This is a genomic window from Geodermatophilus sp. SYSU D00779 (genome assembly GCF_054050595.1).
Map to the genome: position 1 here is coordinate 56446 of NZ_JBJGZQ010000016.1, position 57671 is coordinate 114116.

At 74.2% G+C, this 57671-nt stretch carries 52 protein-coding genes (2 of these 52 only partly in view); 20 read left to right on the forward strand and 32 right to left on the reverse strand.

All coding sequences use genetic code 11. From position 1 onward, the window contains the following. The 7 genes from ACI79G_RS14430 to ACI79G_RS14460 form a co-directional block, all read right to left on the reverse strand. On the reverse strand, positions 1–707 hold the 5' portion of the coding sequence (locus tag ACI79G_RS14430) for a ComF family protein (RefSeq protein ID WP_456881809.1). 61 nt of this gene lie to the left of the window's left edge; only the first 707 of its 768 coding nucleotides appear in the window; the start codon lies at positions 705–707; its stop codon lies beyond the left edge, outside the window. Between the two features lie 172 nt (positions 708–879). Next, positions 880–2604 carry an LpqB family beta-propeller domain-containing protein gene (locus ACI79G_RS14435; protein ID WP_456881810.1) on the reverse strand — a complete coding sequence of 575 codons (1725 nt, stop codon included), beginning with the start codon at positions 2602–2604 and terminating at the stop codon, positions 880–882. Beyond that, entirely contained in the window at positions 2601–4346 is a 1746-nt protein-coding gene (gene mtrB, locus ACI79G_RS14440) for an MtrAB system histidine kinase MtrB (protein ID WP_456881811.1), read from the reverse strand. Before mtrB ends, ACI79G_RS14435 begins: the two co-directional genes overlap by 4 nt. Positions 4347–4368: 22 nt before the next feature. After that, positions 4369–5076, reverse strand: a complete 708-nt coding sequence (gene mtrA / locus ACI79G_RS14445; RefSeq protein ID WP_456881812.1) for an MtrAB system response regulator MtrA — start codon at positions 5074–5076, stop codon at positions 4369–4371. A gap of 202 nt (positions 5077–5278) precedes the next feature. Next, positions 5279–6763, reverse strand: a complete 1485-nt coding sequence (gene ahcY / locus ACI79G_RS14450) for an adenosylhomocysteinase (RefSeq protein WP_456881813.1) — start codon at positions 6761–6763, stop codon at positions 5279–5281. 228 nt (positions 6764–6991) lie between these two features. Beyond that, entirely contained in the window at positions 6992–7909 is a 918-nt protein-coding gene (locus ACI79G_RS14455; protein ID WP_456881814.1) for a GmrSD restriction endonuclease domain-containing protein, read from the reverse strand. Between the two features lie 76 nt (positions 7910–7985). Continuing rightward, a complete protein-coding gene (locus tag ACI79G_RS14460) occupies positions 7986–8834 on the reverse strand; it encodes a class I SAM-dependent methyltransferase (RefSeq protein WP_456881815.1) in 849 nt (282 codons plus the stop codon). 306 nt (positions 8835–9140) lie between these two features. Between ACI79G_RS14460 and ACI79G_RS14465 the strand changes: the two genes are divergently transcribed. From ACI79G_RS14465 to ACI79G_RS14475, 3 genes are all read left to right on the forward strand, one after another. After that, positions 9141–9734, forward strand: a complete 594-nt coding sequence (locus ACI79G_RS14465) for an acyltransferase (protein ID WP_456881816.1) — start codon at positions 9141–9143, stop codon at positions 9732–9734. A 74-nt stretch (positions 9735–9808) separates the two neighbouring features. After that, entirely contained in the window at positions 9809–10912 is a 1104-nt protein-coding gene (locus ACI79G_RS14470; protein WP_456881817.1) for a DegT/DnrJ/EryC1/StrS family aminotransferase, read from the forward strand. Beyond that, positions 10909–11862, forward strand: a complete 954-nt coding sequence (locus ACI79G_RS14475; protein WP_456881818.1) for a Gfo/Idh/MocA family oxidoreductase — start codon at positions 10909–10911, stop codon at positions 11860–11862. Before ACI79G_RS14470 ends, ACI79G_RS14475 begins: the two co-directional genes overlap by 4 nt. Here ACI79G_RS14475 and ACI79G_RS14480 read toward each other — a convergent pair. Continuing rightward, the gene (locus tag ACI79G_RS14480; RefSeq protein ID WP_456881819.1) at positions 11853–12638 is read right to left on the reverse strand and encodes a glycosyltransferase; all 786 of its coding nucleotides are present in this window, start codon (positions 12636–12638) and stop codon (positions 11853–11855) included. The two genes, ACI79G_RS14475 and ACI79G_RS14480, sit on opposite strands and share 10 nt — an antisense overlap. A gap of 266 nt (positions 12639–12904) precedes the next feature. Here ACI79G_RS14480 and ACI79G_RS14485 point away from each other — a divergent pair, with 266 nt between their 5' ends. Both ACI79G_RS14485 and ACI79G_RS14490 read left to right on the forward strand, forming a co-directional pair. After that, a complete protein-coding gene (locus ACI79G_RS14485; protein WP_456881820.1) occupies positions 12905–15205 on the forward strand; it encodes a hypothetical protein in 2301 nt (766 codons plus the stop codon). 64 nt (positions 15206–15269) lie between these two features. Continuing rightward, on the forward strand, positions 15270–16277 hold the full coding sequence (locus tag ACI79G_RS14490; protein WP_456881821.1) for a lysylphosphatidylglycerol synthase domain-containing protein: 1008 nt from the start codon (positions 15270–15272) through the stop codon (positions 16275–16277). Positions 16278–16281: 4 nt separating this feature from the next. On the opposite strand, the gene manA is transcribed toward ACI79G_RS14490, so the two are convergent. The 5 genes from manA to ACI79G_RS14515 form a co-directional block, all read right to left on the reverse strand. Next, complete coding sequence (gene manA, locus ACI79G_RS14495; protein WP_456881822.1) at positions 16282–17496, reverse strand: mannose-6-phosphate isomerase, class I; 1215 nt, start codon at positions 17494–17496, stop codon at positions 16282–16284. 292 nt (positions 17497–17788) lie between these two features. Beyond that, positions 17789–18934: an SIS domain-containing protein gene (locus ACI79G_RS14500; protein WP_456881823.1), complete on the reverse strand. Its 1146-nt coding sequence runs from the start codon at positions 18932–18934 to the stop codon at positions 17789–17791. After that, positions 18931–19125 (reverse strand): Trm112 family protein, encoded by a 195-nt coding sequence (locus tag ACI79G_RS14505; RefSeq protein WP_091212999.1) that lies wholly within the window; start codon positions 19123–19125, stop codon positions 18931–18933. Before ACI79G_RS14505 ends, ACI79G_RS14500 begins: the two co-directional genes overlap by 4 nt. Further along, positions 19122–20486 carry a phosphomannomutase/phosphoglucomutase gene (locus ACI79G_RS14510; protein ID WP_456881824.1) on the reverse strand — a complete coding sequence of 455 codons (1365 nt, stop codon included), beginning with the start codon at positions 20484–20486 and terminating at the stop codon, positions 19122–19124. The genes ACI79G_RS14505 and ACI79G_RS14510 overlap by 4 nt, the downstream gene beginning before the upstream one ends. Before the next feature lie 120 nt (positions 20487–20606). Further along, the gene (locus ACI79G_RS14515; RefSeq protein WP_072917856.1) at positions 20607–20957 is read right to left on the reverse strand and encodes a DUF3499 domain-containing protein; all 351 of its coding nucleotides are present in this window, start codon (positions 20955–20957) and stop codon (positions 20607–20609) included. A gap of 187 nt (positions 20958–21144) precedes the next feature. On the opposite strand from ACI79G_RS14515, the gene ACI79G_RS14520 reads away from it, so the two are divergent. After that, entirely contained in the window at positions 21145–21591 is a 447-nt protein-coding gene (locus ACI79G_RS14520; protein WP_456881825.1) for a metallopeptidase family protein, read from the forward strand. Positions 21592–21629: 38 nt separating this feature from the next. Next, the gene (locus ACI79G_RS14525; RefSeq protein ID WP_456881826.1) at positions 21630–22625 is read left to right on the forward strand and encodes a hypothetical protein; all 996 of its coding nucleotides are present in this window, start codon (positions 21630–21632) and stop codon (positions 22623–22625) included. A gap of 55 nt (positions 22626–22680) precedes the next feature. Here ACI79G_RS14525 and ACI79G_RS14530 read toward each other — a convergent pair whose 3' ends face one another. Next, the gene (locus tag ACI79G_RS14530; protein ID WP_456881827.1) at positions 22681–23493 is read right to left on the reverse strand and encodes a hypothetical protein; all 813 of its coding nucleotides are present in this window, start codon (positions 23491–23493) and stop codon (positions 22681–22683) included. Positions 23494–23644: 151 nt separating this feature from the next. Further along, a complete protein-coding gene (locus tag ACI79G_RS14535) occupies positions 23645–23881 on the reverse strand; it encodes a WhiB family transcriptional regulator (RefSeq protein WP_456881869.1) in 237 nt (78 codons plus the stop codon). A gap of 337 nt (positions 23882–24218) precedes the next feature. On the opposite strand from ACI79G_RS14535, the gene cofD reads away from it, so the two are divergent. The 3 genes from cofD to rfbA are packed head-to-tail and all read left to right on the forward strand — an operon-like array spanning position 24219 to position 27122. Continuing rightward, complete coding sequence (gene cofD, locus ACI79G_RS14540; protein WP_456881828.1) at positions 24219–25169, forward strand: 2-phospho-L-lactate transferase; 951 nt, start codon at positions 24219–24221, stop codon at positions 25167–25169. Next, positions 25162–26220 carry a coenzyme F420-0:L-glutamate ligase gene (locus ACI79G_RS14545; protein WP_456881829.1) on the forward strand — a complete coding sequence of 353 codons (1059 nt, stop codon included), beginning with the start codon at positions 25162–25164 and terminating at the stop codon, positions 26218–26220. The genes cofD and ACI79G_RS14545 overlap by 8 nt, the downstream gene beginning before the upstream one ends. A 29-nt stretch (positions 26221–26249) precedes the next feature. Continuing rightward, entirely contained in the window at positions 26250–27122 is an 873-nt protein-coding gene (gene rfbA, locus ACI79G_RS14550; RefSeq protein ID WP_456881830.1) for a glucose-1-phosphate thymidylyltransferase RfbA, read from the forward strand. Between the two features lie 102 nt (positions 27123–27224). Here rfbA and ACI79G_RS14555 read toward each other — a convergent pair whose 3' ends face one another. The 4 genes from ACI79G_RS14555 to ACI79G_RS14570 form a co-directional block, all read right to left on the reverse strand. Next, on the reverse strand, positions 27225–28007 hold the full coding sequence (locus ACI79G_RS14555; RefSeq protein WP_456881831.1) for a DNA-3-methyladenine glycosylase family protein: 783 nt from the start codon (positions 28005–28007) through the stop codon (positions 27225–27227). A gap of 324 nt (positions 28008–28331) precedes the next feature. Further along, positions 28332–29102 (reverse strand): SDR family NAD(P)-dependent oxidoreductase, encoded by a 771-nt coding sequence (locus ACI79G_RS14560; protein ID WP_456881832.1) that lies wholly within the window; start codon positions 29100–29102, stop codon positions 28332–28334. A gap of 139 nt (positions 29103–29241) precedes the next feature. Further along, a complete protein-coding gene (locus tag ACI79G_RS14565; protein ID WP_456881833.1) occupies positions 29242–30363 on the reverse strand; it encodes a mannose-1-phosphate guanylyltransferase in 1122 nt (373 codons plus the stop codon). Position 30364: 1 nt separating this feature from the next. Continuing rightward, positions 30365–31294, reverse strand: a complete 930-nt coding sequence (locus ACI79G_RS14570) for a glycosyltransferase family 2 protein (RefSeq protein ID WP_456881834.1) — start codon at positions 31292–31294, stop codon at positions 30365–30367. 169 nt (positions 31295–31463) lie between these two features. Here ACI79G_RS14570 and glf point away from each other — a divergent pair, with 169 nt between their 5' ends. Next, positions 31464–32651: a UDP-galactopyranose mutase gene (gene glf, locus ACI79G_RS14575; protein WP_456881835.1), complete on the forward strand. Its 1188-nt coding sequence runs from the start codon at positions 31464–31466 to the stop codon at positions 32649–32651. 163 nt (positions 32652–32814) lie between these two features. Here the strand turns inward: glf and glfT1 are convergent, their stop codons facing one another. Genes glfT1 through ACI79G_RS14595 form a run of 4 tightly spaced genes read right to left on the reverse strand, consistent with a single transcriptional unit; the run spans position 32815 to position 37250 of the window. After that, the gene (glfT1, locus tag ACI79G_RS14580) at positions 32815–33741 is read right to left on the reverse strand and encodes a galactofuranosyltransferase GlfT1 (protein WP_456881836.1); all 927 of its coding nucleotides are present in this window, start codon (positions 33739–33741) and stop codon (positions 32815–32817) included. Then, the gene (gene wzt, locus ACI79G_RS14585) at positions 33742–34503 is read right to left on the reverse strand and encodes a galactan export ABC transporter ATP-binding subunit Wzt/RfbE (RefSeq protein WP_091213054.1); all 762 of its coding nucleotides are present in this window, start codon (positions 34501–34503) and stop codon (positions 33742–33744) included. Positions 34504–34516: 13 nt separating this feature from the next. Beyond that, a complete protein-coding gene (gene wzm, locus ACI79G_RS14590; protein WP_456881837.1) occupies positions 34517–35386 on the reverse strand; it encodes a galactan export ABC transporter permease subunit Wzm/RfbD in 870 nt (289 codons plus the stop codon). 7 nt (positions 35387–35393) lie between these two features. Continuing rightward, positions 35394–37250, reverse strand: a complete 1857-nt coding sequence (locus ACI79G_RS14595) for a glycosyltransferase (protein ID WP_456881838.1) — start codon at positions 37248–37250, stop codon at positions 35394–35396. A gap of 251 nt (positions 37251–37501) precedes the next feature. Between ACI79G_RS14595 and ACI79G_RS14600 the strand changes: the two genes are divergently transcribed. Together ACI79G_RS14600 and ACI79G_RS14605 are read left to right on the forward strand one after the other, a co-directional pair. Further along, positions 37502–38188: a hypothetical protein gene (locus ACI79G_RS14600; protein WP_456881839.1), complete on the forward strand. Its 687-nt coding sequence runs from the start codon at positions 37502–37504 to the stop codon at positions 38186–38188. Continuing rightward, the gene (locus ACI79G_RS14605; protein ID WP_456881840.1) at positions 38185–38754 is read left to right on the forward strand and encodes a hypothetical protein; all 570 of its coding nucleotides are present in this window, start codon (positions 38185–38187) and stop codon (positions 38752–38754) included. The genes ACI79G_RS14600 and ACI79G_RS14605 overlap by 4 nt, the downstream gene beginning before the upstream one ends. 63 nt (positions 38755–38817) lie before the next feature. Here the strand turns inward: ACI79G_RS14605 and ACI79G_RS14610 are convergent, their stop codons facing one another. The 5 genes from ACI79G_RS14610 to rfbB all read right to left on the reverse strand — a co-directional run bounded on the left by ACI79G_RS14610 (position 38818) and on the right by rfbB (position 46843). After that, complete coding sequence (locus tag ACI79G_RS14610) at positions 38818–41202, reverse strand: hypothetical protein (protein WP_456881841.1); 2385 nt, start codon at positions 41200–41202, stop codon at positions 38818–38820. After that, the gene (locus tag ACI79G_RS14615) at positions 41199–41810 is read right to left on the reverse strand and encodes a hypothetical protein (protein WP_456881842.1); all 612 of its coding nucleotides are present in this window, start codon (positions 41808–41810) and stop codon (positions 41199–41201) included. Before ACI79G_RS14615 ends, ACI79G_RS14610 begins: the two co-directional genes overlap by 4 nt. Before the next feature lie 170 nt (positions 41811–41980). Next, complete coding sequence (locus tag ACI79G_RS14620; RefSeq protein WP_456881843.1) at positions 41981–44770, reverse strand: N-acetylmuramoyl-L-alanine amidase; 2790 nt, start codon at positions 44768–44770, stop codon at positions 41981–41983. A 169-nt stretch (positions 44771–44939) separates the two neighbouring features. Further along, positions 44940–45839 (reverse strand): dTDP-4-dehydrorhamnose reductase, encoded by a 900-nt coding sequence (rfbD, locus tag ACI79G_RS14625; RefSeq protein WP_456881844.1) that lies wholly within the window; start codon positions 45837–45839, stop codon positions 44940–44942. After that, positions 45836–46843 carry a dTDP-glucose 4,6-dehydratase gene (rfbB, locus tag ACI79G_RS14630; protein WP_456881845.1) on the reverse strand — a complete coding sequence of 336 codons (1008 nt, stop codon included), beginning with the start codon at positions 46841–46843 and terminating at the stop codon, positions 45836–45838. Before rfbB ends, rfbD begins: the two co-directional genes overlap by 4 nt. A 241-nt stretch (positions 46844–47084) precedes the next feature. On the opposite strand from rfbB, the gene ACI79G_RS14635 reads away from it, so the two are divergent. The 7 genes from ACI79G_RS14635 (at position 47085) to ACI79G_RS14665 (ending at position 54182) form a co-directional block, all read left to right on the forward strand. After that, positions 47085–47960, forward strand: a complete 876-nt coding sequence (locus ACI79G_RS14635; RefSeq protein ID WP_456881846.1) for an N-acetylneuraminate synthase family protein — start codon at positions 47085–47087, stop codon at positions 47958–47960. Next, the gene (locus tag ACI79G_RS14640) at positions 47942–49126 is read left to right on the forward strand and encodes a cytidylyltransferase domain-containing protein (protein WP_456881847.1); all 1185 of its coding nucleotides are present in this window, start codon (positions 47942–47944) and stop codon (positions 49124–49126) included. Before ACI79G_RS14635 ends, ACI79G_RS14640 begins: the two co-directional genes overlap by 19 nt. A gap of 217 nt (positions 49127–49343) precedes the next feature. Next, on the forward strand, positions 49344–50900 hold the full coding sequence (locus ACI79G_RS14645; protein ID WP_456881848.1) for an LCP family protein: 1557 nt from the start codon (positions 49344–49346) through the stop codon (positions 50898–50900). Positions 50901–50981: 81 nt separating this feature from the next. After that, on the forward strand, positions 50982–51782 hold the full coding sequence (locus ACI79G_RS14650; RefSeq protein ID WP_456881849.1) for a TIGR03089 family protein: 801 nt from the start codon (positions 50982–50984) through the stop codon (positions 51780–51782). Between the two features lie 42 nt (positions 51783–51824). Continuing rightward, positions 51825–52634 (forward strand): CoA transferase subunit A, encoded by an 810-nt coding sequence (locus tag ACI79G_RS14655; protein WP_456881850.1) that lies wholly within the window; start codon positions 51825–51827, stop codon positions 52632–52634. Next, positions 52631–53299 (forward strand): CoA transferase subunit B, encoded by a 669-nt coding sequence (locus ACI79G_RS14660; protein WP_456881851.1) that lies wholly within the window; start codon positions 52631–52633, stop codon positions 53297–53299. Before ACI79G_RS14655 ends, ACI79G_RS14660 begins: the two co-directional genes overlap by 4 nt. A 61-nt stretch (positions 53300–53360) precedes the next feature. Continuing rightward, positions 53361–54182, forward strand: coding sequence for a DUF1028 domain-containing protein (locus ACI79G_RS14665; RefSeq protein ID WP_456881852.1), 822 nt, complete (start codon positions 53361–53363; stop codon positions 54180–54182). Positions 54183–54234: 52 nt separating this feature from the next. On the opposite strand, the gene ACI79G_RS14670 is transcribed toward ACI79G_RS14665, so the two are convergent. The 4 genes from ACI79G_RS14670 to ACI79G_RS14685 all read right to left on the reverse strand — a co-directional run. After that, positions 54235–55068 carry an HpcH/HpaI aldolase/citrate lyase family protein gene (locus ACI79G_RS14670; protein WP_456881853.1) on the reverse strand — a complete coding sequence of 278 codons (834 nt, stop codon included), beginning with the start codon at positions 55066–55068 and terminating at the stop codon, positions 54235–54237. A 72-nt stretch (positions 55069–55140) separates the two neighbouring features. Beyond that, a complete protein-coding gene (locus tag ACI79G_RS14675; RefSeq protein WP_456881854.1) occupies positions 55141–56298 on the reverse strand; it encodes an acyl-CoA dehydrogenase family protein in 1158 nt (385 codons plus the stop codon). A 26-nt stretch (positions 56299–56324) separates the two neighbouring features. Further along, positions 56325–56825: a 5-(carboxyamino)imidazole ribonucleotide mutase gene (gene purE, locus ACI79G_RS14680; protein WP_456881855.1), complete on the reverse strand. Its 501-nt coding sequence runs from the start codon at positions 56823–56825 to the stop codon at positions 56325–56327. Positions 56826–56851: 26 nt separating this feature from the next. Beyond that, a protein-coding gene (locus ACI79G_RS14685) for a 5-(carboxyamino)imidazole ribonucleotide synthase (RefSeq protein ID WP_456881856.1) crosses the window boundary here: on the reverse strand, positions 56852–57671 show its 3' portion. The gene runs 386 nt beyond the window's last position; 820 of the gene's 1206 nt are visible here — the last part of the coding sequence; its start codon lies off the right edge, out of view — the gene reads right to left on this strand; its stop codon occupies positions 56852–56854.

Genomic DNA, 57671 nt, shown 5'->3' on the forward strand with positions numbered 1-57671 from the left:
CCCTCCGCCGGAGTGCGCCGAGGGGTGGCCGCGACGACCGCGGCCAGCACCGGGGACCCCTCCCGACCGGCCGCGGGCGCGAGCACCCCGGCCGCCTCGGTGAGCGTCGCGCCGCTGGTCACGACGTCGTCGACGACCACGAGCACCGCGGTCGCGGGCAGCTCGGGAGAGCCGGGACGCAGCGCGAAGGTGCCGGCCAGGTTGGCCCGCCGCTGCACCGCCGAGAGGCCCGCGGAGTCGGCCGCCCGCGCGCTGCGGCGCAGCAGTCGCGCTTCCGCCGCGTCCACCCCGGCCGCCCGCAGCTCGGCGACCGCGCGGACGGTCAGCTCGCGGACGTGGTCGCGGCCACGGGCGCGCAGTGCGGCAGCGCTGCTGGGCACCGGGACGAGCCGCACCGGCCCGGGAGACCCGGACAGCCCGGCCAGCACGCCTGCGACGGCCAGCGCCAGGGCGGCGCCCAGCGGGCGGGCCAGCTCGGCCCGGCCGCGTTCCTTGAAGGCGTTGACCGCCGGGCGCACCGGCCCGTCGTAGGCGCCGGCGGCCACCGTCGGCGGGAAGCCGGCGGGGAAGCGGCGCGGCTGGGCCAGGTGCGGGACGGCGAGCAGCGCGGCGCACCGCCGGCAGAGGACGGCACCCGGCACACCGCACCCGGCGCACTCGCGCGGCAGCAGCAGGTCGGCCAGCGCCGCGAGCACCCCGCCGTCCACTCCCCCAGCCTCGCGCCCCGAACGGGCCGCGCCCAGGGCGGCGGAGCACCTGTGGACGCGCAAGTGCAGCCCACGACGGGACAGGGGCGGCTCCATCCGGAGGCTCGCCACCGGCCCCGTCCAGCGGCTCGCCCCGAGCCTGCGAGGGATGAGGAGGACGCCGGTCCTCACCTCAGCCGGGGTAGAACGGCTCGGTGCCCGGCTGCGGCTGCTCACCGCGGACCAGGGTCACCCACGTGCCCCCGGCGACCTGCCACTCCCAGATGGTGCCGCCGGCGCTGACCAGCGGAGGGCGCCCGGGTGCGGCGGCGACCTCGGTGGCCTGGCTGGGCAGCCCGGCGGTGGGCACCGGCGAGAGGTCCCAGCCGTCGACGCCGACCGTGTAGGGCAGGCTGCGGTCCTCACCGGCGTCGCCGGCCAGCACCAGCAGGCTGCCGGAGGTCCGCCACGCGACGTCGACCACCTGACCCAGCGCCGGGGCGACCTCGCGCCAGTCGCGCAGCGCCACGGGGCCGTCGGCCGAGCGCACCACGGTGCCGACGTACAGGCTCTGCCGCTGGCCGCCCTCGACCACGACGGCTGCGCGGACACCGTCGGGCGACAGCTGCAGCGCGGTGGCCCGGCCCAGGCCCGGCAGCGTGACGGCGTTGACCGCCTGCGGTGGGCCGCCCGCGGTCACCCGCACCACCGTCGAGCCGTCGCGGACCAGCCAGAACTCCTGCCGGGCGGGCGCCACCGTCGGCACGGTCAGCGAGCCGCTGGGCAGCACCGGGGTCAGGTCGCGGCCGTAGGAGCCGGTGAGCAGGATCGCCTGCCCGTCCCGCTGGGTCACCCCCACCATCTGGGTCAGCTCGCCGGTGCGGGGATCGGTGGCCACCGCGGCGCTGGACAGCCCGTAGACCCCGGTGCCGGCCGGGCCGGGAGCCGGCGCGGGGACGTCCGTCGCCGTCCACACCGCGCCGTCGACGAGGAAGTGCCCGACCGCGTCGACCGGGGCGGTCTTGGGGTCGAGGGTGGCCCAGGTGTCGACCGTCTGCATGACCGGCACGCCGTCGAGGCGCAGCGGGTCCCCGTCGACGAGGACCTCCACCGAGCGCACCGAGCTCAGCTGGCCCAGCGTCCAGACCAGCTGGGCCGAGATCCCCGCGAGCCGGGTGGGCGGGGCGTCGGCGACGCCGGACAGGTCGACGGTGACCGCCTGCGCCGAGACGGTCACCGTGCTGCCCAGCGCGGCGCCCTGGAGCTCGTTGACCACGCCTGCGGCCAGCACCGCCGAGGGCCCCTCGAGCAGCCGCTCGACCAGCACCGTCGGCTGGGCCTCCCCGGTGATCAGGTACCGCGGGTCGGGGACGACGCGCTGGCCGGTCGGGTCGAGGAAGTAGAGGTCGCGCCGCTCGTAGAGCCGCTCGAAGTCGGGCTCGAGCATGAGCAGCCCGTCCGGCGGGTCGCTGATCCGCCACTCGCCGTCCACCCGCTCGAGCCGGAACTCCCGCGAGTAGACCTCCTGGCCGCCCACGGTGAACCCGCCGCGCTGGTCGATGGTGCCGACCAGCTCGCCGGTCACGACGACGGTGCCGGCGTCGGTGGTGACGGTGGCGTAGTCGGGACCGAGCAGGGTGATGCCGGCGTCGTCGGACCACGACCCCTGCGGCTCGGGAGCCAGGTGCTCGCGGGCCACGGGGTGTCCGCGCACCGTGCTGGCGGCGGCGTCGAGGAAGCCGCGGACGACCTCCTCCGGCGTGGCATCGGGCTCCGGCGACAGCGGCTCGATGCCGACCGGGGTGTCCGCACGCGGCGGCGCCTGGGTGATCTGCACGGGCGCCGAGCTCGTCGGCACCGTCGAGCAGCCGCCGAGCAGGCCCAGCAGGACGACGGCCAGGACGACACGGCGGGTCACCGGGCGCCCCCGGGACGGCGCAGGACCGCGGGCCGCAGCGGCAGCGGCGAGCTGGTGAGGTCGGTGCCGGCGGCCAGCGGAAGCGTCAGCCGGAACTGCGCGCCGGCGCCGGGCTGCCCCCACACCTGCAGCCAGCCGCGGTGCAGCCGCGCGTCCTCGAGGCTGATCGACAGCCCCAGCCCGCTGCCGCCGACGGTGCGCACCCGCGAGGGGTCGGCGCGCCAGAAGCGGTCGAACACGTGCTGCGCCTCGGCGGCGGAGAGCCCCACCCCGTGGTCGCGCACGGTGACCGCCGCCGCCGTCCGGTTGGCCGCCCAGGTGATCTCCACCGGCTTGCCGGTGCCGTGCTCGATCGCGTTGCCGACCAGGTTGCGCAGGATGCGTTCCACCCGGCGGGCGTCGACCTCGGCGATGACGTCCTGGGCGGGGCCGGACACCGTCAGCTCGCAGCCGTGCCGCTCGGCCAGCGCCGACATCCCGGACGCCACCCGGCGCACGAGCGCGCCGAGGTCGGTCGGCTCCCAGTCGAGGACGGCGGCCCCCGCGTCGTAGCGGCTGATCTCCAGCAGGTCGGTGAGCAGCGCCTCGAAGCGGTCGAGCTCGGCGTGCATCAGCTCCGCCGAGCGCGCCACGTGCGGCGGGAAGTCCGCGCGGGACTCGTAGAGCACGTCGGCGGCCATCTGCACCGTCGTCAGGGGCGTGCGCAGCTCGTGCGAGACGTCGGAGGTGAAGCGCTGCTGCAGCTGGGACAGCGACTCCAGCTGGGTGATCTGCCGCTGCAGGCTGTCGGCCATCGCGTTGAAGCTGGTCGCCAGCCGGGCCAGGTCGTCCTCGCCGCGCACGACCATCCGTTCCTCGAGCTGTCCCTCCGCCAGCCGCTGGGCGATGCCCGCTGCCCGGCGGACCGGGTCGACCACCAACCGGGTCACGAGCAGGGCGATCCCGACGACGAAGAGGGTGAGGGCGATACCGCTGATGACGACCGTGCTGCGGAACAGCGAGAGGCTCTCGGCCTCCTGGTCGAGCGGGAAGGCGTAGTACAGCTCGATCCGCTCCGCGCTGCTCGCGCCGGTCGGCACGGGTGCACCGACGAGGTAGGTGGGCCGGGGCTGCCCGCTGCCGTCGGGGACCATCGCGTACTGCGCGTACTGGCCGCCGGAGGCGACGTCGGCGCGCAGCTCGGGCGGGATCGCCGGGTAGACGCCGCGCTGGCTGACCGCGGGGGCCCGCTCGGAGTCGCCGGTCCGGTAGACCATGACGACCTCGAAGTCACCGGCCGGGCTGCCGCGCTCCTTGAGCTGCTTGACCGTCCGGTCCAGCGTCGCCCGCACGCTGGCGCCGTCACCGGCGGCGATGCCCGCGACCTCGTTCTGCGCGTAGACCACCCCGGTCTGCACCTGGTCGATCGCCGCCTGCTCCTTGACCGACAGCAGCTGGTCCTTGATCTGGCTGAACAGCACCAGGCTCACGATGACCACGACGGTGCCGGCCACCAGCATGGTGATGGTGCCGATCCGGACCTGCAGCGACGAGCGCCAGGCGGCCGCCGCCCGCGCGGCCTGCTGCTGTGCCAGCCGGCGCGTCCAGGTGGCCTGCCGGCTCAGCCGGCGGCGCAGCGCGCCGAGTCCGGCCGACAGCGGCCGGCGGGGCCCGTCGGCCGGCGCCGGGCCGACGGCACCCGGGGACGACGGCGCCTCGGGCGACGCGTCGGTCGCCGGAGGCGCGGGCTGCGTCGTGCTCACGGCCGTCGTCGCGGAGCCGGGCTCACGGCGGACCGGCCTTGTAGCCGACCCCTCGCACCGTCAGCACGATCTCCGGCTTCTCCGGGTCCCGCTCGATCTTCGCCCGCAGCCGCTGCACGTGGACGTTGACCAGCCGGGTGTCAGCAGCGTGCCGGTAGCCCCACACCTGCTCGAGCAGCAGCTCGCGGGTGAACACCTGGCGCGGCTTGCGGGCCAGCGCGACCAGCAGGTCGAACTCCAGCGGGGTCAGGGCGACGGGGACGCCGTCCCGGGTGACCTGGTGCGCCGGGACGTCGATCTGCACGTCGCCGATGCTCAGGCTCTCGGCCTGCCCCGTCTCGCCGCGCCGCAGCTGCGCGCGCACCCGCGCGACCAGCTCCACCGGCTTGAACGGCTTGGTGACGTAGTCGTCGGCGCCGGCCTCGAGCCCCTGGACGACGTCGAGGGTGTCGCCCTTGGCGGTGAGCATGACGATCGGGACGGTCGACTGCGTGCGGATGTCCTGGCAGATCTGCAGGCCGTTGCGGCCGGGCAGCATCAGGTCCAGCAGCACGATGTCCGGGCGGGTCTGCTGGAACACGGCCACCGCGCGGTTGCCGTCGGAGACGAACGCCGGTTCGTAGCCCTCGCGCCGGAGCACGATGCCGAGCATCTCGGCGAGGGCGGCGTCGTCGTCGACGACCAGGACTCGGCCGCGGGAGGCCCCGTTCTGAGCAGCGCTGGGTGGCACGGCGACCATTCTGCGCTGCCCGGCGACGGAAGCGGGGACACCCGCCCGGAGTGCTCCGGACGGGTGTCCCCACGTGCCCCGATCGCGTGGCCCGCCCGGGTCCCCTCCAGGATCCCGCGGCGAGCCAGGTGACGTGCCGGAACGGCCCCCTTCCAGACGCCCGCCCCGAGCCTGCGAAGGGTGGGCGGGAGGGGGTCCTTCCTCAGTAGCGGTAGTGGTCGCTCTTGTACGGGCCCTCGACCGGGACCCCGATGTAGTCGGCCTGGACCTTGGTCAGCTCGGTCAGCTTCACGCCGAGGGCACCGAGGTGCAGCCGGGCCACGTGCTCGTCGAGCTTCTTCGGCAGGACCGTCACCGAGGGCTCCTGGCCCTCGTAGGCGGCCCGGTTGGTCCACAGCTCGATCTGCGCGAGCACCTGGTTGGAGAAGGAGTTGCTCATCACGAAGCTGGGGTGGCCGGTGGCGTTGCCCAGGTTCAGCAGCCGGCCCTCGGAGAGCACGATGATCGTGTGGCCGTCGGCGAAGCGCCACTCGTCGACCTGCGGCTTGATGTTCGTCCGCGTGATGCCCGGGGTGCGGGCCAGGCCGGCCATGTCGATCTCGTTGTCGAAGTGGCCGATGTTGCCGACGATCGCCTGGTGCTTGGTGCGGCCGAGCTGCTCGGCGGTGATGACGTCGCGGTTGCCGGTGGCCGTGACGATGATGTCGGCCTGGTCGATCACGTCGTCGAGCGTGGTGACCTGGTAGCCCTCCATCGCCGCCTGCAGGGCGTTGATCGGGTCGATCTCGGTGACGACCACCCGGGCGCCCTGGCCGCGCAGCGCCTCCGCGCAGCCCTTGCCGACGTCGCCGTAGCCGCAGACCACGGCGACCTTGCCGCCGATCATCACGTCGGTGGCGCGGTTGAGGCCGTCGACCAGGGAGTGCCGGCAGCCGTAGAGGTTGTCGAACTTGCTCTTGGTCACCGAGTCGTTGACGTTGATCGCCGGGAACAGCAGCCGGCCGTCGCGGGCGAGCTCGTAGAGCCGCATGACGCCGGTGGTGGTCTCCTCGGTGACGCCGCGGATGCCCTGGCCGATGCGGGTCCAGTAGCCGGCGTCGGCGGCGAGCGTGCCGCGCAGCGCCTGGAGGATGACGGCGTACTCCTCGGAGTCGGCCTCGGTGGTGTCCGGGACGCTGCCGTCGGCCTCGAAGCGGGTGCCCAGGTGCACCAGCAGCGTGGCGTCGCCGCCGTCGTCGAGCAGCATGTTCGGCCCGACGACGGCGCCGCTCCCGTCGCGGAACTCGAACAGGCGCTGGGTGCACCACCAGTACTCCTCCAGCGTCTCGCCCTTCCAGGCGAACACCGGGACGCCGGTGGGCTGCTCGGGGGTGCCGTCGCCCACGACGATCGCCGCGGCGGCGTGGTCCTGGGTGGAGAAGATGTTGCAGCTGACCCAGCGGACGTCGGCACCGAGCGCCTTCAGCGTCTCGATGAGGACGGCGGTCTGCACCGTCATGTGCAGGGAGCCGGCGATGCGGGCGCCGGCCAGTGGCTGCTCGTCGCCGTACTCGGCGCGCAGGGCCATGAGGCCGGGCATCTCGTGCTCGGCGAGCCGGATCTCCTTGCGGCCGAAGCCGGCCAGGGAGAGGTCGGCGACCTGGAAGTCGCCGTCGGTCAGTACACGGGTGCCGGTGGTGGCGGTCATGTCGCTCCGGAGGTACGGCCCGGTCGCGTCGGCCGGGCGGTGGCTGGGTCGCTTCGATCCCCGAGACGCGGGGAGAGCGAGCATGCCGAGGCTTCGGCGGGGCTCGTGCCGTCGCCCACGATACGCGGTGGTCCCCGACGATCAGCTCAGCTCACCGTCCCCGGTCCTGGCTCACGATCGGTGGTGGGCCCGGAGCCGGTTGGATCAGCTCACCTGGTCGAGGGCGCGCTACTCGCAGCCGACCCCGTCGCCGTCCCCGTCGAAGGTGTCGTTCCAGCCCGGCTCGCCCCGCCGGATCGGGGCCGCGCCCGCCGCGCGGACCGCGTCGCAGTCGGCGTAGACGGTCCCGGCCGGCGCGGGCGCCGTCCGGGCGCCGACGTCCGGTGAGGCGCCGGGCAGCGGCTCGTCCGGGCAGCCGGCGAGCACCGTGGCGGCGGCGTTGCGCTCGGCGCGGGTGACCCACAGCCCGTAGCCGGACTTCACCGCGACCTGCCGCGCGACGTAGGCGCACCGGTAGGAGGTGTTCGGTGGCAGCCAGGTGGCCGCATCGCCGTCCCCCTTCTGCATGTTGAGCGGCCCGTCGACGGCGAGCAGGTTGAGCGGGTCGTTGGCGAACGCGGTGCGCCGGTCGGCGTCCCACCCCTGCGCGCCCTTCTGCCAGGCGTCCGAGAGCGCGACGACGTGGTCGACCTGCACGTCGTCGCTGGTGTCCTCGCCCCGGCGGAACTCGATGGTGCGACCGGAGTAGGGGTCCTCGAGGGTGCCGGAGACGACGACGCAGTCGCTGCCGGGCCGGAACCGTTCGCCGGTCAGGTCGCGGGCCAGCACGTCGTTGCGGGTGTCGCAGCCGTTGCGGTCGGTGTCGACCCAGCCGTCGCCGAACTCCTCGCGCTCGTAGCCGGTGCGCGGCGCCCGGCCGCGCACCGGCACCTCGCCGAGGGTGGCCAGGGCGGAGTCCGGCGGCGCGGTGGCGATCGCCTCCTCGGCGGCCGCGTCGTCCAGGACGCCGGTCGGCGGGCCGCCGGCCTGCCCGGTCGCGCTCAGCACGTCGCAGCCCGGGAGGCCGCCCAGCAGGACCAGCAGGGCGCTGCCGGTCAGCACGCCGCGGCGGAGCCGGGACGGGACGACGGGAGAGGAGGTGGGCACGGGCTCCTCCGACGCGGGGCGGGCGGGCTCGACGGTAGGCGCCCGGCCGCGCCACGGCGACGGCGACACGCACGGTTCAGCTGCCGGCGGCGGTGCCGGCGTCGAGCACCCGGGCGACGACCTGTTCGTCGTTCGACGTGTAGGCCTCGTAGGCGACGCGGGCGCCGGTGCGCTCGAGGTGGTCCTGCCAGGCACGGAACTCGTGCCGCTCCCAGCCGGGGAAGTTGAAGAACTCGTCGAAGACCACCACCGACCCGGGGACCAGCCGGGGGCCGACGTGCTCGAGGACGGTCACCGCCGAGGAGTAGAGGTCTCCGTCGACGTGCAGCAGGTGCACCGGGCCCGGGTGGGTGGCGAGGAAGCCGGGCAGGGTGTCCTGGAACCAGCCCACGACGAGTTCGGCGCCGCCGACCTCGGGCAGCGCGTCCGTGGCGAAGGCACCGGTCCGCACGTGCGGGCGGTAGTCCTCGGGCAGCCCCTGGAAGGAGTCGAAGCCGTAGACGTCCCGGCGGCCCCGCCCCTCGGCGATGACCTCCAGCGAACGCCCCTGGAAGACGCCGAACTCCAGCGCCAGGCCGCCGGCGGGGGCGATCTCGACGGCGTACCGGAGGGTGCTCAGCGGGTCGTGGAACGCCCGTGCGGTCGGCATCTCCCGAGCTGCGAACCGGGCCGAGGCCACGGCTGCGTCCCGCTCCCCGGCCGCGAGCAGGTCACGCCGGCTGCGGAACTCCACCTCGTGGACGGCCCGGATCGCCCGGTCGGTCTCCGCCCGCGCGCACGCCTCCAGTCGCTCGGTCTCGGCCCGCACGGTCGACTCCACCAGGCGGGCGAGGCGGGCCTCGAACGGCGCCACCGCCGTCCGGACCACCCACCGCCGCACCGCCGCCGTGACCCGGCCGGGCAGCATCCGTGGACCTCCGGGCACCCGCACCACTCCCCATCGGCGGCTCCGGCGTCCCTGCCGCCGCCACGCCCACACGGGCCGTCTGCGCCCGACCCACCGGCGTCTCGACGGCCACGGCGAGGAGCCGGTGCCCACCCCGGGCGGCTCGTACACCACCCCCGGGGTGTGGGCACTGCCGGGACGCCGACCCCACGGGCACCCCGTGGAGTCGGCACCGGGGTCCTCACCGAGGTGCACGGCGGGACGGCGGCGGCACGGGATGGCCGTAGGCTGCCCGTCACGGGGTCCACGGTGATCCGGATCACCCCGGCCAGGACGGGGAGGGACATGGTCTCCGCACAGGAGCCCGCACGTCACCCGGCAGCCGCCCACGAGACGGCCGTCATCGAGGACGCGGCGCAGATCGGTGAGGGCACCCGGGTCTGGCACCACGCCCACGTCCGGGCCGGCGCGGTGATCGGGTCGGGCTGCGTCCTCGGCAAGAACGTCTTCGTCGACGCCGGTGCCGTGGTCGGCGACCGGTGCAAGATCCAGAACAACGTCTCGGTCTACAACGGGGTCACGCTGGGCTCGGACGTGTTCGTGGGACCGAGTGCCGTGTTCACCAACGACCTGCGGCCCCGCGCCTCGGCCGGCCAGTGGTCGACCACCCCGACCGTGGTGCACGACGGTGCCTCCATCGGCGCCAACGCGACCATCGTCTGCGGCGCCGTGCTGGGTCGCTGGTCGATGGTCGCCGCGGGTGCGGTGGTGACCCGGGACGTCGAACCGCACCAGCTCGTCATGGGCAATCCGGCCTGCCCCGCCGGGTGGGTGTGCGAGTGCGGCGAGGTGGTCAGCCGTGCCGTGGAGCGCCCCGGCGACCTCCGGTGCGCCGAGCACCGCGACCGGACGGCGGGTCCCCGCGGGGCGCAGACGTGACCGAGCTCGCGAGGTCGCCCGGGAGCACGGCGCCACCGGGCACGGGTCCGACGAGCGCCGGCGACGCGGTCCCGGTGGTCGAGCAGATCCCGATCTCCGTCGTCGCCATCGGCCCGGACGAGGAGTCGCTGGTCCTGGAGGTGCTGCGCTCGGGTCGGCTGGCCCAGGGTCCGAGAGTCGAGGAGCTCGAACGACGGTTCGCCGCCGCGCACGACGTCGAGCACGCCGTCGCCGTCAACAACGGCACCACCGCGCTGGTCGCGGCACTCCAGGCGCTGGGGGTCGGCCCGGGTGACGAGGTGGTCACCTCACCGTTCACCTTCGCGGCGACGCTGAACGCCGTCCTCGAGTCGGGGGCCACCGCGCGCTTCGCCGACGTCACGGACGACTTCTGCCTCGACGTCGCGTGCGCGCAGGCCCTGGTCGGCGAGCGGACCCGGGTGCTCCTGCCGGTGCACCTCTACGGGTTGCCGGCGGACATGCCCCGGTTCGAGGAGCTCGCCCGCGAGCGGGGGCTGGCGGTCGTGGAGGACGCCGCCCAGGCGCACGGTGCACGGGTCGACGGGCGCGCCGTCGGCTCCTTCGGCGTCGGGTGCTTCTCCTTCTACGCCACGAAGAACGTCATGTGCGGTGAGGGCGGGATGGTCACGACCCGGGACGGGGCCGTCGCCGACCGGCTGCGTCTGCTCCGCAACCACGGCATGCGGGCGCCGTACCGGTACGAGGTGCCGGGTCACAACTACCGGCTCACCGACCTGCAGGCGGCGATCGCCCTCCCCCAGCTCGGCCGGCTCGGGACCATCAACGACACCCGGCGCGCCAACGCGGCCCACCTCACCGAGGGCCTGCGCGCCGTGTCCGGCCTGCGCCTGCCCTCCGTGCCGGCCGGGCGCGAGCACGTGTTCCACCAGTACACGGTGCGGGTCACCGCGGATGCGGCGGTGGACCGCGACGGTCTGGTGGCCGCGCTCGCCGACCGCGGGATCGGGGCCGGCGTCTACTACCCGGGGCTGGTGCACGACCATCCCTGCTACCGGGACCACCCGCGGGTCGTCGTCGACGAGACGCCCGTCGCGGCGCAGATGGCGGCCGAGGTCGTGTCCCTGCCGGTCCACCCGCAGCTGAGCCGGGCCGACCTGGACCGGATCGTCGACGCGGTCACCGAGGTGCTCGGGTGACCCGGGTGGCCGTCGTCGGCGCGGGGTTCATGGGGGCCAACCACGCGCGGGTCCTGCGCCGGCTGCCCGAGGCGGAGGTCACGCTGGTCGTCGACCCGGACGACCGGCGCGGCCGGGCCCTGGCCGACTCCGTGGGGGCGCGGTACAGCACCGATCCGGCCGCGGTCCCCGAGCTCGCCGAGGCCGCCGTCGTCGCCGTCCCCAGCGAACAGCACGTCGACGTCGGCGTCCCGCTCCTGCGTGCCGGCGTGGACCTGCTGGTCGAGAAGCCCGTCGCCACGACGGTCGAGGACGCCGACGCCCTCATCGAGGCGGCGCGCGAGAACGACCGGATCCTGATGGTCGGCCACGTCGAGCGGTTCAACCCCGCGGTGCTCCAGCTGGACGGCATCGTCCAGGACCCGCTGCACGTGGAGCTGACCCGCATGGGCCCCTTCTCCCCGCGGGTCACCGCGGACGTCGTCCTCGACCTGATGATCCACGATCTCGAGCTCGCACTCGCCCTGGCCGACTCCGACGTCGAGCGGGTCGAGGGGATCGGCCGGCGGGAACGGACCGACTCCCTGGACCTCGTGACCGCCCTGCTCCAGTTCCGCAACGGGGTGACCGCGACCGTGACGGCCAGCCGCGTCGGGCAGAGCAAGATCCGCCGCATCGAGCTCACCCAGCGCACCAACTTCGTCGTCCTGGACCTGGTCCGCCAGGACCTCACCATCCACCGGGTCGACCACAACGAGTTCCTCGCCGAGGGCGGGGTGCGTTACCGGCAGAGCGGGCTGGTCGAGATCCCCTTCCTCGAGCACCGCGGCGAGCCGCTGGCGCTCGAGTGGGAGCACTTCCTCGAGTGCGTCACGCACCGCCGCTCCCCACGGGTGACCGGTGTCCAGGGCCGCCGGGCACTCGAGCTGGCCCTGGCCGTGCAACGGTCGGCCGGTCTGCCCTACCGCTGAGCCGGCGCCTGCGCGGGCTGCCGGTCCGCAGGGGACGCGTGCCGGCGCCGGATCGCCAGGAGCCCCACGGCCATCTGCCGGACGTCGCGCACGGTGACGCGGCTGCGGTGCTCCCGGTGCTGAGGCGAGAGCCGGACCGGCACCTCCAGCGGCTGGACGCCCGAGCGCTCGGCGAGGAAGCACAGCTCCGTTGTCACCAGGTAGCCCGGCTCGGTGAGCCGGGGACCGATCTCGCGCGCCCAGTCGCCGGCGAGCACGAACGTCCCCTGCGGGTCGAGCGTCCGCATCCCCAGGACCACTCGCCGCAGCACCCCGAACCCCGCGGTGAGGACCTGCCGCAGGAGGCCCCGGTCGACGTCCGAGTCGCGGTGCCCCTTGGAGCCGATGACCACCGGGTGCACGGCGGGGTCCACGCCTTCGGCGGCGTCCAGGTCGTCGAACCCGAACGGCAGGTCGTCGGCCGTCAGGACCACCCGCGCTCCGCGGCTCGCGGCGATGCCGGCGCGGTAGGCGTTCCCCATCCCCTTCGCCGACCGGAGGAGCCGCAGTGCCACCCGGGGGTGGGACCAGGCCTGCTCGATCCGCTGCAGGAGGGCGCCGGTGCCGTCGGTGGAGCCGTTTTCGACGACGAGCACCTCGGCGTCCACGTCGGCCAGTCGGTCCGCCAGCGCGCGGAGCGTGGGCTCGATGGCGAGCGTGCTGTTGTGCGCCGGGACGACGTAGGTGAGGGCGACCGGAGCCGCTCCACCGTCCGGCGCGCCCACCGCCCCGTCCATGTCCGCTGGCTCCCGTTCCACCGTCCGTCCCGACGTCGTCCCACGGGGCGGATGCGTTCTCGCAGGGTAACGTCCCGGAAACACGGACCGCCCGCCGTCCGGGCCGGACGGCGGCACCGGAGCCCGGGGACGACGACTGCGCCGGCCGCCGTCTCCGTGCCCGGCGGGACCGTGGGACGGCGGTGGGTGCCAGGAGGGCCACGCACCCGGGAACGACGCACCTCGACCACCACGCACCTCGGGAACCACGGAGGAGAGAGCCCTCGGTGAGCACCGTCGCGCAGCGGTCGACCGGATCCCCGACCGACGGCCGTCGCGGGCACCGGGTCCCCGAGTTCCTGGTGGTCCTCGGCGTCGGCGTGGCGGTCGCGGCGACGATGACCATCCCCTTCCTGCAACGGCACGACTTCTACTACGGCGGGGACAACCCCCAGTCCTTCGTCCCGCTGTGGCACCACCTCGGCCACCTGCTGCGGGCCGGGCAGTGGCCGACCATGGAGCCGGCCGGCTGGACCGGCGGCAACTACGCCGCCGAGGGCACGTACGCACTGTGGAACCCGGTCCAGCTGCTGGACTACGTGCTCGTCTCGTACTTCGACGACCTGGCCACGGCCGCCGCCGTCGTGCAGATCCAGTTCCTGGCCCTGCTCGGCATGGGCGCGTACCTGCTGTTCCGCGAGTACGGCGCCGGTCGGCTCGCGTCGGTGGCCGTCGCCTCCGCCGTCCCCGCCACCGGCTTCACCCTCTACTACGAGGCCAACGGCTGGCCGGCCGGTCTCATGGCGTTCACCTGGGTCACCTGGTTCTGGTGGGCGGCGCGCCGCCAGTCCCGCGGCCACCTCCTGCCGCTGGTGACGTTCCTCGTCGGCGCCCTGGCCATGACCACCGGCAACCCGTACGCGGCGCTGGGGATGGTCGTCGTGCTGGCCGGCATCGCCGTGGAGCTGCTGGCGCGGCGCGACTGGGGGCGACTCGTCGGCATCGTCGTCACCGGTGCGTGCGTCGGGGCGACCGCGGCCCTCGTCTTCCTGCCACTCGTGGGCACCCTGCCGGTGACCGACCGCGAGCAGACCGCGATGCTGGCCAACGACACGTTCCTGGTCCCGCACCTGGGTGACGTCCTGGCCTCCAGCGCGCCCACGTACCTGCCCGCGATCCTCACCTTCGGCGGGGCACTCGTCGAGCGGGTCCCGTCGACCTACGCCACCTGGTTCGCCCTCCCCCTGCTGCCGTGGGTGCGCTGGGGGGCGCTGCGGCGACCGCACCGGCCGCTGACCAGCGTGGCCGTCGTCGCCGTCGTCTTCGCCGTCCTGACCGTCGGCCCGTCGAACCTGTGGCTCTTCCGCTGGCCGATCCGGCTGATCGAGTACCTCTACCTGGCCCTCGGCGTCCTGCTCGCCCTGCTCCTGTCCTCCGGCCCGGCCACCGACCACGTGCGCCGACGGACGACGACGACGGTCGCCGTCGTGGTCGTCGGGGGCTACCTGTCCTTCGCCGTCCGCCCCGACCACCCGTGGCTGCACGTGCTGGCCACGGTCGGCGTGCTCGCCCTGGTCCTCCTGGCCGTGACCGCCTTCCGCCGCCGGGGACGCACCGCCTGGGCGACGGTCCTGGTCGCCGGCACCGTCCTCGTCGTGACCTACCAGAGCGCCGTGCTGCCGCTGCGCGACAGCGGCGCGTCGGACCGGGCGCAGTTCCCGAGCTCGATCGCGCAGGTGCGCGAGGCCTCGTCCGCCTACCGCGGCACGGTGCTGCAGCTGGCCTCCCCGGAGTCGCTGCTGACGGCACCGCGCCGGTACACCGGGCACCTCCTGTTCGGCAACGAGACCCTCATGTCCGGGCACGAGTCGATCGTGCGGTACAGCGGCATGGGGTTCGAGGAGTTCGCCGACGCGCTCTGCACGGGGTACCGGGGCCAGGTGTGCCCCGAGGCGTTCGACCGCGCCTGGCGACCGGCCGGCGACACCGGCGCTCCGCTGGTCGACCTGCTGGGCGTGGAGACCCTGGTGATCGACACCCAGCTGTTCCCCGGCCCTGCCGGTCAGCAACCCCCGCCTGGCTGGTCCCTGGCGACCCGTGACCGGCTGCGCACCGTGTGGGTCCGCGACGAGGCCATCGGGTACGGCGGGCGCCTGTCCTGGGTGTCACCCGGCGTGGACGTCCTGTCCGACGCCGGAACGGGAGTCAGCGAGCAGGTGCGGGTGCGGGCAGCCGAGGCCGGCACGCTGGTCTTCGCCCGGCTGGCCTGGCCGGGCTACACCGCGACGCTCGACGGGGCGCCGGTCGACGTGCGAGACGGTCCCGCCGGGCTGCTGACCGTCGACGTCCCGGCCGGCCAGCACGGCCTGGAGATCGACTTCCGTCCACCGGGTCTGGCGGAGGGGGCCGACGCCCTCGCCGCCGCGGCGCTCCTCGGCCTCGTCCAGTCGGCCGTGTGGCTCGTCGCCAGGTGGCGGTGGGGACGGCGCTCCACGGCGCCGCCGGACGACCCCCGGGCCCGCCTCGGGCCCGACGCCGGGGACGGACGGCGGGAGGACGTGGTCCCGGTGGGGACGTCCGGCCGATGACCGGCCACGACCCGGTGCCGCACCGGACGGCGCCGCACCGAGCGGGGATCGGGGGTGCCCGCACATGACCGGGGACGTCGCCCGACCCCCGACGACGTCGGACCCGGCCGGGACCGCGGCAGCCCCCGGTCGCCGTCCCGCAGACGTTCGGGGCGTCCTGCTCGCCTGGGGCCGGCGGGTGGTGGTCGCCACGGTCATCGGCCTCGCCGTGCTCCAGGTGGTCCGCGAGTGGGACGAGGTGTCGGCGACGCTGCGCCAGCTCCCGTGGCCCCACGTGCTGCTCGCCCTGGTGGCCGTGTCGGGCGGCGTCCTGCTCGGCCCGCTCGTCTGGCGTGCGGCCCTGGCCGCGATGGGTGCCCGGGTCGGGGTGGCCGACGCCGCCGAGATCTACCTCGTCGGCCAGCTCGGCAAGTACGTACCCGGGTCGGTCGTCGCCTTCGTGCTCCAGATGGAGCTGGCCCGATCGGCCGGGGTCTCCCGGGCCCGCGGTCTCACCGCCTCGCTGCTCACCGCCGGGGTCGCGGGCGTGACCTCGCTGCTCGTCGGTCTCCTCGCGGTCCCGGCGCTGGCCGGCAGCGAGCCGGTGCTGCTGTGGATGTTCGCGCTGCTGCCGGTCGGGCTCGCCCTGCTGCACCCCACCGCGCTGACGTTCGCGGTGGACCGGCTGCTGGCGCTGCTGCGTCAGGCACCCCTGCCGCGGCGTCTGGCCGGCGGGGCGATCGCCCGGGCGAGCGGCCTGAGCCTGCTGGTCCACCTGCTCTACGGCCTCCAGCTGTTCCTGTTGGTCGACGCCCTCCCGGCCGGGGCGACGAACCGGGCGCTGCTGCTCGTCCTGTGCGTGGGGACCATGGGGGTGGCGATGACCGCCGGCCTGGTCGCCTTCGTGCTGCCGTCGGGCATCGGGGCACGTGAGCTCGTCATCGTGGGGGCGCTGGCCGCGGTGCTGCCCTATGGGCAGGCCCTGGCCCTGGCCCTCGTGTCGCGCGTGCTGTTCACCGTCGTGGAGCTGGCCTCCGCCGCCGCGGCGGTGCTCGCCGCCCGGCTCTCGGCCCGGCGCGGCACACCCGCCTGACCCGTCAGCGCAGGTTCGTCGTGCTCCGGTAGAGGAGAGCGGGCCCGCGGGCGGTGACCGGCTCCCCCGCCGGGACGAACGCCGACCTCCCCTTCTCCAGCACCAGCTCGCCGTCCGCCGCGGCCAGCACGGCGCGCCCCTCGGTGCACAGCAGCACCTGCGGGCCGGCGGTGGTCAGCGTCCCGGTCCGGTCGTCGAGCTCCACCCGGGTGAGGTCGAAGTCCTCGACCGGCACCGGGTAGCGCAGCCCGCCCGGCCCGAGCACCGGGTGGAGGACCGGGATGCGGCCGTCGGCGAAGTCCAGCACCTCGATGAGGGCCGCCAGGTCGACGTGCTTGGTGGTCAGCCCGCCGCGCAGCACGTTGTCCGAGCTGGCCATGACCTCGACCCCGGCGCCGCTGAGGTAGGCGTGCAGGTTGCCGGCCGGCAGGAACACCGCCTCGCCGGGCGCCAGCTTGAGGTGGTTGCACATCAGCGAGATGACGACACCGGGGTCCCCCGGGTAGGACTCGGCGAGCGTCGCCGCCCAGCGGTAGGTGTTGATGAACTCCGGGTCGTGCGCGGCCACGTAGGAGGCCGCCTTGCGCGCGACCGCCTCGACCAGGGAGGTGCGGCGCCGGCCGGAGAGGGCCAGCAGCTGCGGGATGGCCGCCCGCAGGCCACCGCGTGCCAGCGCCGCGATCGTGGGCTTGAGCTCGGGCAGCTGCAGCTTGGCCAGGCAGTGCAGCGACTCCTCGACCGGCCGGAAGCCGCAGAGGGCCTCGAAGGTGGTGAGCGCGAGCAGCAGCTCGGGCTTGTGCCACGGGTCCCTGAACGTCCGCGTCGGGTCGTCCTTGGGGATGCCCGCGGCCTCCTCGGCGGCGTAGCCGGCCGCCGCCTGCTCCATCGTGGGGTGCGCCTGCAGCGACAGCGGCCGGTCGGCGGCGAGCACCTTCATGAGGAACGGCAACCGCGGACCGAAGCGCGTCACGACCGGGGCACCGAGCAGCCGCTCGGGCTCCTCGGCGATGGCCCGGTCCAGCGGACGGCCGTCGGCCAGCAGGCTCGGCTCGTCGGGGTGCGCCCCCATCCACAGCTCCGCGTGCGGCTGCGGGGCCGGGCTGGGCCGCCCGAGCAGCTCGGGGATCACCGTCCGGCTCCCCCACGGGTAGAAACGGACGGCGCTGGTGAGGGGCCACATCGCCGTGGAGGTTACTGGCCGGTCGAGTGCGGTGGGCATGGTCCGGGCCACACCTCCTCGCGCTCCCGGCGGTCCGGTGGGCGCGGACGCCACCCCCCGGCGGTGCAATCCCAGCCGAGCGCCCCGGCCACGGGGGGCCCTCGCCGGTGACCGGGCGCCCCCGCAGGTCAGTCCCGGACGATGGGAGTCGAGCCGGATCCCTCCGGGGAGGGCGTGCGGCGCCGGTCGGCGCCGCCGTGCCCGCCGCCGTGCCCGCCGCCGTGGCCCTCGCCGTGGGCATCGCCCCGCGAGGCTCCGGCGTGCCGGCCGGCGGCGGGCGGGGCGGCGGTGCTCATGACGGGGCGGACCTCTCGGTGTCCAGTGCCAGGGCCAGGTAGACGGCCGTGAAGTCGGCGACCGCGAGCTGACGGGCCAGACGGGGCAGCCGGCCGTACCGCTCCGGTTCCCCGTGCTCGGCCAGCCCGCTCACCGGGACGTTGGCCGCGGCGGCGCTCCTCAGCGCCTCCCCGAGCGCCTCCCGGGCCGACCGGGGTTCGCGCTCCCCCGCGCCGTCGTGCTCGCCCGCGTCGGCGTCGCGGACGGTGAGCAACCGCAGGCGCCGGCCGGTGTCCTCCGCGCGGTCGCGGAAGAAGTCGTCCTCGCCACCCTCGGGCGCCAGCGGACCGCGCAGCACCGCGCAGGCGGCCACCCGCTGGTCGGGCATCCGGAAGGTGGTCACCGGCAGCCCGGCGAGCGTCGCCAGCTGGTCGGCGATCCGGGTCGCGGCGGTGCCGGCCAGCGGCCCCTCGGCGGCGATCACCGGCAGCGCGTCCAGCAGCTCGAGGGCCAGCGTCTTGGCCGGGTTGACGAAGGACTCCCGGGCCGGACCGCACTCCGTGGCCACCTCGTCGAGGGCCGCCGCGATCGCCTCCAGGTCGGCCGCGCCCTCCGACACCAGGTCCAGGCCGACGGCCAGCTGCAGCATCGGGGTGAGCAGCGACCACAACGTGGTGTGCCGCACCCGGGACCGCGGCAGCGGCACGTAGGGGGCACGGGCCGTGGAGCAGGCCGCGCGCAGCGGGGCGTCCTCGGCGCCGATGCCCAGCAGCGTCACGCCGCGACGGGCCGCCTCGTAGGCCGGGGTGACGGCGTAGCGGCCGGCGCCGGTCCGGGTCACGACGACCGCGATGTCGCTGGGACCGGTCCACACCGGCAGGTCGGGCCCGGGGACGACGTCCACGGTGACCGGGCTGGCCGGCCCGAGGAGCGCCCGCAGCACCTGCGCGGCCACGGCCCCCTCGCGGCGGGCCACGACGACCAGCCCGCGCGGGCGGCCGCCCGCGGTGACCCGGTCCAGGCCGGCCTCCTCGGTCAGCCGGGCGGTCTCGCGGACCTGCGCGCCGGCCCCGGCCACCGCGGGCAGCAGGCCGCGCGGGTCCCGGGCGCGCAGCACGTCGAGGTCGTCGAGGACCTCCTCGGCCAGCTCCGGCGACGTCACGAGCGCTGCCTGGCCTCGTCGAGCAGCAGCACCGGGATGCCGTCGCGGACCGGGAAGGCCCGGTCGCAGGTCGGGCAGACCAGCTCGCCGGCCGCCTCGTCCACCGTCAGCGGGCTGTGGTGGGTGTCGGGGCAGGCGAGGATCTCCAGCAGCGTGGGGTCCAGCCCCAGCGGACCCGGTGTTGTCGTCATGCGCGCACCATCTCCAGCACTCGGTCCCGCAGGGAGCTCATCCGCGCCTCGTCCGGCGCCTCGACGTTGAGCCGCAGCAGCGGCTCGGTGTTGCTGGCCCGCAGGTTGAACCACGAGCCGTCGGGCAGGTCCACGGTCAGCCCGTCGAGCTCGTCGACGGTGACGCCGTCCTGCTCCTCGAACGACTGCCGCACCGCCGCCACCCGGGCGGCGGCGTCGGCCACGGTGGAGTTGACCTCCCCGGAGGCGACGTAGCGGGAGTAGCCGGCGGTCAGCTCCGACAGCGGCCGGCTCTGCTCCCCCAGCGCGGCGAGCACGTGCATGGCGGCGAGCATGCCCGTGTCGGCCCGCCAGAAGTCGCGGAAGTAGTAGTGCGCGGAGTGCTCCCCGCCGAAGACGGCGTCGGTGCGGGCCATCTCGGCCTTGATGAACGAGTGCCCGACGCGGGTGCGCACCGGCTGGCCGCCGTGCTCGCGGACGATCTCCGGGACCGCCCGCGAGGTGATCAGGTTGTGGATGACCGTCGTCCCCCGGCCCCTGGCCAGCTCGCGGACGGCGACCAGCGCGGTGATCGCCGACGGGCTGACCGGCTCGCCGCGCTCGTCGACGACGAAGACCCGGTCGGCGTCGCCGTCGAAGGCCAGCCCGAGGTCGGCGCCGGTCCGGCGGACCTCGGCCTGCAGGTCGACCAGGTTGGCCGGGTCCAGCGGGTTGGCCTCGTGGTGCGGGAAGGAGCCGTCGAGCTCGAAGTACAGCGGCAGGACCTCCAGCGGCAGGCCGTCGAGGACCACCGGGACGGTGTGCCCGGCCATGCCGTTGCCGGCGTCGACGACGACCCGCAGCGGCCGGATGGTCGAGAGGTCGACCAGCGAGCGCAGGTGTGCGGCGTACTCGGCGAGCAGGTCGCGCTGGCTGATGGACGCCGTCCGCTCGGGGACCCGGTCGTAGGAGTCGCGCTCGGCCCACTCGCGGAGGGTCGCCAGACCGGACTCCTGCCCGACCGGGGTGGCGCCGGCGCGGCAGAGCTTGATGCCGTTGTACTGCGCGGGGTTGTGGCTGGCGGTGAACATCGCGCCGGGGACGCCGAGGGAGCCGGAGGCGAAGTAGAGCAGGTCGGTGGAGCCGAGGCCGGCCTCGACGACGTCGACGCCGCGGGAGAGCACGCCCTCGGCGAAGGCCCGCGACAGGGGCACGGAGGAGTCGCGCATGTCGTGCGCGGTCACGATCGCGGTCGCGCCGCTCTCCTGCCAGACGAGCTCGGCGAAGGCCGCGCCGATCCGGCGGGCGACGTCCTCGTCCCACTCGTCGGGGACGACGCCGCGGACGTCGTAGGCCTTGGTGATCGTGGACAGGTCCCGCACGCGGGCGACCTTATCGGTGGCCCCGCTGCAGGGCCCCGCCGCGAGCGGTGGGGGCAGCGGGCGGCCCCGTCCGGGGGCTCGCCGCGAGCGTGCGAGCGGGGAGGGGGACGGGGCCCTTCCTCAGGTGATGTCGGGCAGGACCCGCAGGTGGCCGCGGCGGGTGCCGCTGCCGTCGTCGGCGGGGTTGCGCGGGGGCTCGGGCCGGGCGGCCTCGCGGACGGCGTCGGCCAGGGCCAGCAGGTCGTCCCCGGTCGGGCCGGAGTCCTCGACGTCGATCTCGTGGCGGACGACCTCCCAGCCGCGCGGCACGGTCAGCCGCTCGGCGTGGAACTCGCAGAGGTCGTAGCTGTGCGGCTCCGAGAACGTCGCCAACGGGCCGACGACAGCGGTCGACTCCGCGTACACGTAGGTCAAGGTCGCTGCCGCCGGTTGCGCGCAGCCGCTGCGCGAGCAGCGACGTGACTGCCTCACCACCGGTTCCTCACGGACGGCACAGTAGCCGCGTACCCGGCTGGTTGGCATCAGGCACACCGACTCAGCCCCCCGGGAGGAGCAGCAGCCCCATCCTCCACGATGTCCCCGCGGGCACCGGCCGAGGCGGTCGCTGCCCCGCTCGGGACGTCGGGTCCGGGGCCGGAGCCGTACGCTCGCACCCGTCATGAGCCGATCCCGCCGCGACCGCCACGGCCGCGGGCTGCGCGGGCGCCTGGTGCCCGACGGCGTCCCCCTGGCCCGCAGCCGCGCCGAGCAGTTCGACGACCTCGTCCTGGACGCGGTCGAGGACCTCGAACGCCGGTGGGAGAAGGAGCTCGCCGGGGTCGAGTTCGCCGTCGAGGACGTGCCCTGGGTGGAGCACACCGACCCCGACGAGGTGGTGCTCGACGCCGACGTGCTCGACGACGGCAGCGTGCCGCTGGCCCGCGTCCTGCCCGCGCACCGGGACGGCGCCCGGGAGGTGCCGCCGCGGATCGTCGTCTACCGCCGGCCGCTGGAGCTGCGCGCGCACGACCGCGACGACCTCGCCGACCTGGTGCGCGACGTCGTCGTCGACCAGGTCGCCGTGCTGCTCGGGCGCGACCCGGAGGAGATCGACCCCACCGGCTGAGGCCGAGCGGGGGGCAGCGGCTGCGATGCTCTGTCGCGATGGACTCCTCCGCGCCGGCCGCCGTCCCCTGGGTCGTGCTGGCCCTGGCGCTGCTCGCGCTCGCCGGCCTGGCCGCGGTCGCGCCGAGCCGTCCGCGACGCCCCGCTCCCCCTGCCGACCCGGCGCCGGCACGCCCCGCCCGCCCGGCGCCGCGCTGGCCGGACGACGACCTCCCCGGCTTCCTCGACGCCCCGCCCGGCACGCCCACCCCGCCGCCCGCGGCGGTCGCCGCACCCCCGGAGGAGGACGACCCGCGCCCCGCGCGCCCGGACGGCAGCGGCCGCGCCGTGGCCGGGATGGCCGCCGCGGCGCTGGTGCTGGTCGCGGCGCTGGCCGGGGTCGCCGGGGCCACCGGTGACCCCGGCGAGCCGGCCGCGACCCCCGCGCCCGCACCGGTGACCCCTCCGGGCACCCCGACCCCCACCCCGGCGCCGCCGTCGCTGCCGGCCGTGCCCGCGGACCCGCTGCCGGGCGAGGGCGGCGCGGGGGTGCTGGCCGCCCGCTCGGTGCCGCTGGGCGAGGACGGCGTCGTGGCCCGGCTGACCTTCGGCGGCCTCGTCGTCGAGCGGCAGGCGGTGGGGACGACGGTGGCCTACCCGATGGTGAGCGTCACCGCGGCCGGGGACGGTGGGACGGCGCTCGCCCACGTGCGGCTGCCGACCTGGAACTGCCTGGCCGCGGAGGCGCCCGAGGACCCGGAGGCCGCGGGCTGCGTGCGGTCGCGCACCGAGTACGCCGACCTGCCCTCGCCCGCCCTGACCGTGACCCGGGACGGCGAGGGCCTGCGGCTGACCGGCCGCTTCCCCACCTACACCCGGCCGATCGGCACCGCACCGGCCTACACGGGCCGGGTGTACGACCTGGCGGTCACCGTCTCCCCCGCCGGGCCGGTGCGCGACGGCACCGCTCCGGCCGAGGGCACCGTCTTCCTCGGCACCGACCGCGCCGAGAGCGTGGACGAGCCGGGGCTCAACGTCGTCCGCCACGCCGATTGAGACCCGGCGGCCAACTCCGCGGGAATGGCCGGGACAGGCGCGGGAGCCGGCCGACTCACCGCCGGCCGAGCAGGGCGGCTGGGCCGCCGCCGGACAGCGTCAGCGAGACCAGGGGCGCGCCCATCTCGGTGCGCCAGGCCGTATCGGGAGTGCCCCACCACGGCCGCCGGTCGGCGCCGTCGACGAGGGTGAGCAGGCCCCGGTCGCCGTCGGCCCCGATGGCCAGCTCGACCTGACCGACCGCGGCGTGCAGCCGGGCGGTGACGCGCAGGGCGGTGCGGGTGCGACGGTCGGGCTCGCGGGCGAGCAGCGCGGGCAGCCGGCGGTCCAGCTCGGCGGGGTCCCGGGTGCGGTGCACCGCGCCCGCGGCATCGAGGTGGTCGACCAGACGGGCGCTGCGGGCGTTGGCGAACAACGCCTCGGGCCGCCGTCGGCCGATCGCGCGCAGCGTGGGGTCGCCCAGCGGCAGGCCGGTCAGCCGCAGCGTCCAGGGGCGGAGCACCCGGTCCAGCAGGCCCAGCACGCCGGCGGCCAGCTGCTCGGCGGCGTCGTCGTCGCGGGCCGGGAGGCGGGCCGGGGCCGCCCCGGCGGGTACCGGCAGCCCGTCCCCGAGCAGCGTGGCCGTGAGCCGCGGACCGCCGCGCAGGACCAGGGTCGCCAGCGCCCGCGGGACGCCCGGACCGCCGGGCGGGTCGACCACGACGGCGACCGGCCGGGGACCGGCGAGGCGGGCGCCGTCCAGGGCGACCGCGGCGGTCAGCCAGGGGGCCCGGGCGGTCACCGGCGCACGCAGCGCCGCGAGCAGCGGTCCGGCCGCGCGGAGCTCCCGGACCACGCCGGCCCGGCCGGTCACCACACGCGTCGTCATGCCCCGAACGACACCACAGCCGCCGACGGGATCCGTCGGCGGCTGTGGGGACAGCTCGGAGCTGGTGTCACACGGCGCTGTGTGCGGTGGAGGGCCCCCCTGCAGGGCCCCGCCCCGAGCCTGCGAGGAGTGGGGGCAGGAGGGTCCGCCGTCAGCCGGCGCGGCGGCGCAGGCGGCGGCGCTCACGCTCGGAGAGCCCGCCCCAGATGCCGAAGCGCTCGTCGTTGGCCAGCGCGTACTCCAGGCACTCGGCCTTGACCTCGCAGCCGGTGCAGATCTTCTTGGCCTCGCGGGTGGAGCCGCCCTTCTCCGGGAAGAACGCCTCGGGGTCGGTCTCGGCGCACAGCGCGCGCTCCTGCCAGGACTGCAGGTCGGCGTCCAGGCCCATGCTCCACAGGCCGGCGAAGCCCTGGGGCTGACCCGTGGCACCGCGGTCGCGCTCGGAGGCGTTCACGTAGTCGCTCAACCACGAGACCTCTGCCATGACGATGCGTCCCCTCTCGCTGTCGTCCCGATGTGCGTTCCACGGGACGTTCCCGGGCCGCTCGGCACTCGTTGACACCGCGGGAATTACACGCGTGTCGTTGTGGGGCCGTCAACTCCGCCCGGTGTAAGCGGCCGGTCTCATCAGCCACTCCGGTCACAGGGTGTTCGTCACTTCTCGCTGCACACCTCGACACGCCCGGCGAACAGTGGACAAGTGCCCATCGGGCACGATGACTTTCGTGCACATCGTCGTCCTCGCCGGAGGGGTCGGCGGGGCCCGGTTCCTGGCCGGTCTCCGCTCCGCCGTGCCTGACGCCCGGCTCACCGCGGTCGTCAACACGGGGGACGACGTGACGATGCACGGCCTGCGGATCTGCCCCGACCTCGACACCGTCATGTACACCCTCGGCGGCGGCATCGACCCCGAGCGCGGGTGGGGCCGGGCCGGTGAGAGCTGGACGGTGAAGGAGGAGCTGGCCGCCTACGGGGCCGAGCCGACGTGGTTCGGCCTGGGCGACCGCGACCTGGCCACCCACCTGGTCCGCACCCGGATGCTGGACGCCGGCTACCCGCTGTCCCAGGTGACCGCGGCGCTCGCCGACCGCTGGCGGCCCGGTGTCGAGCTGCTGCCGATGAGCGACCAGCGGGTAGAGACCCACGTCGTGGTCGCCGACCCGGGAACCGGGCGGCAGCAGGCGCTGCACTTCCAGGAGTGGTGGGTGCGCCACCGCGCCGAGCCCGAGCCCCGCGCCTTCGTGCAGGTCGGGGTGGACGCCGCGGAGCCGGCGCCGGGCGTGGCCGAGGCGTTCGCCGCCGCCGACGCCGTGCTGCTGGCGCCCTCGAACCCCGTGGTGTCGATCGGCACCGTCCTCGGCGTCCCGGGGCTGCGGCAGGCGCTGCTGGCCACGCCGGGCCGGGTCGTGGGGGTCTCGCCGATCGTCGGGGGCAGCGTCGTGCGCGGGATGGCCGACCGCTGCCTGCCGGTCCTCGGCGTGGAGGTCACCGCGGAGGGGGTGGGGCGGCACTACGGCGCCCGGTCCGCCGGCGGGCTGCTCGACGCCTGGCTGGTGCACACCGGCGACCGCGCCGACGTCCCCGGCGTCGACGTCCGCGCCGTGCCGCTGCTCATGTCCTCCCCCGAGGCGGCCGCCGCGCTGGCGCGGGCTGCGCTGGACACCGCCGGTGGATGAGGTCCCGCCCGAGGGGCTCTCCGTCCACCCGGTGCGGGGACTGCCGGAGTTCTCCCCCGGCGACGACCTCGCCGCGGCGGTGGCGGGTGCGGCACCGTGGCTGGCCGACGGCGACGTCGTCGTCGTGACCTCCAAGGTGGTGTCCAAGGTCGAGGGCCGGCTGGTGCCCGTCGCGCCCGGCGAGGACCGCGAGGCCGCCCGGCAGCGGGCCATCGACGAGCAGACGGTGCGTCTGGTCGCCCGGCGCGGCCCGTTGAAGATCGTCGAGACGCCGCAGGGCTGGGTGGTCGCCGCCGCCGGGATCGACGCCTCCAACGTGCCCGGCGACGCGCTCGTGCTGCTGCCGGAGGACGCCGACGCCTCGGCCCGGGCCCTGCGCGACCGGCTGTGCGAGCTGCTCGGGGTCGAGGTCGCCGTCATCGTCAGTGACACCTTCGGCCGGACCTGGCGGGACGGGCTGACCGACGTCGCCGTCGGCTCGGCGGGGATCCCCGCGCTGGTCGACCACCGCGGTGCGGTCGACGCCCACGGCAACCGGCTGGAGACCACCCAGATCGCCGTCGTCGACGAGCTGGCGGCCGCGGCGGACCTGGTGAAGGGCAAGCTGGCCGGCATCCCGGTGGCCGTCGTCCGCGGGCTGCCGTTCGACCCGCCGGAGGACGACGCGGGCACCCGGCCGCTGGTCCGCCTCGGTCCCGGCGACCTGTTCCCCTACGGCAGCCGCGACCTGGTGGCGACCCGGGCGCCCGGCGCGGACCTGGTCCCCCGCCCCGGCGAGCTCGACGCCGTCGCCGCGGCGTTCCGGGTGGCGACGACGGCGCTGCCGGAGTTCCCGGTCGTGCTGCGCTACGGCGGCGAGGGCGACGGGGTGGTCGACGTGCACCTGCCGGAGCGGGCCACCACGACGGCGGCGCTCAACCTCGGGGCCCTGGTCGGCGCGGCCGTGGTGCAGCTGCACGCCGAGGGCTGGACGACCCGCTGGGAGCCGGTGGGCACCCCGGGCGGCACCTCACTCGTCGGGAGGTTGTGGCTCGGGTCGCCCGCCTCCTGAGCCGCGGGGCGCCGGTAGCGTCGCCGGACATGCGGGGGATCATCCTGGCCGGGGGTACCGGCACGCGCCTGTTCCCGATCACGCAGGCGGTCAGCAAGCAGCTGATGCCGGTCTACGACAAGCCGATGGTCTACTACCCGCTCTCGACGCTGATGATGGCCGGCGTCCGCGAGGTCCTGGTGATCACCACCCCCGGCGACCAGGAGGCGTTCCGCGCGCTGCTGGGCGACGGCAGCCGGCTGGGCATGCGCATCGAGTACGCCGTCCAGCCGCGGCCCGAGGGGCTGGCCCAGGCCTTCCTCATCGGCGCGGAGTTCATCGGCGACCAGTCGGTGGCCCTGGTGCTGGGCGACAACATCTTCTACGGCGCGGGACTGGGCACGGCGCTGGGCCGGCTGCCCGACCCCGACGGCGGGCACGTCTTCGCCTACCACGTGGCCAACCCGCAGGAGTACGGCGTCGTCGAGTTCGACTCCGACCGCCGCGTGCTGTCCATCGAGGAGAAGCCGGCCGCGCCGAAGAGCTCCTACGCCGTGCCCGGGCTGTACTTCTACGAGTCGTCGGTGGTCGACGTGGCGCGCAGCATCCGGCCCAGCGCCCGCGGCGAGCTGGAGATCACCGCGGTCAACGAGCACTACCTGCACCAGGGCCGGCTCACCGTCACCGTCCTCGACCGCGGCACGGCCTGGCTGGACACCGGGACCTTCGCCTCGCTGCGCCAGGCCACCGAGTTCGTGTCGGTGGTCGAGGAGCGGCAGGGGCTCAAGATCGGCTGCATCGAGGAGGTCGCCTGGCGGCAGGGCTGGCTGGACGACGACGGACTGCGCCGCGCCGCCGAGCCGCTGGGCAAGAGCGGCTACGGCGACTACCTGCTCCGCCTGCTCGACGACCCGGTGATCTGAGGGGCTCGCCCGCTGATCAGCTGAGCTGATCGTCGTGGGTCCTGGCTTGGCACTGGTGGTGAGCCAGGAGCCGCGAGGGTGAACTGAGCTGCTCGTTGCCGGTCAGAACCGGCGGTAGTTCGTCGGCGCGACGCGCGGGCCGCGCCTGGGCGGGCGGCTCCCCCCGATGCCCAGCAGCCGGACGACGCGCTGCCGCTGCCCACGCCAGGGCTCGAGCAGCTCCATCATCCCGTCGTCGTCGGTCCTGCGGCCGGCCAGCGACCAGCCCACCAGGTTCTTCAGGTGGTAGTCGCCGTAGCTGACCGTGTCCGGGCAGCCGAACACCCGCTGCACCACCTCGGCCGCCGTCCAGACGCCGATGCCCGGCACCGCCCGCAGCCGGCGCTGCAGGTCGGGGCAGTCCACGGCCTCCTCGGGCTCCAGCCGCGCCGCGACGCTGGCCACCGCCCGCAGCGCGCGGCGGCGGGCGCCGTCCAGGCCGCAGCGGTGCCACTCCCAGTCGGTCACCGCCAGCACCCGCTGCGGGGTCGGCGGCACGCGCATCCCCTCGGGAGCGGGACCCGGCGCGGGCTCGCCGGCCAGCCGCAGCAGCGCCCGCCACACGCGGTGCGCCTCGATGACGGTCACCTTCTGCTCGAGGACGGCGGGCACCAGCGCGTCCCAGGTGCGCCCGGTGCGGCCCAGCCGCAGCCACGGTGAGGCCTGGTGCACGCGGGTGAGCAGCGGGTGCCCACTGGGCTCGAACTCCTCGGGGCGGTCCTCGGCGCCCAGCCACGCGGGCACCCCTGCCCCGGCCCGCTCGGCGCCGGGCCCCCACGCCGTCACACGCACCTCGCCGCTGCGGACGGTCAGGTGCACCGTCGCCGGCCCGTCGGGCGTGCTCACCGCCCGCCAGCAACCGTCGTCGACGTGGCGCAGCGCCGGATCGCCGGCGCTCCGCTGGTGCGGGAAGAGGGTGCGGCGGACGTCGAGCGGCCAGTCCGGCCGCCAGACGTCCTCGAACGCCGGGGCCTCGAGGGTGGTGCTGGTCAGGACGTGCTCCCTGGGGAAGAGGGCCGCGCAGGCACCACCCGCGTGGCGGACCGGCCGTCTCGGCGGGCCCGGGCACCGGCGGTGCTCGGGGAAGGGTAAGCCCGTTGCCCTCCGGTCCCGAGGTCGGCGCTCCCTCACGTCGACGCCGGTCCCGTCGGCGGCCCCGCCCCCGTCAGGTCAGCGCGGCGCCATCCGCAGCGCGCCGTCCATCCGGATGACCTCGCCGTTGAGGTAGCCGTGCTCCACGATGTCGAGCGCCAGCTGCGCGAAGTCCTCGGGGCGGCCGAGGCGCTTGGGGAACGGGATGCCGGCCGCCAGCGCCTGCCGCGCCTCCTCGGGCAGGCTGCCCAGCAGCGGGGTGTCCACCAGCCCGGGGGCGATGGTGCAGACCCGGACGCCGACGCTGGACAGGTCACGTGCCGCCGGCAGGGTCATGCCGACGATGCCGCCCTTGGACGCCGAGTAGGCCACCTGCCCGATCTGCCCGTCGTAGGCGGCGATCGAGGCGGTGTTCACGACGACCCCGCGCTCGCCGTCCTCGTCCGGCTCGGTGGCGGCCATCGCGGCGGCGGCCAGCCGCAACACGTTGAACGTGCCGACCAGGTTCACCATGACGGTGCGGACGAACGGGTCGAGGTCGTGCGGGACGTTGCCCTTGCCCACCGTGCGCTGGGCCCAGCCGATGCCGGCGCAGTTGACCGCGATGCGCAGCGGCCGGTCCTTGCCGGTGGCGTCGGCGATCGCGGCCTGCACCGAGTCGGCGTCGGTGACGTCGGTGCGGACGAAGGTGGTGTGCCCGCCCAGCTCGGCGGCGAGCTCCTTCCCCTTCTCCTCCTGCAGGTCGAGGACGGTCACGGCCGCGCCCCGCGCGGCCAGGGCCCGGACGGTGGCCTCCCCGAGGCCCGAGGCCCCACCGGAGACGACAGCGGCGACGTCGAAGCTCTTCACGTCCAGGAAGTTATCCCGGAGGCAGGCCTCCCTGCAGGCAGGAGGACCCCCGTGCCCCCACCGCTCGCGCGCTCGCGGCGGGCCCCTGCAAGGGGCCGGAGTCCTCCGCCGAGCGGCGGGGGGGCAGGGAGGTCCTCCTTCAGCTGAACCGTGACCCGTGCCTCTCCTCGACGGCGGCGAGCAGCTGCTTGACCCGCTCGGCGTCGGACACCGGGCAGACCATCGTGACGTCGGCGGTGTGCACCACGACGCTGTCGCGGACGCCGACGAGGGCCACCAGGTGGTCGGGGTCGTCGCTGAAGACGATGTTGCCGGCGGTGTCGAGGCCGACCACGAGCCCCGCGACGGCGTCCTCCCCCACCCGCTCGAGCGTCTGCGCCAGGGCCGGCCACGAGCCGACGTCGAGCCAGTCGACGTCGAGGTCGGCGACCAGCACCCGCCCCGGCTCGGTCGCCGCGGGCTCCAGGACGGCGTAGTCGACGCTGGTCGTCGGCAGCGCCGGGAAGACCTCGGCCAGGACGGCGTCCCGCTGCGGCCCGGCCGGGACGGCGACCACGCGGGCCAGGCCCTCGGCGGTGGCGGGCAGGTGCTCGGCCAGCGCCTGCAGGACCGTGGCCGCCCGCCAGACGAACGTGCCCGAGTTCCACAGGTACTCCCCCGAGGCCAGGTAGGCCTCGGCGGTGGCGCGGTCGGGCTTCTCGCGGAACGACGCCACCTCGGCGACCCCGGGCACCCCGGTCGGTGCGCCGCGCTGCACGTACCCGAAGCCGGTGGCCGGGGCGGTGGGCCGGATGCCCAGGGTCACCAGCGAGCGGGGCCGCGCGGCGACGGCGTCGTAGGCGGTGGCCAGGGCCGCGGCGAACCGCTCGACCGGCCGGATGACGTGGTCGGCGCTGACCACGGCCAGCTCGGCGTCGGGGTCGACGTCGGCGATGAGGGCCGCGGCCAGGCCGACGGCGTTGGCGGTGTCCCGGGCGACCGGCTCGAGCACCAGCCGGTCCGGGCGCAGCCGCGGCAGGGCGGCGCGCACCTGCTCGCCGAAGCGGGCCGGGGTGCACACCCAGATCCGGTCGGCCGGCAGCACCGTCTCCAGCCGGGCGAACGCCTCGGCCAGCAGGCTGTGCGGCGGGCCGTCCCCGCTCGCCACGACACCGCCGATGCTGTCGCTGAGGATGTCGAGCAGCTGCTTGGGCCGCCCGCTGCGCGACAGCGGCCACAACCGCGTCCCCGCCCCGCCGGCCATCACGACCGCGTACCGCACCTCAGCCCCTCCGGCGGCGGGCCCCACGGCCGACGCCCTCGGCACGGCGCTGGAAGCGGGCGCCGGCGGCCACCCGGCCGCTCACGTAGGAGACGAGCATCCGGCCGCCCAGGCCGGCGCGCAGGGCCAGCCGCAGCGGGGCGTGCCGGCGCAGCGGGTACTGCCCCGAGAGGTAGCGCAGCGCGCTGGTGTGGTGCACCCGCTGCATGCGGTGCGGCTGGCGCCGGGTGGCGTGCCCGCCCTCGTGCTCCACCACCGCCGACGGGGCGTAGACGTGCAGCCAGCCGCGGCGGGACAGCCGCTCGGCGAGGTCGACGTCCTCGAAGTACATGAAGTAGCCGGGGTCGAAGCCGCCGACCGACCAGAAGGCCGCGACGTCGACCAGCAGGCACGAGCCCGACAGCCACCCGGCCGGGCGCTCCCGCGGCGCCTCGCGCTCGCGGCGGTAGCGCGCCGTCCACGGGTTGCCCGGCCAGGCCCAGCCGAGCAGCGCGTGCCCGGCACCCGTGGACAGCCGTGGCAGGTCGCGGGCCGAGGGGTAGAGCTCGCCCTCCGGGGTGCGGATGGCCGGGCCGACGGTCGCCGCGCGGGGCCAGCGGGCGGCCACGGCCAGCAGCTCGTCGACCGAGCCGGGGTCGAAGCGGACGTCGGGGTTGGCGACGACGGCGTAGCCCTCGGTCAGGCCGGCCATCCCGGCGTTGACCGCGGCGCCGTAGCCGACGTTGCCGCCGGTGCGCAGCAGTCGCACGTGCGGGTGGCGGGCCGCGGCGCGCTCGGGGGCGCCGTCGGTCGAGCCGTTGTCGGCGAGGACGACCTCGACCGGCCGCGTGGTGGCCTCGCCCAGCGACTCGACGAAACCCTCCAGGGCCTCACCCGGGGAGTACGTCACCGCGACCACGCGGAGGGGGACGTCCGGCGGTGGTGCGCTCACGCGGGGAACCCTACGAGGCCAGGGGGAACGTCACCGGGCCCACCCGGAGGCCCGGGACGGCGGGCCTCGTGGGGCTCCAGGGAACCGGTGTGACGTGGGGGACGGGCCCGTCACACCAGTCCCCGTTTCGCCCGGGTCGGGCCGTTCTGCGCCGGTACAGTCGCGAAACGTGACTCAAGCCAGTCCTGATCTCGTCGTCGTCGGCTCCGGGTTCTTCGGCCTCACGGTCGCCGAGCGGGTCGCCACCCAGCTGGACAAGCGCGTGCTGGTCATCGACCGCCGCAGCCACATCGGGGGCAACGCCTACTCAGAGCCCGAGCCCGAGACCGGCATCGAGGTGCACGTCTACGGCGCCCACCTGTTCCACACGTCCAACGAGCGGGTCTGGCAGTACGTCAACCAGTTCACCGAGTTCACGAACTACCAGCACCGCGTCTTCAGCATCTACCAGGGAAAGACGTACTCGCTGCCGATCAACCTGGCCACCATCTGCCAGTACTTCGGCAGGAGCTTCTCCCCCGACGAGGCCCGTGCCCTCGTCGCCGAGCAGTCCGGCGAGATCGACACCGCCGAGGCCGCCAACCTCGAGGAGAAGGCGATCTCGCTGATCGGCCGCCCGCTGTACGAGGCCTTCATCCGCGGCTACACGAAGAAGCAGTGGCAGACCGACCCCACCGAGCTGCCCGCCGCGGTCATCGCCCGCCTCCCGGTGCGGTACACGTTCGACAACCGGTACTTCAACGACACCTACGAGGGTCTGCCGAAGGACGGCTACACGGCCTGGCTGACGCGGATGGCCGACCACCCGAACATCGAGGTGCGGCTGGACACCGACTACTTCGACGTCCGCGGCGAGCTGCCGACCGACGTCCCGACGGTCTTCACCGGCCCGATCGACAAGTACTTCGACTACGAGGCCGGCGAGCTCGGCTGGCGCACCCTGGACTTCGAGACCGAGGTCCTGCCGGTCGGTGACTTCCAGGGCACCTCGGTCATGAACTACGCCGACGAGGACGTGCCCTTCACCCGGATCCACGAGTTCCGGCACTTCCACCCCGAGCGCGACTACCCGACCGACAAGACCGTGGTCGTGCGCGAGTACTCCCGCTTCGCCCAGACCGGCGACGAGCCGTACTACCCGATCAACACCCCCGAGGACCGCGCCAAGCTCGAGCGCTACCGCGAGCTGGCCGCCAAGGAGGCCGCCGAGAAGCGCGTCCTCTTCGGTGGGCGCCTCGGCACCTACAAGTACCTCGACATGCACATGGCGATCGGTTCGGCGCTGACCATGTTCGAGAACCGCATCCGCCCCTTCTTCGCCGAGGGCGGCGCCCTCGACGGTCGCCTGGAGGACTGACGCTCACCAGCCACGACACGCGCGAGCGACCCCGTTCGGACCTCCACCCGAGCGGGGTCGCGGCCGTTAACGACGGAAATCTCAGCGGTCCGCGATCAGCGACAGCCAGCCACTCATGCGACTGACTCTTGTCCGACCATCGCGTCAAGGCCGTGTAGAGCCGTCAGGCTGCGGGGGTGAACCGCTCACGGCGGCCGGCCCGCAGCAGGCGCAGCCACTCGCGGTACCCGGCCACGTCGCGCCGGGTCACCAGGAAGAACCAGGAGAAGCGGACCAGCTCGAGCGGGAGGAGCCAGCGCATCCCGGGCTGGCGCATCAGGTACCCGCGGTTGCGGTAGGTGTAGTAGCGCTTCCACTCCGCCTCGGGGTACTGCGCGGACAGCCGCCCGCCGAGGATCGGCTTGAACTCGTCCCGGCCGTTGGGGTGCAGGTAGGTGGCGTCGAGCGCCGTCCCGAAGGGCAGGCCGGCGCGCACCAGCCGGCGGTGGATCTCGGTCTCGTCGCCGCGGGCGAACAGCCGCAGGTCCGGCACGCCGGTCTGGGCCAGGGTCGCGGCGGCGAAGAGCGCGCCGTTGAACAGGGAGGCGTAACCGGGCAGGAAGTCCTGACCGCCGAGCCGGTCGCGCTCGCCCTTCCAACGCAGCCCGGTGCGCACGGGGAACGCGAAGCTGCCGGGTGCGTCGATGTCGGCGACGGCGGGCGAGACCTCGGCCAGCCCGCGCTCGCGGGCCACCGACAGCAGGGTGGCGAGCACGTGCTCGTCGGCGGGCCGCCCGTCGTCGTCGGCGCACCACACCCAGTCCGCGCCCTCCGCCAGGGCCGTGAGCATCCCCAGGGCGAAGCCCCCGGCCCCGCCCAGGTTGGCCCGGGAGAGCAGGTAGGTGTGCGGCAGCCCGCTGGCGCGCACGACCTCCTCGGCCGGCTGGTCGGGCCCGTTGTCGACGACGACGACGGAGTCGACCGGGCGGGTCTGCACCGCCAGCGCCTTGAGCGCCTGGGCGAGGGACTCCGGCCGGTGCCGGGTGACGATGACCGCGACGACGCGCTCGTCGTCCGGGCGGGTGGGGGCCTGCGGTGCCGCCTCGGACACTCAGCCCCCCGAGGCCGCGTGCTCGCGGCCCTTGTACGCGTCGAGGACCTCCTCGAGCGGCCCCTGCTGCTTGATGGTGCCGTGCTCCATCCAGAGCGCCGAGGTGCACAGCTGCTTGAGCAGGTCGTTGGAGTGCGAGGCGAAGACCAGCAGGCCGGCGCGGTCCACGAGGTCCTTCAGCCGCCCCTTCGCGCGCTCGAGGAACGCCGCGTCGACCGCGCCGATGCCCTCGTCGAGCAGCAGGATCTCCGGGTCGATGCTGGTCACGACGCCCAGCGCCAGCCGCACCCGCATGCCGGTCGAGTAGGTGCGCAACGGCATCTGCAGGAAGTTGCCGAGCTCGGTGAACTCGGCGATGTCGTCGACCCGCGCCTCCATCTGCTTGCGGCTCATCCCGAGGAACAGGCCGCGCACGATGATGTTCTCCAGGCCGGAGATCTCCGGGTCCATGCCCACGCCGAGGTCGAAGACCGGCGCGACCCGCCCGTTGACCAGCGCCTGGCCGCGGGTCGGCTCGTAGATGCCCGACAGCAGCCGCAGCAGGGTGGACTTGCCGGCGCCGTTGTGGCCGACCAGCGCCAGCCGGTCGCCCTCGGAGACGTGCAGGTCGATGTTGCGCAGCGCCTCGATGACGACGACCTTGCGCTCGTTGGCCGCGACGTTGCCGCCCACCACACCGAGGACGGTGTGCTTCAGCGACCGCGACTTGGCGTCGAAGATCGGGAAGTCCACGCTCGCGTCGCGGACGTCGATGCTCACCACGGTGGCGTCCTCCTCAGACCCAGTACGCCACGCGGCCGCGGTAGCGGCGCATGACCAGCAACGTCAGGGCCCAGCCGACCACCGCGATGCCGATGACGATGAACCAGGTGTGCCACTCCTGGTCCTGGCCCAGCATCGGCCGGCGGATGAGCTCCACGAAGTGGAACAGCGGGTTGATCTCGACCCACCGTGCTCGCTCGGCGACGGCCGGGTTGTCCAGCAGGACGTCGTACATCCAGACGATCGGCGTCAGGAAGAACAGCAGCTGGACGACGCTCTGGGTCACCGGCGGCAGGTCGCGGAACCGGGTGCTGATGATGCCGATGAGCAGCGCCACCCACATGCCGTTGACGACCAGCAGGCCGAACGCCAGGAATACCGAGAGGTCGGTCCACCGCAACGGCTGCGGGAAGACGACCAGCATGACGGCGTAGACGATCAGGTTGTGGGCGAAGAACAGCGTCTGGCGCCACACCAGCCGGTACACGTGGATGCTGATCGGCGCCGGGAGGTGGGTGATCAGCCCCGAGTTGGCGACGAACACCTCCGAGCCCTCGCTGATGCACCCGGAGATGAAGCCCCACACGATCATCCCGACGAGGACGTGCGGCAGCAGCTCCGCCAGCTCGAGGCCGAACAGCGCGGAGTAGAGGATCCCGAGCGCGATGGCGGTGACCGCCATGCTGATCGTGATCCAGATCGGGCCGAGGACCGAGCGCCGGTAGCGCTGGCGGATGTCCTGCCAGCCCAGCTGCAGCCACAGCTCCCGCTGCTCCCAGCCGCGGCGGAGATCGCGGAACGCGGAGCGGAAGTCGCGACCGGGGGGCCGCACGTGCGGGGGGAGGTCGGGCGCGGTGGGCGCGGCGGTGCTGCTCGTCGACATGTGGGGCCTACTCGGCCTCGCCGTCGAACAGCCGCCGCCAGTTTTCGCGGCTGGTCAGCTCCGGCAGCGCCTGCCGATAGGCCGCGGCCGCAGCCGGGCCCTCCTTGGCCAGGCGCAGGCAGGCCGCCGCGCTTTCTCGGACTAGCCGCAGGGCCGTCTGCTTGTCGAACTCGCGGATTCGCACACCTTCCTGCGAGGCGTCGGTGACCACGACCTTGCGGAAGCGTGAGACGTGCCACCACTGCGAGTCCTCGAGCGTGACGTTGGCCGACCCGACGTTGCGGTCGGTCAGCTGCCAGAGGATCCGCTTGGCCAGTACGGCCTTGAGCATCGACGGGTGCGGGGCCGCCCGCTCGGTGGGCTCGCCGCGCAGCGGCAGGCCCGGCACGTCGGAGGCGGAGTGCTTGACAGTCTCCGGGTAGACCCGGCGCAGCTCGCGCACCTCTGCCAGGGCCCGCTGGCCACCGTCACGCAGCAGCTCAGGGCCGGCCAGGAAGTCGTCGATGCCCTTGATCGCCGTGGCCGCCAGGCCGTACTGCATCGAGGTGATGTAGGCGAGCACGCGGCTGAACAACACCCGCGCCAGGCCCTTGCTGGCGAACCCCGAGTGCAGGGCCGCGGTGATCAGGCTGTTGCGGACGCTGAAGTACCGCGACCAGTCGTCCTGGTCCTTCCACGTGAAATCGGCGTGCCAGACGCCGGCGCCGGGGAGGGTGACGGTGGTGAACCCGTTCTCGCGCGCCCGGTAGCCGTACTCGATGTCGTCCCACTGGAAGAAGACCGGCAGTGGATAGCCGGTCGCCGAAACGATCTCCGAGGGCAGAATCGCGCTCCACCAAGCGTTGTAGACGCCGTCGACGCGCAGCTCCTGATTCTCCTGCGTCATGTCGGCGTTCCACATCGCCCGAGGCACGACCTTGCCCGCCTCGAGCGTACCCAGGTCGGCGTACTCGGCGCTGGTGTGCAGGCGCTTGGGATGCAGGGCGTAGAGCATCTGCGCGCCGACGATGATCGGCTGCCGCGCGGAATTGGCGAAGGACGTCAGCCGGATGATCGACTCCGGCTCGAGGACGATGTCGTCGTCCATGAACAGGACGTTCGCGTGGTGCTCGGCCTCGACCTCGGTGATCTCATACATGCCACGGGTGAAACCGCCGGCACCGCCGAGGTTGGCTTGGGTGATGTAGCGCATACGACCTGCGAGGTCGGCCTGGACCTGCTCGAACTCCGGCTGCGCCGAGACCCGCTTGTCGCCTTGGTCGATGACGTAGACCTTGTCCAGCTCGCCGAGCGCGGGGAGGTCGGCGGCCAGCGCCTGCAGGGTTTTGATGCAGTCCGTGGGTCGGTTGTGCGTGCAGATGACGACGGCGGTCTTCCGCGGTCGCGGCGGGTCGGCGATCGTCCACCGGGCGTCGGAGATTCGCAGCTCGCCCTCGCCGGAGCGGAAGTCCGCCCAGATCGCCCCGCCGTCGACGAACTTGTCGATGGCCACGGTCAGCGAGACCCGGCCGTCGCCGTCGAACTCCTGCCCGCCCACGGTGCGCGGCTCGCCGTGGAAGTCGCTGGCAAAGAGCTCCACGACCCCCTGACCGGAGTACTCCGCCTGGAAGGTTATCTGCGTGACTCCGGTCCAGCGCTGCCAGTACGAAGCGGGGACCCGGCCGAAGTACGTGTTGGTCGTCAGCGCCGAGTGCGGGTTGAGCGAGAAGGAGGTGCGCTCAAGGCGGACGCGGCCCTGGACACGCTTGGCGTACAGCTCAGCCGGCAGGCCGAGCGCCGGCGGCAGCGTCAGCACCCGTTGCGCCAGAGTGGCGGCGTCGGTCTGCTGGGGTGCGGCGGCGGGCTCGGCGGAGATGGTGGTCATTGGAATGTGCGGTCCTCAGAACGACGGCATGACGTGGCCGGCCCGCTCGGCGGTTGCGCCTGGTCGGACAACCCACCGGCCGCGTCGGGAACGGACTCCCCGGGCCGGGTGACGACCGCAGCATAACCGCGTGGCCCAATCACGGCCCGGCATCGAGGGGAACGTCGGACCCCATCCGTCACACCCCTCCCTGGAGGGCCACCCGCCCCGGCAGAACCTGTGCGCCACGGGCACTTGCTACCGTCGCCGGAATGGCAGTGGCAGATCCGATGGTCGGTGCGCCGACCCCGGTGACCAATGGTCTGGAACTCGTCGCCGGGCTGGTCGACGCCTACACCGGCCGCACCCCGGTCGAGACGGTCGCCGTCGTGGGCAACGCCCCGGTGGACCCCGACCCGGCCCGCTCGGCGGCCATCGATGCCGCCGACCTCGTGATCCGGGTCAACGGATTCGCCCTCGACGGGCCGCGGCACTGCCGAGGATTGGGCACCCGCGCCGACGTCGTCGTCATCCAGTGGCTGGTGCAGGCAACGCCGTGGGTCTTCCAGGACTACCGCTCCCGGCTGTACCTCTACAACGAGCCCGGCGCGATGTACTTCGACGGCGAGCGGCTGCCCCGCTGGTGGCCGGCCGACCTCGGCCTGGTCCCCGTCCCCAACCGCGAGGTGAACCAGCCGCTCTCCCGCGCGCTGGGGTTCGACCCGGCGCAGCCGCGGTGGGCGACGACCGGCACGGTCGCCGCGCACCTCGCCCGCCTGCTGTACCCGCGGGCCCGACTGCTGTTGGCCGGCTACTCCTTCCTCGACAGGCCTGTGCAGACGACGTGGGAGCACGCTTACGGCGACCCGATCCTCCTCACCGAGGACCACGAACTCATCGCGGAGGCGACCATGATCCGCAGCTGGATCGACACGGGCACCGCGGAGTTCCTCCGGTGAGTGGCCGGGTGCACCGGCTCGCGGGCGCGGCACGGCAGAACCCGGTGTGGGCGCGGGTGCAGCGCAAGCTCGACGCCGTCGTCGCCGTCAGGATTGCCCCCGCGCTGCAGGACGTGCACGACCGCGTCGAGCACGGTGACGCCGACGTGCGGGCAGAGTTCCGTGCCGAGCTCCACGCGCTGCGCCGACACGTCGACGAGCGCTTCGACGTCCTTGCCGCTGACCTGCGGCGGGTGCACGACGACCTGCGCCGAGTCGCCGACGAGCTGCGCAGCCTGCGCGACCATTACGGTGAGGTGACCTTCGACCTCAACCGGCTGGGCCCCCAAGTGGCCGCCCTCGAGGTCCGCATCGCCGACCGGGAGCGCCCCGACGGCCCAGTCGAGGTGGGATCGGAGAATGACCTCACCGAGGCCCGCCGCCTGCTCGATGACGTAGTGCGCGAGCACGAGCGCATCCGGGTGCGGTTCAGCGGCATCGCGCTCTACGAGGAGCGACTGCGCAAGCTGGAGGCCGCCCGTTGGCCCGGCTCCTTGAACCGCTCGGACGGCGCCGGCACCGCCTGAGCGCCGACACGACGGCGGCCGCCGGTCCCCAATGAGGGTCGGCGGGCGCCGTCGTCGTATCGCTCAGCGCCCGTGGGCACTCACGGTCCCGTCGGTAGCGACCAGCAGGTAACCCCCCTGGAAGTCGGTGCGGCGGCCCTCGGCCACGGTCCGGGTGTCCCCCGTCGGGAAGCCGAGGGAGGACGCCGGGCCGCCCATGTCGGCGTAGGCCGCCGCTGCAGGGACCTCGACCACGCGGGGGCCAGTCGACGGGGACCACCAGATCGTCCCGCCCTGGAAGTCTGTCCGGTAGCCACCGGGGACGGCGGTGTCGTCCCCGGTGGGGAAACCGAGGACCCCCGTTCCGGCACCAAGCTGGCGCCACCGCGCGAGGATCTCACCGCGGACGACGTGCGCTCCCGTGGCCGGCGACCAGTAGATGTCCCCGCCCTGCAGCCGCACCTGTGCACCGCCACCGGAGCTGGTCGACCCGTCGTGCGCCAGCGGGAACCCCAGCACCGCCGGCCCGCCGTAGGCCCGGTACTTCGCGTCCAGCGCTCCGCGCACGCCCCGCGCGCCGGTCGCCTGCGACCAGTAGATCCCGCCGTTCTGGAACGCCGTCAGGTAGCCGCCGGCCACCGCCGTGTCGTCGCCGGTCGGGTACCCCATCGGACCGGACTGGGCGCCCAGCTCTCGCCAGGTCGCCAGGATCGCCCCGCGGACGACGTGCGCTCCCGTGGCCGGCGACCAGTAGATGTCCCCGCCCTGCAGCCGCACCTGTGCACCGCCACCGGAGCTGGTCGACCCGTCGTGCGCCAGCGGGAACCCCAGCACCGCCGGCCCGCCGTAGGCCCGGTACTTCGCGTCCAGCGCTCCGCGCACGCCCCGCGCGCCGGTCGCCTGCGACCAGTAGATCCCGCCGTTCTGGAACGCCGTCAGGTAGCCGCCGGCCACCGCCGTGTCGTCGCCGGTCGGGTACCCCATCGGACCGGACTGGGCGCCCAGCTCTCGCCAGGTCGCCAGGATCGCCCCGCGGACGACCTGTGCACCGGTCCGCTCTGTCCAGTAAATCGAGCCGCCGGTGACATCTACGAAGGCGCCGTCCCCGGAGTTCGTGGCGCCGTCGTGGGCGACCGGGAAGCCGAGCACCGCCGGCCCGCCCGAGCGTTCGTACTTGTCGAGCAGCGCGCCCCGGATGGCCTTGGCGCCCGTCCCGGGCGACCAGTAGAGCGTGCCTCCCTGGAAGCGGGTGCGGTAGCCCCCGGGGACCGCCTCGTCGCCGCCGACCGGGTAGCCGAGCACACCGGCTTGGGCGCCGATCTGCCGCCACGTCGCCAGGATGTCGCCGCGCACCTCACGGGCCCCGGTCGTCTGCGACCAGTAGATCGCCCCGCTCTGGAAGTCGGTGAAGTATCCCGGGTTCACCGGCGCCGCGGTGTCGTCGCCAGTCGGGTAGCCGAGCCGGCTCGGGCCGCCGAGGGAGAGGTAGCGCTGCAGGATCGCCCCGCGGACGACGTGGGGGCCGGTATCCCGGTGCCAGAAGATGGTGCCGCCCTGGTAGCTGCGTGAGCAGCCGCCCCACGGGAGGTTGCAGACCATGTCGGATGTCGGGCCGCCCAGGTCCACCCCGGACGCCCGGAGGTGCACGTACTTGTCGTCGATGGACGCCGGGCCGGACTGCGTGCTGCCGAACCAGTCGGTGAAGTACAGGTAGAAGTTCCGGTTGCCGTAGGCCGAGCAACTGTCGCCCGTGCCGTAGCCGGCCTGCAGTGCCGCCTCGTTGGGGGTGTACGGCGTGTAGTTGTAGAGCCCCGCGGTGGCCTGGTTGTGGATGTAGACGGGCACGGTTCCGCACGCCGCGTTCGGGTGGTATCGGACGTTGATGGTCATGCCTGCCCGGTGACCGAAGGAGCCCGGGTTCGCCCGGTAGTACTGGAAGCGGTGAGCCGCGCTGTAGAGCTGGTTGTAGAAGCCGTAGTACTGCGCATCGCAGGGTGCGGTGTCCGGACAGCCGTAGCCCACCGCCTTGCGGAGCTTCTCCTCTGTAGGAGCCGATGTCCTGACCAGGCTCTGCTCCTTCTGCAGGAGTACCAGCAGCACCTGGGGGTTGACCCCGCAGGCGCGGCTGACCTTGGAGATGATCTGAGCCGCCGTCTCGCCGGGCAGCCCCGCGTAGGTCCCGCAGTAGCGGTCGGCGGCACGGGTCCAGGTGTCCTGCCGCAGGTTCTTCAAGCACAGACTGCTGGTACAGCCGGCACCCTCACGCTCCAGGAACGCCTGGATCTGCGAGGCGTCCATCGCGCCCATGTTGTAGAAGACGTCGTCGTCGATGATGTCGCCGGGGTTGAACAGCCGCAGGTCGGCCGACTCGTGCAGGCTCGGCTGCTGCGGCGAGGAGCCGACCGCGAAGACGAACGACAGCCCCAGGACGAGCAGGCAGGGTGCGATCAGGCGCAGACGGGGCCTCACGGGACCACGACCTCGCTCACCGTGGACTGCCCGACCGACGTGTCCGACGTGTAGCTGAGCACCGCCTCCCACGTCCCCGAGGCCAGCGCGTCGCCGCTCACCCTGACCTCGCCGCAGTCGGTCGTGGTCACGTTGGCCGCACCCAGCGACTCGCCGCGGAGCTCCACGCCATCGCGCCGGAGGACGAGGGTGCAGGTGGCGTCCTCCTCGACGACGCCGTCGGCGTACCCACCGGCAACGACGGCCCCGGCAGCGGCGTCGTAGGCGGTGTAGCTCAGCGAGACGGCGACCGCGGTGAGCCCGCTGTCGTCCTCCGCCTCCTCGGGCTCCGGCGCGGAGGTGGTCGCGGTCGGGCGGGACGACGGCTCCTCGTCGGCCTCCTCCTCCGTGCCGGTGGCGGGGACCTCCGACGACGCGTGCGACGGCGCGTCCGACGAGGGCACGCCCGCGGACGGCGCGGCCGACGACGTCGTGGGCGTGGGGGTCCCGGCCGCGGCCGGGGCGGGGTCCCCCGACCGGGTCCAGAGCACGAACGCCCCCGCGGCCAGCACCAGGGTCACGAGGACCAGGAGGGGACGACGGCGGCTACGACGGGTCCTGCGGGACATGGGCACTCCCAGGTCGACCCACGGCGGGGGTCGGTCATCGGCGTCCGGGCGGGGGACGGCGCTGTCCGCTCGCGCGGTGGTCGCGGCCGCACGCATGCAGCCGTGCTCGGCAGGCTACGGGCAGTGATGACCCGCGGCGTGGAGCGACGCGGGAACCGCGCCGCCTGGGGTCACTGGGTCACAGCGATCGCCCCGCTGGTGGCGTTCCATGTCATCGACCCGTGCTCGAAGTCGGTGCGCATCCCCCCGGGGATCGCATAGCTGGACCGGGTCGGGAAGCCCAGCGCCGAGGAGCTGCCGCCGCGCTGCCAGTAGGTCGTCGCCATCGCGCCGGACACCACCTGGGTGCCGGTGGCCGGCGACCAGTACACGTCGCCGCCGGTGAAGCGGACGACGTAGCCGCGGCCGTCAGCGGTCTTCGCGTCGCTGGTGGTCGGGAAGCCCAGCGGACCGGTCGCCCCGCCCGTGGCGAGCCAGGTGGACAGGATGGAGCCCCGCACGACCTGCGTCCCGGTCGTGGGCGACCAGTACACGTCCCCGCCCTGGAAGCGGACGTACGCGCCCTTGCCGGGGATGGGGGTGTCGCTCGTCGTCGGGAAGCCCAGCGGGCCGGTCGCCCCGCCCGTGGCGAGCCAGGTGGACAGGATCGAGCCGCGCACGATGCGGGGGCCCGTCATGTGCGACCAGTAGACGTCGCCGCCCTGGAAGCGCACGAAGTAGCCGCGGCCGTCATCGGTCTTCGCGTCGCTGGTGGTCGGGAAGCCGAGGTACCCGGTCGCCCCGCCAGCAGCCAGCCAGGCGTTCAAGATCTCGCCGCGCACGATCTGGGTGCCGGTCGCGGGCGACCAGTAGACGTCGCCGCCCTGGAAGCGCACGTATGCGCCCCGCCCCCCGGGGACGATCGTGTCGCTGGTCGTGGGGAAGCCGAGGTAGCCGCCCGAGCCGCCGGCGGCCAGCCAGGTTGAGAGGATCGAGCCCATGACGTAGCGGGCTCCCGTGGACTGTGACCAGTAGATGTCGCCGCCCTGGAAGCGCACGAAGTACCCGCGGCCGTCCGGCGTGGGCGCGTCGCTGGTCGTCGGAAAGCCCAGACCCCCCGTTGGCCCGCCGACCGCCCGGTAGGCGTCGAGGATGTTGCCGCGCACGATGCGGGTCCCGGTCGTCGGCGACCACAGCACCTCGCCACCCTGGAAGCGGACGTAGGCGCCCGTGCCGGCGGCGGTGTCGTTGGTGGTCGGGAAGCCGAGGAAGGACGACGTCCCGCCGACAGCCAGCCAGGTGTCCCGGATCGAACCCATGACGTACCGGGCTCCGGTGGCTTGCGACCAGTAGATGTCCGCCCCCTGGAATCGGACCACGTAGCCGCGGCCGTCCGACGTCGGCGCGTCGCTCGTCGTCGGGAAGCCCATCCACCCGGTCGCACCGGCGGTGGCCAGCCACGCCTTCAGGATCTCGCCGCGGACCAGCTGCGAGCCGGTCGCCGGCGACCAGTAGACGTCGCCGTGCTGGAAGCGGACGAAGGCGCCGCGCCCCCCGGGGGTCGGCGCGTCGTCGGTGATCGGTGGCCCGAGCACGGCCGGCCCGCCCGCAGCGAGGTAGCGGTCCAGGATGCCGCCGAGCACCAGCCGGACGCCGCCGAGCGGCGAGGAGTACAGCCGGGCACCGTTCGCGTAGACCTGCCAGGTGACGCCGGCCGCCGACTGCTCGCCGCCCACCGGCGCGCCGAGCCACGTCCGCAGGCCGGCGTCGGAGTCGTAGCGGGTCGCGATCGGGGACTTGGTGTTCGCCATCCGGGCGGCCGCCTTGTCGCGGATCTCGCCCAGCCGCGCGTAGCCGTACCTCCCGGGGCACGCGGTGCTCTTGGTGTCGATGTGCCCGAACACCGTCGGCAGGGTCACCCGGGCACCCGCGGCGTACTTGTCCGTGCCGCCCGACGTGAGCGTCGTCGTCCCCCTGGGGTTGACGCCGTACAGGGAGAACTTCCAGGCGATGATCGCCGCGACCGAGTCGATCATGGCCTGGGGCGTGTCGACGACGTCGTAGTTGCCCATCATCGACACCCCGAAGGTCGAGGTGTTGAAGCCGCCTGCGTGCGCGCCGACCACGGTGCTCGCCAGGCCGCCGGAGCGGCCCTCCCAGAGACGGCCGAACTTGTCGACGAGGACGTTGTAGCCGATGTCGCCCCAGCCCAGGCTCTGCGCGTGGTAGGTGTACGTCGAGCGCAGGATTGCCGGCACCTGGTCGGCGGTGTAGTTGTTCGACCCGGCGGTGTGGTGCAGCGTCGCGGCCTTGATGGTGCTGGCGTACTGCGGGGTCCACCTCATGAGCTTCTCGTCGGCGCCCCACTGCGCCCGGGAGAAGACGGGCGGCATCGCCACCGCCGCGTCGGCGGTCTCGGTGATGTCGGGGTCGCCGAGGGAGGCGTCGGCCGCGCTCTCGCCCGGGTCGACCAGGTCCAGCTGCACGTCGGTGGGCTGCGCGCCGGAGCGCGTCACCAGCTCGGCCTCCACCGCGGTCGCCGGACCGGTCCACAGCGGCGCCGTCCCGCCCCGGACGGGGTGGCCGGTGTCCGTCTCGGCCTCCTGCTCGGCCGCCTCCGCGCTGACCTCCGTCCACGTCCCCCAGGCGCCGTCCGAGTCGCGGACCCGCACCTGAACGACGGTGTCGGTGACCGCCGGGTCGTACGCCCAGGTGACGCCGACCAGCGAGAACTCGGCGACGTCGGTGGCGCTCACCGACAGCGTCGGCACGGTGTCGGGCACGCCGGCGACCGGGTCGGTGGTGCCCTCCTGCACCTGCGCCTCGGGCGCGGGGGCGGTGAACGACCCCATCGCGACCTCCTCCACCGACGTCTCGACGGGCACGGCCTCGGGGCTCGGCTCGGCGTAGACGGGCAGCACCAGGACGACCCCGGTGAGGACGACGAAGGCGGTGGTTCCGGCGAGCAAGCGGCGACGCACGGGCTGGTCCTCCGGTGGAGCGTGGCGGCTGCGCCCCGCACGAGGGCGCATCTGTCCACGGAGAGCATCGGCTCCGCCACAGCCGGTCTTGAGTCGACGCGGCCGACGATCTCCGGAGATCCGGTCCGTCGCGACCCGCTGACCACTCGGGCCCCACGGCTCGCAGGTCTCAGCGGAGCGGCCACTCCTGCTGCAGCGCGAGGTGCAGCGCCGTCCGCCACGGCCGCGGCGCGGGCAGCCCGGCGGCCAGCCACGCGCTGCCGTCGAGCACCGACCACGCCGGGCGGGGCGCGGGGCGCGGGAAGGCCTCGGTCGTCGTCGGGGTCACCAGGGCCGGGTCGGCGCCGACCTCCTCGAAGACCGCGCGGGCCAGGCCGTACCAGCTGACCGCACCGGCGTCGGTGCGGTGCAGCACCGGCGGCACCGGACCGGGCCGGGCGCCGAGCGCCACCAGGCCGGTGGCGAGGTCGGCCGCCCAGGTCGGCGAGCCGACCTGGTCGTCGACCACCGAGACAGGGGCGCCGTCGAGCGCGCGGCCAGCCATGGTGCGCACGAAGTTGCCGCCGTGCGCCCCGTACACCCAGGCGGTGCGGACGACGGTGGCGTCGCCCCCGGCGGCCGCGACCGCCCGCTCCCCCGCCGCCTTGGTCCGGCCGTAGGCCGAGCGCGGCGCGACCGGGGCGTCCACCGGGTAGGGCTCGGTGGCCTGGCCGTCGAAGACGTAGTCGGTGGAGACGTGCACCAGCCGCCCGCGCCCGGCCAGCTCCTCGGCCAGCCAGCCGGGGGCGCGGCCGTTGACCAGGAGCGCGGTCTCCTCGTCGGTCTCCGCGGCGTCCACCGCGGTGTAGGCGGCGGCGTTGAGGACGACGGGGCGGGCCCCGCGGACGCCGTCCAGCCAGCGGCGGACGACGTCGCGCACCTGCCGCTCGTCGGTCAGGTCGAGCTCGGCGCGGCCCAGCGCGGTGACGCGGTCCCCGGGCCGGCCGGCCAGGACGGCGAGCAGGTCGCCGCCGAGCTGCCCGCGGGCGCCGGTGACCAGCCAGGCGGTCGGGAGGTCGGGTCCGGTCATGCCCGGCCGGTGGCCGCCGTGTCCACGAGCCGGGCCTTGAGCGGCTCCCACCAGGCCCGGTTGTCCCGGTACCACTGCACGGTGAGGGCGAGCCCGTCCTCGAAGCCCATCCGCGGCGCGTAGCCGAGCGCGGCGGTCTTGGAGTAGTCCACCGAGTAGCGCAGGTCGTGGCCGCCGCCGCGCGGGTCGACGATGTTCTCGACGTAGCTCCAGTCGCGGCCGGTGGCCTCGAGCAGCTTCTCGGTCAGCTCCCGGTTGGACAGCTCCCGGCCGCCGCCGATGTTGTAGAACTCGCCGGGCAGCCCCTTCTCCGCGACCAGCTGGATGCCGCGGCAGTGGTCGTCGACGAACAGCCAGTCGCGCACGTTGGCCCCCTCGCCGTAGAGCGGCACCCTGTGCCCGTCGAGCAGGTTGGTGACGAACAGCGGGATGACCTTCTCGGGGAAGTGGTACGGCCCGTAGTTGTTGCTGCACCGGGTGATGGAGATGTCCAGCCCGTAGGTCTTCGCGTAGGCGCGGGCGATCAGGTCCCCGCCGGCCTTGGCCGCCGAGTACGGCGAGTTCGGCTCCAGGATGTGGTCCTCGGTCCACGAGCCCTCGTCGATCGAGCCGTAGACCTCGTCGGTGGAGACGTGCACGACCCGGCGGACGCCGTGCCGCAGGCAGGCCTCGAACACCTGCTGGGCGCCGAGCACGTTGGTCAGCACGAACTCCGAGGCGCCGGTGATCGAGCGGTCGACGTGCGACTCGGCGGCGAAGTTGACGACGAGGTCGTGGCCGGGCAGGGCGGCGTCGAGGTCGGCGGCGCTGCAGATGTCACCCCGCACGAACCGGTAGCGCGGCGAGTCGGCCACCGGCGCCAGGTTGGCCGGGTTGCCGGCGTAGGTGAGCTTGTCGAAGACGGTCACCTCGGCGTCCTCGAAGCCCGGGTAACCTCCGGTCAGCATGGTCCGGACGTAGTGCGAGCCGATGAAGCCCGCTCCCCCGGTGACGAGCACGCGCATGCGGCGATCCTCCCGTGCCGGGCTGGCGGGGTCATCCTCCCGCGGGGTGAGGCGTGTCGTGACGAACCCCAGATGTCGCCCTACTCACCGGGGTCTCATCAATACACAGCGTCCACCCCATCTCGCTCGAAGGGTTAGCGTGGTGCGGACACGGGATTCGGTCCGCCATCGCGTGGACCCCCGCCCAGCCGCCTGAGCTTCTCCACGCACGTGCGGTTTCGAACCCGAGAGGTAGTACTCAGTGACCACGAAGCCCCCCACGGTGATCGCCGAGATCGGCTGCAACCACGCCGGCGACCTGGACCTGGCCAAGCGCATGGTGTCGATCGCCGCGAAGTTCTGCGAAGTCGACGCAGTCAAGTTCCAGAAGCGCAACAACCGGCTGCTGCTCAGCCCGGAGCAGTACGACGCCCCTCACCCGAACCCGATGCACAGCTTCGGCGACAGCTACGGAGCGCACCGTGAGTTCCTCGAATTCGACATGAGTCAGCACGAGGAGCTCAAGGAACACTGCGAGGCCGAGGGCGTCGTCTACTCGACGTCGGTGTGGGACACCGCTTCGGCCCGGGACGTCGCCAAGCTCGCGCCGGAGTTCATCAAGGTCCCCTCGGCGACCAACCTGAACTTCGACGTCCTTGGCATCCTCTGCGACGAGTATTCCGGCGGTATCCACCTCTCGCTGGGCATGACCACCCGCGCCGAGGAAGAACAGATCGTCGCCTTCCTCGACGGCCGCGGCCGGCTGGGCGATGTCGTCCTCTACGCCTGCACCTCCGGCTACCCCGTGCCGTTCGACCAGCTGGCCCTGTTGGAGATCCGCCGGCTGGTGGAGGCCTACGGCGACCGGGTGGACCGGATCGGCTTCTCCGGCCACCACCTCGGCATCGCCGCGGACGTCGCAGCCATGGCGCTGGGCGCGCAGGCCATCGAGCGCCACTTCACCCTCGACCGCACCTCGAAGGGCACCGACCACTCCGCGTCCCTGGAGCCGGACGGCCTGCGCAAGCTCAAGCGGGACACCGTGAACGTCAGCAAGGCGCTCACCTACAAGGCCGAGGACCTGCTCGAGGTCGAGAAGGCCACGCGGGAGAAGCTCAAGTGGACCGACGGCCTCTGACCGTCGTCATCCCGGCGCGGGGTGGCAGCAAGGGGATCCCGAAGAAGAACCTGGCCGTTGTCGGCGGTCGACCGCTGATCGCCTGGACCGTTGCCGCTGCGTCGCGAGCGGCGGCGGTCGACCGTGTCATCGTCAGCACCGACTCGGAGGAGATCGCGGCCGTCGCCCGCCTCTACGGCGGGCGATGGCTCGAGGTCCACCGCCGCTCGGCGGAGTCCGCCTCGGACACCGCTTCCAGCGAGGCGGCCCTGTTGGAGGCGGTGGACGGCGCCGGGATCGAGGGTGACGTGGCCCTCGTCCAGGCGACCAGCCCGTTGACGACCGCCGAGACCATCGACGAGGTGGCCGCCCGACTGCGCACGCACGACAGCGCCCTGAGCGTCGTCCGGCGGCACTCGTTCCTCTGGGAAACGTACGACGGCGACGGCTGCGTGCCGGTCAACTACACCCCCGCCCAGCGGCCGCGCCGCCAGGACTGGCCCGGGCTCCTCGTGGAGTCCGGTGCGGTCTATGCCTCGTCGGTGGACCGGCTGCGGGCAGACGGGGTGCGGATCGGCGGGCGGATCGGTCTCGTCGAGACTGATGAGGTGGCGGGCGTCGAGGTTGACACGCCCGCGGACCTGGTAGTCACCGACGCCCTGCTGCGGGCGTATCGGACCAGACCGACGAAGACGCGGGTCGGCCCCGTGCGGCTGGTGGTCGCGGACGTCGACGGGGTCCTGACCGACAACGGGCTGACCTACGGCACCGTCGAGACCGAGACCAAGACCTTCTCGGCGCGCGACGGCAAGGGCTTCCAGCTGCTGCGGGAGGCAGGTGTCCGCCTGGCGCTGCTCACATCAGAGTCGCACACCAGCGTGGCCGAGCGCGCCCGCAAGCTGCGGGTCGACGACTGCCTGCTCGGCTCCACGGACAAGCTCGCCGACGTCGTTGCCCTGGCATCCCGGCACGGCGTCCCGCTGGCGCAGGTCGCCTACATCGGGGACGACGTGCACGACGTCCAGGCCATGACAGCGGTGGGTGTGTCGGGGGCTCCGGGAGACGCCCGGCCGGAGGCGCTCGACGTGGCCGACCACGTCGGGCCGGCCAGCGGCGGACAGGGCGCGTTCCGGCAGTTCGCCGACCACCTCTTCACCCGGCACGTGCCGGCACGCCCACTCGGCTGACCTCTGTCGGCCGGTCCCATGAGGCTGCCTGGCACCGCTGGTCACATCCGTCCCGTTTCGCCACGTGACGCCAGCCGGGCGCGGCCCACGGCACCTAGCATCGCCCCCAGCCTCCGGGTCGAGGCCCGCCGCTACCGACGGCGGCCGCACCCAGGCCGGCCCCGGTCACGACGGATCGGCGTCGTGTCCGCGCGGACGAGCACGAGGAAGGACCCCCGTGAGACGAGAGAATCCCGGAGCGGGTGGCGACCGGCAGCTGCCGGCGCGCCTGGACCCCCGGGCCGGCCGCGCCGGCTCTCCCCGTGCCCGCTCCCGCTCCCAGGCGTCGGACGAGCCCGCCGAGGAGGGTCCGCCGCCGCGCCGGCGCACCGGCCGCGCCGCCACCGCGGCCCGCGCCGTCGCCGGGGTGCTGTCGGTCGTGCTGCTCGCCGGGTCCGGCTGGGGCTGGTACCTCGGTCAGGTCGCCGAGGCGACGGTCAACCGCACCGACGCCATCCCGACCGACGGCAACGACGGCACCCGGAACGCGCCCGAGGCGGTGAACCTGCTGCTGGTCGGCAACGACAGCCGCGCCAACCTCACCGACGAGCAGCTGGCCAGCCTCAACGCCGGCACCGACTCGGGCATCAACACCGACACGATGATCCTGGTGCACATCCCGGCCGACGGGTCGCGCGCCTCCTTCGTCTCCTTCCCCCGCGACTCCTACGTGGAGATCCCCGGCTACGGGATGGACAAGCTCAACGCCGCCTACGCCTACGGCTACGCCGAGACCCCGGAGACCGCCTCCGCCGAGGTCCGCCAGGCCGGCGGGGCCCAGCTGCTGGTGCAGACGATCAGCGGGCTGACCGGCCTGCAGATCGACCACTACGCCGAGGTCGACCTGCTCGGCTTCTTCGAGCTCTCCTCCGTCGTCGGCGGCGTCGAGGTCAACCTGTGCGAGGCCGTCGACGACTCCGAGTGGTCCGGCGCGGTGTTCCCCGCCGGCGTCCAGACGATCAGCGGCGCCGACGCGCTGAAGTTCGTCCGCCAGCGGCACGGCCTGCCCCGCGGCGACTTCGACCGGATCGTCCGCCAGCAGGTCTTCATCGCCGGCGTGCTGCGCAAGATGCTCTCCGACGAGGTCATGCTGAACCTGGGCAAGCAGCGAGAGCTGGTCGAGGCGGCGTCCCGGTCGCTGACGATCGACCAGGGCCTGGACCTGTTCCAGCTGGCCGAGCAGATGCAGTCGGTGACCGCCGGCAGCATCGAGTTCCAGACCATCCCCTACGTCGGCACCGACCACGACGAGCAGGACCGCTCGATCATCCGGCTCGAGGACGAGGACACCCTCCACGCGTTCTTCGCCGACCTGTCCGCCGAGCCCGAGGCGCCGGCCGGGACCACGCCCGCCGCGCCCGAGACGGTCGCGCCGTCCGCGGTGACCGTCGACGTCCTCAACGGCTCGGGCACCTCCGGGCTGGCCGCCCAGGCCGCCGCCGCGCTGGAGACCGCCGGTTTCGCCGTCGGGACGACCGGCAACGCCGACTCCTCCGGCTACGACACCACCGTCGTCCGGTACGCCGCCGGTGACGAGACCCTGGCCGCGACGCTCGCCGCGGCCGTGCCGGGTGCGGTCGTCGAGGAGGACGAGGACGCCCTCCCCGGCACCGTGCAGCTGGTGCTCGGCTCAGACTTCAACGCGGTCGGCCAGGCTGTCGACCCGGCCGCCCCGTCGGAGCCGGTCGAGGGCGAGGACGCCCGCACCGCGGCCGACACCGGCTGCATCAACTGAAGAAGGACCCTCCTGCCCCCCACCGCTCGCGCGCTCGCGGCGGGCCCCTGCAGGAGGGCCGCCACCTGGGAGGCTCGAGGCATGCTCGACTCCCCACGGACCCCCGCCGACCTGCTCGCCGCGACGCTGCGCCGCGCACCGGCGGCGCCGCTGCTGACCTCCTACGACGACCTCGGCGGCGGACGGGTCGAGCTGTCGGCGGCCACCCTGGCCAACTGGGTGGCCAAGACGGCGAACCTGCTGCAGGACGAGTTCGACGTCACCGGTGGCAGCACGGTCGCCGTGGCGCTGCCGGTGCACTGGCAGACCGCGGCGGTGCTGCTGGGGGTGTGGAGCTGCGGGGCCACGGTGCTCGACACCGCGGCCGAGGACGACGGCCGGCTCGACGACGCCGACGTCGTCCTGGCCGCGCAGGACCGGCTCCCGCCGCTCGAGGAGCAGGGGCTGCCCGAGCTGCTCGGCCTCTCCCTGCACCCGCTGGGGATGGGCATGACCGGCTACACCGGCCCGGCCCGCGACTTCGCCCTCGAGGTCCGCGGGCACGGCGACGTCTTCACGCCCTGGCAACGGCCCGACCCGGTCGCCCCAGGCCTGCTGCTGGGCGGCCTCGAGCTGACCCTCGGCGGACTGGTGGACACCGCCCGCGAGCTCGCGGGGCGGCTGGGGCTGGTCGAGGGCGACCGGGTGCTGGTCGACGACCGCACCGCCGCCGAGGCCGGCCCGGTCGCGTGGCTGCTGACCCCCCTGGCTGCCGGTGCGTCGATCGTGCTCGTCCGCTCCCCCGACCCCTCCCTGCTGCCCGGCCGCGCCACGGCCGAGAGGGTCACCGCTACGCTCGGCCGGACGATCGACGGCATCCGCGAGCTGGGCCGTCCTGCGTGACGCAGCTCCCCAGCCGCCCGGACGGACGGACGGTGTTCCCGCATGGACAAGGTGGTCGGCAGCGCCGCTGAGGCGGTCGCGGACGTCAGGGACGGCGCGGTGCTCGCCGTCGGCGGTTTCGGGTTGTGCGGCGTGCCGATCAAGCTGATCGACGCGCTGCTGGAGCAGGGCGCCTCGCGGCTGACGACGATCAGCAACAACTGCGGCGTGGACGACCAGGCCCTGGGCGTGCTGCTCTACGCCGGGCGGATCACCCGGACGATCAGCTCGTTCGTCGGCGGCAACAAGGAGCTGGCCCGCCTCTACCTGTCCGGCCAGCTGTCGGTGGAGCTGACCCCGCAGGGCACGCTGGCCGAGCGGCTGCGCGCCGGCGGCACCGGCATCCCCGCCTTCTACACCCCCACCGGGGTGGGCACGATGGTCGCCGACGGCGGCATCCCGGTGCACTACGACGCCGACGGCAACGTCGTGGAGACCTCCCGCCCCAAGGAGATCCGCGAGTTCGACGGCCGGCAGTACGTGCTGGAGACCGCGCTGACCGCCGACTTCGGCCTGGTCCGCGCCGCGGTCGGCGACCGGCACGGCAACCTGGTGTTCCACGAGTCCGCGCGGAACTTCAACCCGCTGGCCGGCATGGCCGGGCGGATCACCATCGCCGAGGTCGAGGAGCTCGTCGAACCCGGCGAGATCCGGCCCGAGGACGTGCACCTGCCCGGGGTCTTCGTCAACCGGGTGGTCGTCGTCGGCCCGGAGGGCAAGGGGATCGAGAACCGCACCACCCGCCCGCGCACCGACCGCTCCGCCGCGCCGGCCGCCGTCGGCGACGAGGCCACCGAAGGGGACGCCCGATGAGCCTGACCCGCGACCAGCTCGCCGCCCGGGTCGCCCTCGAGCTCGAGGACGGCCAGTACGTCAACCTCGGCATCGGGATGCCGACCCTGGTGCCGAACTTCGTCCCCGACGACGTGCACGTCGTGCTGCACTCGGAGAACGGCATCCTCGGCGTGGGCCCCTACCCGTTCGAGGGCGAGGAGGACCCGGACCTGATCAACGCCGGCAAGGAGACGGTGACGATCCTGCCCGGGGCCTCCTTCTTCGACTCGTCGCTGAGCTTCGGCATGATCCGCGGCCAGCACCTCGACGTGGCCGTGCTCGGCGCGATGCAGGTCAACCCCCGCGGCGACCTGGCCAACTGGCTGATCCCCGGCAAGATGGTCAACGGCATGGGCGGGGCGATGGACCTCGTCCACGGCGCCCGCACGGTGATCATCATGATGGAGCACGTCGCCCGCGACGGGTCGCCCAAGCTCGTCGAGGAGTGCACCCTCCCGCTGACCGGCAAGGCCTGCGTCAACCGGGTGGTCACCGACCTGGCCGTCGTCGACGTCACCCCCGGCGGCTTCCTGCTCCGCGAGACCGCCCCCGGCGTCAGCGTCGAGGAGGTCCAGGCCGCCACCGGGGCCCCGCTCACCGTCGCCGACGACGTCCGGGAGATGCCGCTCCCGGCGGCTGTGTGAGGGCACCCGGGGACACAGCCCTCCAGGCCACGGGGCCGACGAGCGCCCGCGAGGCGGTGCCGTGACCTTCTCGGTCGTCGCGCGGGACCCCGCGACCGGCGAGCTGGGCATCGCGGTGTCGTCGTGCATCCTCGCCGTCGGCCGCGCGGTGCCCAGCGCGCGGCCGGGGATCGGGGTGGTGGCGGTCCAGGCGCGCAGCCGGCGTGGCCTGGGCCAGTCGCTGCTGGCCGGCCTGGCCGACGGCGCCGACCCCGCCGACCTGGTGCGCGCGGCGGCGCACGCGGCCGAGGACGTCGACCGGCAGATCGCCGTCCTCGACCCCACCGGTCGCGTCGCCGCCGACACCGGGCGCGGCTCGTTCCCGGTCAGCGGCCACCTGGTGGGCGACCAGATGAGCGTGCAGGGCAACATGCTCGCCTCGCCGGAGGTGCTGCCGGCGATGGCGCAGGCCTACACCGCCGCCCGCGGCGACCTGCCCGACCGGCTGCTCGCCGCGCTGACCGCCGGGCAGGACGCCGGCGGCGACGTCCGCGGCCGGCAGTCCGCGGCGCTGCTGGTGGTCAGCGGGACGCCGGCCAGCGAGGAGGACGACGGCGTCCGGATGGACCTGCGGGTCGACGACTCGGGCGACCCGGTCGCGCAGCTGCGGATGCTGCGCAACCTGCAGCGCGCCTACGACGAGCGCGACTACGAGACCCTCGCGCTGTTCGCCCCGGAGGGCGCCCGCGACCTCTACGCCGCTCTGGCCGCCTCGCAGCGCGGGGACCGCGACGCGGCCCGGGCGGCGCTGGAGGCGCTCCGGGCCCGACCGGGCTGGGCGGCGTGGCTGGCCGCGATGGCCGGCGACACCCGGCTCGCGGGGGTGTCCCGGCTGCTCGAGTGAGGGCGGGGGGCTGAGCCAGTCCCCCGCCCTCCCCCCGGCGGCCCCGGCGCGGTCAGGCCGGCTCGACGCCGAAGGTCTGCGCCAGCCGCTCGATCTTGCGGGCACGGCCGAGCCGGGGCTTGTCGCTGCCGTCGCGGATGACCCGGCCGCGGGCCTCGAAGTCCGCCAGGAAGTCCCGCGCCCACGCGACGTCCGACGGCGTCGGGCTGATGACCTCGTTGATCACCGGCGTCTGCTCGGGGTCCAGGCACAGCTTGCCGGTGAGCCCGAGGGAGACGGTGACGGCGGTCTGCTCGCGCAGCACCGGGTGGCTGCTGCTCACCGTCGGGCCGTCGATGGGCCCGGGCAGGCCGCCGATCCGGCTGGCCACGACCAGCCGGGAGCGCGGGTAGGCCATGGCCAGGTCGTCGGCGCTGGTACCGGTGTCGCGGCGGTAGTCGCCGCTGCCGAAGGCGAGCCGGAAGGCGCCGCGGGCACGGGCGATGGAGACGGCCTCCTCGATGCCCAGCGCGGACTCGACCAGCGCCAGGACGGGCGTGGAGCCGCCGAGCCGGTCGGCGGTCTCGGTGACCTGCTCCCCGGCCTCGGTCTTGGCCAGCATGACGCCGAGCAGGCCGGGCGCCCCGGCGAGCTTGGCGACGTCGTCGTCCCAGAACTCCGTCGAGCGGTCGTTGATCCGCACCCAGGCCGACCGGTCCCCGCCCGAGAGCCAGTCGATGACGCCGGCGCGGGCCTCGTCCTTGTTCGCGGGGTCTACCGCGTCCTCGATGTCGAGCACGATCTGGTCGGCTCGCGACTCCGAGGCCCGGTCGAACAGGTCGGTACGGGCACCGTTCACCAGCAGCCAGGAGCGTGCGTCCTCGGGACCCACCTTGCGTTGTCTCACCACACCCCCATCCTCGTACGCGCGCTCCGGCCGCCTGCGACCGGGCGGGTCGCAGGCGGCTCGGGTGGTGCGCTACCGGAGGAGGCTGCGGGCGATCACCATGCGCTGCACCTGGTTGGTGCCCTCGTAGATCTGGGTGATCTTGGCGTCGCGCATCATGCGCTCGACGGGGAAGTCCTGGGTGTAGCCGGCGCCGCCGAAGAGCTGGACGGCGTCGGTGGTCACCTGCATGGCGACGTCGGAGGCGAAGGCCTTGGCCGAGGCCGAGACCCGGGTGACGTCGGGGCGGCCCTGCTCACCGGCGGCCGCGGCGACGTAGACCAGGTGGCGGGCCGCCTCGATCTTCATCTCCATGTCGGCGAGCATGAACTGCACGCCCTGGAACTCCGCGATGGCCTTCCCGAACTGCCGGCGCTCCTTGACGTAGGCCACCGAGGCGTCGAGCGCGCCCTGGGCGATGCCGACGGCCTGCGCGCCGATGGTCGGCCGGGTGAAGTCCAGCGTCCGCAGCGCGGTCTTGAAGCCGGTGCCGGGCTCGCCGATGACCCGGTCGGCCGGGATGGTGCAGTCGGTGAGGTAGAGCTCGCAGGTGGGCGACCCCTTGATGCCCATCTTGCGTTCCTTGGGGCCGACCGCGAAGCCGGGGTCGTCGCGGTGGACGGCGAAGGCGGAGATGCCGTTGGCGCCCTTCCCCGGGTCGGTGACCGCCATGACCGTGTACCACTCGGAGACCCCGGAGTTGGTGATCCAGGCCTTGGTGCCGTTGAGCACCCAGCTGTCGCCGTCGAGCCGGGCGCGGGTCCGCATCGCGGCGGCGTCAGAGCCGGCCTCCCGCTCGGAGAGCCCGTAGCTGATCATCGCGTCGCCGGCGGCGATCGGCCGCAGCACCCGCTGCTTGAGGTCCTCGGACGCCGAGAGGATGACCGGCATCGAGCCGAGCTTGTTGACCGCGGGGATCAGCGAGGCCGACGCGTCGACCCGGGCGACCTCCTCGATGACGATGCAGGTCGCGATCGCGTCGGCGCCCTCCCCGCCGTAGGCCTCGGGGATGTGGGTGGCGTGGAAGCCGGCGGCGGTCAGCGCCTTCTGCGCCTCGATCGGGTAGCGGGAGTCGGCGTCCACCTCGGCGGCGTAGGGGGCGATCTCCCGCTCGGCGATGTCGCGGACCGCCTCGCGGACCGCCTCGTGCTCCTCGGACAGGGCGTAGAGCCCGGCAGCGTTGTTACCCACGGGTAGATCGTAGGGCTCGAGGCGACTCAGGAGGTAGCGAGCCGCTCCTGCAGCGTGGCGTCCCGGGCGACGACGGACTCGGCGAGGTCGGCCTGGAACCGCTCGACCGCGGCCCGCAGCTCCGGGTCGCCGGCGGCGAGGATGCGCACCGCGAGCAGGCCGGCGTTGCGGCCGCCCCCGATGGAGACCGTCGCGACCGGCACCCCGGCGGGCATCTGCACGATCGACAGCAGGCTGTCCAGCCCGTCGAGGCGGTCCAGCGGTCGGGGGACGCCGATCACCGGCAGCGGCGTGGCCGCGGCGACCATCCCGGGCAGGTGGGCCGCTCCCCCGGCGCCGGCGATGACCACCCGCAGGCCACGACCGGCGGCGCTCTCGGCGTACTCGAGCATCCGGCGCGGGGTGCGGTGCGCGGAGACGACGTGCGCCTCGTACGGGACGCCGAACTCGGCCAGCGCCGCCGCCGCGGGTTCCATCATCGGCCAGTCGGAGTCGCTGCCCATGACGATGCCGACGATCGGGTCCACCCGGGGCTCCTCGCTGCTCGGTCGGGTCAGTGCTCGGTCGGGAAGGTGAACGCCGGGTCGACCTCGCCGTCGGCCAGGTAGCGGGCGGCCGCGGTGGCCCGGGCGCGCACCTCGTCGAGGTCGGCGCCCAGCGCGGTCACGTGGCCGAGCTTGCGGCCGGGGCGCTGGCCCTTGCCGTACCAGTGCAGCTTCACGTCGGGCCAGTGGGCCATCAGGTGGTGCACCCGCTCGTCGAGGCTGGGGCCGGTCCAGCCCTCCTCGGTGGCGCGCCCGCCGAGCACGTTGGCCATCACCACGACCGGCGCGGCCATCGCCGTGGCGCCCAGCGGGTAGTCGAGGACGGCGCGCAGGTGCTGCTCGAACTGGCTGGTCCGCGAGCCCTCGATGGTCCAGTGCCCGGAGTTGTGCGGCCGCATCGCGAGCTCGTTGACCAGGACGCCGTCCGCCGTCTGGAACAGCTCGACGGCCATGACCCCGACGACCCCGACCCGGTCGGCCACCCGCACCGCGAGCTCCTGGGCGGCCGTCGCGGTGTCCTCGTCCAGCCCGGGCGCGGGCGCGAGCACCTCGGTGTTGATGCCGTCGCGCTGCACGGTCTCGACGACGGGCCAGACCGCGACCTGGCCGAAGGGCGAGCGGGCGATCAGCGCGGAGAGCTCCCTGGCCATCGGGACCCGCTGCTCGACCAGCAGGACGTCGTACCGGGTGAGGAGCTCGGCGACGTCGTCCGGGCGGTCGACGACGAACACGCCGCGCCCGTCGTAGCCGCCGCGCGGCGTCTTGACGACCACCGGCCAGCCGTGCCGCTCGCCGAAGGCCGCGACCTCGTCGACGGAGGCGACCTCG

Coding starts and splice junctions, on each gene's coding strand:
- ACI79G_RS14650 (WP_456881849.1), top strand. CDS start 50,982: ATGCTCGACTCCCCACGGACCCCCGCCGACCTGCTCGCCGCGACGCTG.
- ACI79G_RS14490 (WP_456881821.1), top strand. CDS start 15,270: ATGACCGGGGACGTCGCCCGACCCCCGACGACGTCGGACCCGGCCGGG.
- ACI79G_RS14525 (WP_456881826.1), top strand. CDS start 21,630: ATGGACTCCTCCGCGCCGGCCGCCGTCCCCTGGGTCGTGCTGGCCCTG.
- ACI79G_RS14520 (WP_456881825.1), top strand. CDS start 21,145: ATGAGCCGATCCCGCCGCGACCGCCACGGCCGCGGGCTGCGCGGGCGC.
- rfbB (WP_456881845.1), bottom strand. CDS start 46,843: ATGCGCGTGCTCGTCACCGGGGGAGCGGGCTTCATCGGCTCGCACTAC.
- ACI79G_RS14465 (WP_456881816.1), top strand. CDS start 9,141: ATGGTCTCCGCACAGGAGCCCGCACGTCACCCGGCAGCCGCCCACGAG.
- ACI79G_RS14595 (WP_456881838.1), bottom strand. CDS start 37,250: ATGACCACCATCTCCGCCGAGCCCGCCGCCGCACCCCAGCAGACCGAC.
- ACI79G_RS14660 (WP_456881851.1), top strand. CDS start 52,631: ATGAGCCTGACCCGCGACCAGCTCGCCGCCCGGGTCGCCCTCGAGCTC.
- wzm (WP_456881837.1), bottom strand. CDS start 35,386: ATGTCGACGAGCAGCACCGCCGCGCCCACCGCGCCCGACCTCCCCCCG.
- ACI79G_RS14505 (WP_091212999.1), bottom strand. CDS start 19,125: ATGACGACAACACCGGGTCCGCTGGGGCTGGACCCCACGCTGCTGGAG.
- ACI79G_RS14600 (WP_456881839.1), top strand. CDS start 37,502: ATGGCAGTGGCAGATCCGATGGTCGGTGCGCCGACCCCGGTGACCAAT.
- manA (WP_456881822.1), bottom strand. CDS start 17,496: ATGCCCACCGCACTCGACCGGCCAGTAACCTCCACGGCGATGTGGCCC.
- ACI79G_RS14535 (WP_456881869.1), bottom strand. CDS start 23,881: ATGGGCCTGGACGCCGACCTGCAGTCCTGGCAGGAGCGCGCGCTGTGC.
- ACI79G_RS14655 (WP_456881850.1), top strand. CDS start 51,825: ATGGACAAGGTGGTCGGCAGCGCCGCTGAGGCGGTCGCGGACGTCAGG.
- ACI79G_RS14530 (WP_456881827.1), bottom strand. CDS start 23,493: ATGACGACGCGTGTGGTGACCGGCCGGGCCGGCGTGGTCCGGGAGCTC.
- ahcY (WP_456881813.1), bottom strand. CDS start 6,763: ATGACCGCCACCACCGGCACCCGTGTACTGACCGACGGCGACTTCCAG.
- ACI79G_RS14480 (WP_456881819.1), bottom strand. CDS start 12,638: ATGGACGGGGCGGTGGGCGCGCCGGACGGTGGAGCGGCTCCGGTCGCC.
- rfbA (WP_456881830.1), top strand. CDS start 26,250: ATGCGGGGGATCATCCTGGCCGGGGGTACCGGCACGCGCCTGTTCCCG.
- ACI79G_RS14615 (WP_456881842.1), bottom strand. CDS start 41,810: ATGTCCCGCAGGACCCGTCGTAGCCGCCGTCGTCCCCTCCTGGTCCTC.
- rfbD (WP_456881844.1), bottom strand. CDS start 45,839: ATGACCGGACCCGACCTCCCGACCGCCTGGCTGGTCACCGGCGCCCGC.